The organism is Modestobacter sp. DSM 44400, from assembly GCF_900107175.1.
Classification (GTDB): domain Bacteria; phylum Actinomycetota; class Actinomycetes; order Mycobacteriales; family Geodermatophilaceae; genus Modestobacter.
On record NZ_FNOZ01000030.1, the window covers coordinates 1 to 50586 of the forward strand.

Genomic DNA, 50586 nt, shown 5'->3' on the forward strand with positions numbered 1-50586 from the left:
CGGAGTCGAGCCCCAGGTCAGAATCGACCCAGGGTCCGTGCGCTGCGCACCGGCCCACATCCACCAGGTTGGAGCACGGCTTCGCGATTACAGGGCGTCAACCACTGGTTCACTCACGTTGCACCTTCTGACCTCGCCCAGCGAGCCCGCACCGTCTGGCAGTACCGGCGCGACCCGCCTTCGTCGGGGCCGCTTGCCACCCATCCCGGCGTTCCCCGGAAAGGGCTGCCCCCAGGCTTCGATCAGGCCGCTGCGACGGCCCAACGGAGGTGGTCTCTCACCACCCCTCGATCAACACAGCGCCTCGTGGCGCACAGCTCCGCCGCGAAGAAAGCCGACGCGCTCTTCAAGATCGCGTTGGCTCGGCGGAGCTCCCGCACCTCCCGCTCCAGCTCCGCCAGTCGGGTCGCGTCATCGGTGGTGGTGCCCGGCCGGTGGCCTTCATCGATCTCGGCCTGGGTCACCCAGTTGCGTAGCGTCTCGGGGTTGATTCCCAGCTGCTCGCCGATCCGCTTCAACGCCCCGGTCCGTGTGGCCAGGTCACGCCGGGCGTCCACCGCCAGCCGGATCGCCCGCTCCCGAAGCTCGTCGGGGTACTTCCTCGGTGCCGCCATGACTCTCATCCTCACGTGGATTGAAAGCCTCCATCAGACCCGGCACGGGACACTGGCCGGCTGACGAGCCCGAACCGTTGAACGGGCGCCCGGGCTGATGGACTCGCCTCCGCTCCTGGACTCCGTCGGCTGCCGGTCGGCGAGGATTAGCCGCGGAGCAGGGTGCCGAAGGTGTGGTGGGCGGGGGGCCGGTCCTGGCGGTCTGGCCGCGTTGGTCGGTCCACCCAGCGTTGGGTGGCCAGTAGTAGCCGGCTTCCCCCGCCCACGCTCAACTGTGACCCAGGGCACATTGCTCCGTCAAGGGCACTCCGGCGCGCCGTCGGGCGTCCGCGGGCCCCGGCTGGCACGTCGCCGCGTTGCGGCGCGGCGACTGTCCGTGCTCCGGGCCAACGCCGGTCAGTCAGCGATAACACCAGTGTGGCGATCAAGACCTGAGGATGTCGCCCCTTGCGGCTGGAATCAGCTACTCGCAGTGATTACCTGACGGGGGAGGTCGCTGGACCGTGGGCGGATCACGTCCTACCGCGGCCCCTTTCGACACCGCAACGGATGGGTGTCGTGGCTTTCGGCCACCCATGTGTCGACCCTTGCCCCCCTGCGGAGCTGTTCATGAAGATCTCGGTCATCGGTTGTGGCTACCGGGGTGCGGTGTATGCCGCGTCGATGGCTGAGCTCGGGCATGACGTGGGTGGGCATCGACGTCGATGGAGCGAAGGTCGAGGCGCTGTCGCAGGCGAGGGCGCCGTTCTATGAGCCGGGGGTTCGAGGAGCTGCTGGCGCGGTCGCTGGCGTCGGACCGGTTGGGCCGAGCGGGCCGACGCCGTCCTGGTGCTCACCGAGTGGAAGCAGTACAAGGAGCTGGACCCGGTCGCCTTCGGCCGGGTCGTGAAGCAGAAGCGCGTGCTGGACGGTCGCAACGCGCTGGACCGGGACAGCTGGACGGCCGCCGGCTGGTCCTACCGGGCGCTGGGCCGCCGCGCCGGCTGACCGCCTGGACCGGGTCGCCAAGAACCGGCGGCCCGGTCAGCGTGTGCGGCGCAGCACCTCGCGGGTCAGCTGGCCGACGGCAGTGTGGCCGGTGAGGCCGAGCGTCAGGTCGAACTCGCCGATCACGTCCTCCACCACCTGCCGCACGCCGGCCTCCCCGGCCAGGCCCAACCCCCACGCGTAGGGCCGGCCCAGCAGCGCCGCCCGCGCGCCCAGTGCCAACGCAACGAGCACGTCCGCGCCGCTGCGGATCCCGCTGTCGAACAGCACCGGGATCCGGTCCCCGACCGCGTCGACCACGTCGGGCAGGGCGTCCAGCGAGGCGATCGACCGGTCCACCTGGCGGCCGCCGTGGGTGCTCACCACCACGCCGTCCACGCCTTCCTCGACCGCTCGCCGGGCGTCGTCGGGGTGCAGCACGCCCTTGAGGACGACGGGGAGCGTCGTCCGGCTGCGCAGCCAGGCCAGGTCCGCCCAGGTGATCGAGGGCCGGGAGTAGATGCCCAGGAACACCTCCACGGCCGCCCGCGGGAGCGGTGAGCGCAGCGCCTCGCGCACCGGCATGCCGGTGGCCGTCGACCAGGCCCGCGCCATCCCCACCATCGCCCGGACGGCGGAGACCGTGGGTCGCGGCTGCGGGTCGCGGGGCGGGGCGGCGACCGCCCGCTGCTCGACGAGCCGGCGGAACACCGGGTCGGAGGTGTACTGGGCGATGCCCTTGCCCAGCGCGAACGGCAGGTGGCCCAGGTCCAGGTCGCGCGGCCGCCAGCCCAGCATCGTGGTGTCCAGGGTGACGACGACCGCCTCGCACCCGGCGGCCTCGGCGCGGCCGAGCAGGCTCTCCACCAGCTCGTCGGAGGTCGACCAGTAGAGCTGCATCCAGCGGGGGCTGTCGCCCATCGCTCCCGCGGTGATCTCCAGCGGCACCGAGGCCTGGTTGGAGAAGACCATCGGCACACCCACCGCCGCGGCGGCCCGGGCGACGGCGAGGTCCGCCTCCGGGTGCACCAGCTCCAGCGCCCCGACCGGTCCGAGCAGCACCGGCGCGGGCAGCCGGCGTCCGAACAGCTCGACCGAGGTGTCCCGGCGGCTCACGTCGCGGAGCACCCGCGGCACCACCGACCAGGCGTCGAAGGCCATCCGGTCGGCACGCTGGGTGGCCTCGTCCCCGGCGCCGCCGGCCACGTAGCCGTAGGCCCGGGCGTCCAGCCGGCGGCGTGCCTCGCGCGCCAGTGCCCGGTAGACGGTGGGGACCCGGGGGTGGCGGCCGTAGACACCCGCCCGGTACACCGCGTCCTGCCGCCGCCGCCCCGTCCCCGCCGCTGAGGTCACGTCGACCACCGTAGTGACGGGCGTCTCGCTGCCCGTCCGGGCATCGTGCGACGGCATCCTCCCGGCGCGTCGCCCGCGACACGCCCATGACACGCGTGGGGCTGGAGTGACGATCCACGAACTCCCCGGGCCCGCCGCACATGATGGAAGCCGCTCCCGGGCACCACATGGCCGTGTCGGGGGACGTTCGGAACCAAGGCGCGCCAGATCGGGGGAGTGCCGTGACGACGACGCTCGCAGCCCGCCCGGTGCCCCTGGTGGTGGCGGTCGCCGGCGCGCTGCTGATCGCGGGCCTCGTGCTGGCCGCCCCGGCCGCCGCCATCGAGGACCCCGCAGCCCCCACCGCCGCCATCACCCACGGCCCGAGCTGTGGGCCCGGCGTCGTCCGGGTGCAGGTCACCAACGGCGACGAGGAGCACCGCGTGGCCCTCGTCTTCGGCGGCACCGACGAGCAGGACGCCGCCGTGCTCGCCCCCGGCCAGCAGGCGGAGTTGCGCAGCACCGACGTCGACTGGGGTATCACCGTCGACGTCTCGGTCACCGTCACGTCCGCCGACGGCGCCACCGTGGACGAACCGCTGGAGTTCGGCACCTACACCCGGCCCAGCCGCGAGGACTGCGACGCGATCAGCGGCGGCCCCGGCGAGCCGACGGCCCCGGCCGGCGGCGCCCCGACCACAGCTGCGCCCGCCACCTCCGCGTCGAGCCGGCCCAACCCCGCGTCGGGGGAGCCCCGTGCGACTGGAACGCCGCGGCCGATCCCGCCGATCGTGGACGCCGGCGCGCCGGCGGCTCCGACCGGCATGCCGTCCACCGGCGGCGTCACCTCCGGCGGCCGCGCCGCCGATCCGTCGGTCGCGCCCGGCGGAGCGGTCACCGTGCACGGCACCGGCTTCACGCCGGGCGAGCCGGTGCACGTGTCGGTGCCCGGCGTCGATGACCCGCTGACCACGGTCACCGCGGCCGTCGACGGCACCGTCGAGGCCGTCGTGCACATCCCGCACGGGACAGACCTGGGCCCGCTGACTCTCCAGCTGGTGGGTCAGGACTCCGCCACGATCGCCGGCCTGGACCTCCAGGTCGCCGCGCAGCAGGCACCGGTCTCCGCGGCGACGCCCGTCCCCGGGCTCGCCGCGATCAGCGCGCTGCTGATGGTCGGCGGCGCGCTGGGGCTGTCCGCCGCACGCCGTCCCCGGACCGGCGCTGACGGCGTCGCGGCCCGCCGGCGCTGACCCCGGCGATGGACCAGGCGCGGCAGGACCCTCCCCGCGGGGCGGCGCACAGCGCCCCCGATGACGCCCGGCGGGAGGTGGAGCCACCGGCCCGCGGTGTGCCCCGCGACGTCCGGGGGCTGGCGGGGCCCAGCGCGCCGGAGACCTGGCTCCGCATCGTCCAGGCGCACGACCGGATCACCCGTCGGGTCGACTCGGCGCTGCACCGCCAGCACGGCATCTCGCTGACCGGCTTCGAGGTGCTCCGGCGGATCGCCGAGTCACGGGCCCAACAGGCCTCGATGAGCGACCTCGCGGAGGCGGTCGGACTGTCCCGGCCGGGGATCACCAGCACCGTGAACCGGCTGGTCGAGGACGGGCTGGTCAGTCGGGAACGGAACGACGCCGACCGCCGGCTGCTGCACGCGCGGCTGACCCCGGCCGGGCAGGAGCGGGTGGCCGCAGCCGTCACCACCCACGACGACCTGGTCGCGCACCTCCTCACCCTGCTCGGGGACGACGCCGCGGTGGTCACCGACGCCCTCGCCCGCGTCTCCGCAGCGGCCCGCCGCAGCCGCTGACCGCACGGGCCTGCGCCGTGTCCAGCAGCATCGTCCCTGCTGCGAAGACAACACTTCAAGCCCGTAGTGTTTCGGTGCGCACGAGCGGGGCACCAGCGGGGGCATGACGGCTGAGCTCGGGCAGTGCACGGTGGTCGTGCCGACCATCGGCCGACCGTCGCTCGACGTGCTCCTCGAAGCCCTCGCGGTGGCCACCGGCCCCCGTCCGGCCGAGCTCGTGCTGGCCGACGACCGCCCCACCGGCGCCCCGCTGGTCCCTGACCGTCCCGGGCTGCCCCCGGTCCGCGTCGTCCGCACCGGCGGTGGCGGGCCGGCCCGCGCCCGCAACCTGGGCTGGCGGACCGCGCGCACGGAGTGGATCGCCTTCCTGGACGACGACGTCGTCCCCGACCCCGACTGGTACGAGCGGCTGGCCGCGGACCTGGCCGCGCTGCCGGCCGACGCCGCCGGCAGCCAGGGCCGGGTCCGGGTTCCGCTGCCGGCCGACCGGCGACCCACCGACTGGGAGCGCGGCACCGCGGGCCTGGCCACCAGCAGCTGGATCACCGCCGACCTCACCTACCGCCGGGCCGCGCTCGCCGCGGTCGGCGGCTTCGACGAGCGGTTCCCGCGCGCCTTCCGCGAGGACTCCGACCTGGCGCTGCGAGTGATGGGCACCGGCGCGCGGCTGACCCGTGGCCAGCGCTCGATCGCCCACCCGGTGCGCCCCGTCGACCGCTGGGTCAGCGTCCGGGTGCAGGCCGGCAACGCCGACGACGTCCTCATGCGCCGGCTGCACGGCCCGACCTGGCGGGAGCGGGCCGACGCCGCGGTCGGCCGCCGCCCCCGCCACCTGGCCGTCACAGCCGCCGCAGTGGCCGCCGTCGGCCTCGCCGCCGCCCGGCGGCCGCGTGCCGCCGCGCTCGCTGCGCTGGCCTGGACCGCCGGGACGGCGGAGTTCGCCTGGGCCCGGATCGCCCCCGGCCCGCGCACCGGGGACGAAGTGGCCACGATGGCCCTCACGAGTGCCGCGATCCCGCCGCTGGCGACCTGGCACTTCCTGCGCGGCGCCGTCGCGCACCGGCAGGTACCCGCCTGGCGCGGCCTGCCCGACCTGGTGCTGTTCGACCGCGACGGCACCCTGGTCCACGACGTGCCCTACAACGGCGACCCCGACCTGGTCCGCCCGGTGGACGGCGCCCGCGCGGCGCTGGCTGCGCTGCGCGCCCGCGGCGTGCGGATCGGCCTGATCACCAATCAGTCCGGCATCGGCCGCGGGCTGCTCACCCGGGCCCAGGTCGACGCGGTGAACGCGCGCGTCGCCGAGCTGCTCGGTCCCTTCGACACCGTGCAGCTCTGCCCGCACGCGCCCGGTGACGGCTGCGACTGCCGCAAGCCCGCACCCGGCATGGTGAAGGCCGCCTGCGCCGGGCTGGGCGTCGACCCGGCCCGCTGCGTGGCCATCGGCGACATCGCCGCCGACCTCGGTGCGGCACAGGCTGCCGGCGCGGTCGGCATCCTGGTGCCGACGCTGGTGACCCGCCCCGAGGAGGTCACGGCCGCGCGGCACCGGGCCGCGACGCTGCGCGAGGCGGTCGACGGGGTCCTGGCAGGCGAGTGGTGAGCGCCGGCACCGTCCTGGTCGCGCGGCTGGACAATGCCGGCGACGTGCTGCTGCAGGGTCCGTTGGTCCGCGCCGTCGCCGCGGGTGCGGACCGGGTGGTGTTCCTCGCCGGTCCCCGCGGTGCCGACGCCGCCCGGCTGCTCCCCGGCGTCGACGCGGTGCTGACCTGGCACTGCCCGTGGATCGACGCCACCCCCGCGCCGGTCGACCCGGCCGACATCGCCGCCCTCACCGACCGGGTCCACGCGCTCGGCGTCGACGAGGCGGTCGTGTCCACCTCCTTCCACCAGTCGCCGCTGCCGCTGGCTCTGGTGCTGCGCACGGCAGGCGTGCGACGCATCTCGGCGGTCAGCGTCGACTACCCCGGCTCCCTGCTCGACGTCCGGCACGCGGTGGACGACGACGTTCCCGAGCCGGAGCGGGCGCTGTCGCTGGCCCGGGCCGCCGGGTTCGAGCTGCCCGACGGGGACGACGGGCGGCTCGCCGTCCGCCGGCCGCTGGCCGCCGTCGACCAGGCCGGGCCCTACGTCGTGCTGCACCCCGGCGCCTCGGTGCCGGCCCGTGCCTGGCCGGCGGAGAACTGTGCGGCTGCCGTCGAGGCGCTGGCCGACGCCGGCTGGCGGGTGCTGGTCACCGGCGGGCCGGGGGAGCGAGAACTCACCGCCGCCGTCGCCGGTACCCGCGGCGTCGACCTGGGCGGGGACACCAGCCTGGCCGGGATGGCCGCGCTGCTCGACGGCGCCGCCGCCGTGGTGGTCGGCAACACCGGTCCGGCGCACCTGGCCGCCGCCGTCGGTACCCCCGTCGTGTCGCTGTTCTCCCCGGTCGTGCCCGCGGTCCGGTGGGCGCCCTACGGCGTCCCGACCGTGCTGCTCGGCGACCAGTCCGCCCCCTGCCGGAACACCCGGGCGCGCGAGTGCCCGGTCCCGGGCCACCCCTGCCTGACCTCGGTGAGCCCAGCCGACGTCGTGGCCGCCGTCGAGAAGTTGGTGAGCGTGTGAAGGTCCTGCTCTGGCACGTGCACGGCTCCTGGACGACGGCGTTCGTCCAGGGCCGCCACGAGTACCTACTCCCGGTCACCCCCGACCGCGGACCCGATGGGCTCGGCCGCGCCCGCACCTGGGACTGGCCGGCGAGCGTCCGCGACGTGCCGGCCGACCGGCTGCGCGCCGAGGACGTCGACGTCGTCGTCCTGCAGCGGATGCGCGACCTGGAGCTCGTGCGCGAGTGGCTGGGCCGCGAACCGGGCCGGGACCTGCCCGCGGTCTTCCTGGAGCACAACGCGCCGGACGGGGCCGTTCCCGCCACCCGCCACCCGCTGGCCGATCAACGTGACATCCCGATCGCCCACGTCACGCATTTCAACCAGCTGTTCTACGACAACGGCTCCGCCCCGACCACGGTCATCGAGCACGGCATCGTCGACCCCGGCGAGCGCTACACCGGCGAGCTGGCCCGGGCCGCCGTGGTGGTCAACGAGCCGGTCCGCCGGGGCCGCACCACCGGCGGCGACCTGTTGCCCGGGTTGGCCGCCGCCGCGCCGGTCGACGTCTTCGGCATGGGCCTGACCGGCCTGCACGAGCGCTACGGCCTCGACCCGTCCCGGGTGGCGCTGCACGACGACCCGCCGCAGGCGGCCATGCACGCCGAGCTGGCCCGCCGCCGGGTCTACGTCCACCCGGTGCGCTGGACCTCCCTGGGGCTGTCGCTGCTGGAGGCCATGCACCTGGGCATGCCGGTGGTCGCGCTCGCCACCACCGAGGCGGTGGAGGCCGTCCCGGCCGAGGCGGGGGTGCTGTCCACCCGCCCGGACCGGCTGTGGGCCGCCGTCCGCGAGTACCTGCACGACGAGGACGCCGCGCGGCTGGCCGGCAAGGCCGCCCGCGCCGCGGCGCTGGACCGCTACGGCCTGGCCCGTTTTCTCGCCGACTGGGACGAGTTGCTGCGTGAGGTGACCCGATGAGGATCGACCTGGTCAGCGAGCACGCCAGCCCGCTCGCCGCCATCGGCGGTGTGGACGCCGGCGGGCAGAACGTGCACGTCGCCGCACTGGCCGCCGGACTCGCGGCCCGCGGCCACGAGGTCAGCGTGCACACCCGCCGGGACGACGCCGCGCTGCCCGAGCGGGTGGCCACGCCCGACGGCTACGACGTCGTCCACGTGACCGCCGGGCCTCCCAGGCCGTTGCCCAAGGATGAGCTGCTGGGGCACATGCCGGCCTTCGCCGCCCAGCTGCGTGCCGGCTGGTCGGTGCGCCGCCCCGACGTCGTCCACGCGCACTTCTGGATGTCCGGGCTGGCCGCGGCCGAGGCCGCCGGCAGCCTGCGGACCCCGGTGTCGGTGCTGCAGACCTTCCACGCCCTTGGCTCGGTGAAGAAGCGCCATCAGGGCGCGGCCGACACGTCCCCGCCCGCGCGCATCGAGCTCGAGCGCGAGTTGTGCGCCGGTGTCAGCCACGTCATCGCCACCTGCTCCGACGAGGTGTTCGAGCTGCACCGGCTCGGCCTGCGCAGCGACCGGGTCTCGATCGTCCCGTGCGGCGTGGACACCGCCGTGTTCACCCCGCGTGGCCCGGTCGCCCCGCGTTCGGACCGCCCGCGGCTGCTGGTGCTCGGCCGGCTCGTGGAGCGCAAGGGCCAGGAGGACGCCGTCCGGGCACTGGCCGCGGTACCCGACGCCGAGCTGGTCGTGATCGGTGGCCCGGCGACCGGTGAGCTGGACGGCGACCCCGAGGTGCGCCGGCTGCGCACGGTGGCCGGGTCGGTGGGCGTGGCCGACCGCCTGGTGTTCACCGGAGCCGTTGCCCGCGCGGACGTGCCCGGCTGGATCCGCTCGGCCGACGTGGTGCTCGCCGTCCCCTGGTACGAACCCTTCGGCATCACCCCGCTGGAGGCGATGGCCTGCGGCCGCCCGGTGGTGGCCACCGCCGTCGGCGGGCTGGTCGACACCGTCGCCGACGGCGTCATCGGCGACCTCGTCCCGCCCCGCGACCCCGCCGCGCTCGGGGCCGCGCTCGCCGCGCTGCTCGCCGACGATCACCGCCGTGCCGCCTACGGCCGCGCCGGCGTCGAGCGCGCCCGATCCCGCTACCGGTGGGCCCGCGTCGTAGCCGACACCGAAGCCGTCTACCGGCAGGTGCTGGCCGGCCGCCCCGCCCTGGAGGTCGCCCGATGACCCCGCCGTCGAACCCCGGAGGACCCGCGATGCCCGCCCCGTTCAGTACTGCTCCGCTGCGCGCCGCCGAGGTCGTCTCACCCGACGCCTGCACCCACCTGACCGGGCAGGACCACGTCACCTCGCTGACCGTGGCGCTGCGCGACGTCAGCGCCCAGGTGGAGACCCTCGACCGCTGGGGCCGGCTGATGGCCGACGTGCTCTGCGGGCCCGGGCGGGGCCGGCTGCTGGCCGCCGGCAACGGTGGCAGCGCCGCCCAGGCCCAGCACCTGACCGCCGAGCTGGTCGGCCGCTACCGCGCCGACCGTCCGCCGTTCTCCGCCATCTGCCTGAACGCCGAGACCTCCAGCCTCACCGCCATCGCCAACGACTACCCGGCCGACGAGCTGTTCGCCCGGCAGGTGGAGGCGCACGGCCGGGCCGGGGACGTCGTCGTGCTGATGTCCACCAGCGGGCGCAGCCCCAACGTCGTCGCCGCGGCCCGCCGTGCGAGGGAGGCCGGGATGACCGTGCTGGCCATGACCGGCCCTGCGCCCAACCCGCTGGCCGCCGTCGCGGACGACGCGTTCTGCGTCGACTCCGAGTGGACCGCCACGGTGCAGGAGTGCCACCTCGTGGCGCTGCACCTGGTGTGCGCCGCCTTCGACAGCGCGGTGCTCGCCGAACCCGCCCGGGTGTCGACGGGCAACCACGTGGGGGTGCTGCCGTGAACGAGCTCCTGGTGGTGGTCGGCGATGCCCTGCTCGACGTCGACCTCGTCGGCACCGCGACCCGGCTCACCCCGGACGCCCCCGTCCCCGTGGTCGAGGACGTCCAGATCCGGGAGCGGCCCGGCGGTGCGGCGCTCGCCGCGGTCATCGCCGCCGCGGCCACCGCCCGGGAGGTCGTGCTGGTCGCGCCGATCGCCGACGACGACGGGGCGGCCCGGCTGCGGGCGCTGCTGGCCGGCCGGGTCCGGCTGATCGGCATCCCGGCCACCGGCGGTACCGCGGTGAAGCAGCGGGTCCGGGTGGGCGACCACTCCATCGTGCGCATCGACAGCGGCGACCCGATCGCCGTCCTCGGTGAGCTGCCGGCCGAGGCGTCCGCGGTGATCCGCTCCGCGGCCGCCGTTCTGGTCGCGGACTACGGCCGGGGGACGACGGCCGACCCGGCCGTGCGCGCGGCGCTGTCCGCGGCCCGCGGGCCCGTCGTCTGGGACCCGCACCCCCGCGGCGCGGACCCGGTCCCCCGCACCCGGCTGGTCACCCCCAACGGCGCCGAGGCGGCCCGGGTCGCGGCGGCCGCCGGGGTGGACGCCACCGGCAGTGGCCTGGCCGCGGTCGGGGCGCGCGCCGAAGCGCTCATCCGGCACTGGGGGGTCGGTGCGGTCGCGGTGACCCTCGGCTCCCGCGGCGCGCTGCTGTCCTACGGCGAGGGCGCTCCGATGATGGTGCCCGCCGTCCCGGTGACCGGCGGCGACCCGTGTGGCGCCGGGGACTCCTTCGCCACCGCGGCCGCGCTTGCGCTCGCCGACGGCGCGGTGACCGGTGAGGCGGTGGCTGCCGCGGTGGCCGCAGCCTCGGCGTTCGTCGGCCGCGGCGGTGCGTCCACCTGGGACACCGTTACCCCGACCTCCGCCGCCCCGGCCGGTGGCGTGGAGGCGCTGCTCGAGCGGGTGCGGGCGGCCGGTGGGACCGTCGTCGCCACCGGCGGCTGCTTCGACCTGCTGCACGCCGGGCACGTCGCCACCCTGCGCGCGGCCCGCGGACTGGGCGACTGCCTGGTGGTGTGCATCAACTCCGACGACTCGGTGCGCCGGCTCAAGGGCCCGTCCCGGCCGCTGGTCAGCGCCCCCGACCGGGCCCGGGTGCTGGAGGCGCTGGAGTTCGTCGACGCCGTCGTCGTCTTCGACGAGGGCACACCCGCAGAGGTGCTCGAGCGGCTGCGCCCCGACGTGTGGGCCAAGGGTGGCGACTACGCCGGGGCCGACCTGCCCGAGGCCGCGGTGCTGCGCCGCTGGGGTGGCCAGGCCGTCGTTCTGCCTTACCTGGACGGGCACTCCACGACCGCGCTGGTCGAGCGCTCCCGGGTGTGAACAAGGACCCCGCTGCCCCCCACGCCTCGCACGCTCGGCGCGGGCCCCTGCAGCAGGGCCGTTCAAGCGACGAGGTCGGCCGGCCGACGGCGGTGGTGCTGCGTCCGCTCGGGCTCGGGGACCTGCTCACCGGCGTTCCGGCCATCCGGGGCATCCGGGCCGCGGTGCCCGACCACCGGCTGGTGCTCGCGACGACGACCGCGCTGGCCCCGCTCGCCGAGCTGGTCGACGCCGTCGACGAGGTGCTGCCGGCCCGCGAGCTCGAGCCGCTGGACTGGTCCGGACCGTCGCCGGAGCTCGCCGTCGACCTGCACGGCAAGGGGCCGGCCTCGCACGCCGTGGTCGCCGGCCTGCACCCCCGGCGGCTGCTGACCTTCGACAGCCCCGGTCATCCCGGGCCGACCTGGTACGCCGACGAGCACGAGGTGCGCCGCTGGTGCCGGCTGGTCGAGGAAGGGCTCGGGGTCCGATGCGACCCGGACGCACTCGACCTCGCCGTCCCGGCCGTTCCGCCGCCGGTGGCCGGCGCCGCCGTTGTGCACCCCGGCGCTGCGTTCCCCGGCCGCCGCTGGCCGCCCGACCGGTTCGCCGCGGTCGCCCGGCACCTGGCCGCCGCCGGGCACGACGTGCGCATCACCGGCGGGCCCGCCGAGCGCGAGCTGGCGGCCGCCGTGGCCGAGCTCGCCGGGCTGCCCGGGGAGGCCGTGCTGGCCGGGCGGACCACGTCGATGGAGCTGGCCGCCGTGGTCGCCGCGGCCCGGGTCGTCGTCTGCGGCGACACCGGGGTGGCACACCTGGCGACCGCCTACCGCCGTCCCTCGGCCGTGCTGTTCGGGCCGGTGTCGCCGGCGCTGTGGGGGCCGCCGCCGCGCCCCCAGCATGTCGTCCTGTGGCACGGGGACGGCGCCGGCGACCCGTGGGGCACCGCCCTGGACCCGGCGCTGGCCCAGGTCACGGTGAGCGAGGTCGTCGAGGCCCTGGACGGGCTGCTCGCCAGGGTCTGAAGGACCTCCGCAGCGCGTTGTGCTCTGCCCCCCCAGGCGGGGCAGAGCACAAGCCGGGCAGAGGTCCTCAGCCGCGACGGGTGGCGCTCAGCCGGCCTGCGCGGCCCGATCCTCGCGCTGTGCGGCGAACCAGTCGACGGTGCGGCGCAGGCCCTCCGCGGAGGGGACCGACGGCCGCCAGGCCAGCAGCTCCTCGGCCCTGGTGGTGTCCGGGCGGCGGACCTTGGGGTCGTCGACCGGCAGGTCGATGAAGCCGATCGTCGACTCCGAGCCGGTGAGCTGCACGATCCATCGCGCCAGCTCCAGCATGGACAGCTCGTCGGGGTTGCCGATGTTCACCGGCCCGGCGTGGGTGGACGCGGCCATCTCGAGGATGCCGCGGACCGTGTCCTCGACGTAACAGATCGAGCGGGTCTGCGAGCCGTCGCCGGCCACGGTGAGCGGGCGGCCGTCGAGCGCCTGGCCGATGAAGGCGGGGATCGCGCGGCCGTCGTCCGGGCGCATCCGCGGGCCGTAGGTGTTGAAGATCCGCACGATGCCGGTGTCGATGCCCTGGGAGCTGCGGTAGGCGGTGGTGAGCGCTTCGCTGAACCGCTTCGCCTCGTCGTAGACCCCGCGCGGGCCGACCGGGTTGACGTTGCCCCAGTAGTCCTCGGGCTGCGGGTGCACCAGCGGATCGCCGTAGACCTCCGAGGTCGACGCCAGCACGAAGCGGGCGTCCTTCTCCTTGGCCAGGCCCAGCGTGTGCAAGGTGCCCAGGCTGCCGACCTTGAGGGTTTCGATCGGCATCTTCAGGTAGTCCAGCGGGCTGGCCGGTGAGGCGAAGTGGAGCACCAGATCGACCGGGCCGGGCACGTGCACGTAGTCGGTGACATCGCAGCGCACCAGCCGGAAACCGGGGTGCTCCATCAGGTGCAGCACGTTGGCCGGGGAACCGGTCAGGAGGTTGTCCAGGCAGACGACCTCGACGCCCCGCTCGAGCAGCTGCTCGCACAGGTGGGAGCCGAGGAAGCCGGCACCTCCGGTCACCACCGCCCGGCGGATCTCCCGCGCGCTCCGCACTACGCCGTGCGCCATCGACTGCTCCTGTCCCATGTCCGGCCGGCGGGACACTCCCGCGGCTGCCGCCCCCCTACCCGCCGGCCCCCCACGGCACGCACTTCGGGGCCGAAGTGTTCCGGGCCGGGAACGCCGACGGGCCGCCGCCCTCCGCGAGGGAGACCGGCGGCCCTGGTGACGTGCTGGAGCGGCCCTCGTGCAGGGACCCGGCCCGAGCGGAGCGAGGGTCGGGGGGCACGAGGGTCCTTTGTCGGTCTCCGACCGACTACACGTCCGGGATGCAGCTGCTGGGCGGCGTGGTCCGCTCGGCTTCGGACTCCTTGATCTCCGCGTCACCGTTGTCGGTAACCAGCACCGGAGTCAGCTCTTCCGAGCTGGTTCCCTTGATCTGGCTGACCACGATCGCGGTGAGCAGCGCCAGGGAGAGCACCAGGGTCAAGGCGCTGGGGCGGCCAGCCGGACGACGATCGCCAGCACTCCGCCGCCCAGGCCGCACTGACCACGAACGCCAGCACCCGCCACGAGCCCAGCCGGATCCCGGCCAGCTCCGCGGCGACGTCGTTGTCGCGTACGGCCCGCCCGGTGCGCCCGATCCGGTTGCGCACCAGGTTGGCCAGCAGGAAGTAGGTGATGATCAGCGCCGTCGCGCCGACGTAGGCCAGCCATTTCGTCGTCGTCGTCTGGTTGCCCGAGATGGTGCTGATCGCGTCGCCGAACCAGTCCGGCGCGCGCGGCGCACGCACCCGCAGGCCCTGCTCGCCGCCGAGGGTGTCCTGGAACCGCAGCGCCAGCCCGGGCAGGCCGACCGCCAGCACCAGGGTGGCACCGGCCAGGTAGGGCTCGTGCAGCCGGGAGGCGGCGGCACCGACGAGGGCACCGACCAGTGCGTCACCACGACCGCGACGAGGAAGATCACCGGCAGCGGGAGCGGCTCGTCGGCCGCCAGGAACAGTGCCGCGGTGTAGGCCCCGACCGCCATCAGCGCGCCGTGGCCCAGCGAGATCTGCCCGTTGAGACCGGTCAGCACGGTGAGGCCGCCGGCCGCGATCGCGTAGTAGGACAGCGTCGCCAGCTGGGAGTTGCGGAAGGGGCTGGTGAGCTCGAGCAGCACCACGGCGGCCACGGCGCACAGCAGGACCGCGAGCAGGTGGCGCAGCAGCGTGGACTGTGGCACCAAGCGGAAGCCCTTGGTCGCGGCCGTGGAGGCGGGCGGCCGCGGTGGCCGGCTTGCCGGCGGGCGGCTGGGCGTCGGTCTGCAGGTCGCTCATGTGGGTCATGCCCTCCGTGCCCCGGTGCTGGGCGGCCCACGGCGTGCCCCTGGAGACGGTGCTGCGCGCCTACCGGCTGGGCGGGCAGGTCACGTTCGAGGCACTGCGGTCGGCCGCGCGCGGCGCCGAGGAACCCGGGGACGCCGAGGTGCTCCTGGAGGTGGCGGGCTCGGTCTGGCAGGTCAACGACCTGCAGTGCGCCGCGTTGGCCGAGAGCTACCGCACCGAGGAGCGCCGGCTCGCCGGCATCGAGGACCAGGCGCGGCAGCAGGTGCTCGACGGACTGCTGGGGGGACGCGGCGGTGATCCGGTGTTCGTGCCGTCGGCGTCCGAGCTGCTCGCGCTGCCGCTGGAAGGGCGACTGTTCGTCGCGGTGCCCCCGCCCGACGCCAGCGGCGGCCCGACCGTGCGCGGACCTGGACCGCGGCTGCTCAAGCGGGGTGTTCGCTCGGTGTGGGGCAGGCGCTCCGGCGCCCAGGTCGGCGTAATGGCGCTGGGCTCCCGCCGGCTGGCAGAGGTGCTGGGCTGGCTCGAGGAGCTGGCCGAGGGGCCGGTCGGCGTCTCGGCGGTGGTCGAGGGCGCAGGCGAGGTGGCGGTGGCGTGGCGGCTGGCCGACACCGCGGCCCGCACGCTGCCGCGCGTGGTGACCATCGACGACCGGTTGCCCGAGGCGCTGCTGAGCAGCTCCCCGAAGATCGCCGGCCGGCTGGTCACCCAGTCACTGGGGCGCCTGCTGGAGCTGCCCGAGGATGAACGGTCGGTGCTGCTGGACACCCTCGCGGCCTTCCTGGCCGCCGACGGCTCACCGACCCGGGCCACCGACGAGCTGTACTGCCACCGCAACACGGTGATGCACCGGCTGCGGCGGATCGGGCAGGTCACCGGCCGCTCGGTGGGCGATCCCCGGTCCCGCCTGCTGTGGCAGCTGGCGTTGCTGGGCACCGAGCACCGGCGGCCGGCGGCGTCCTGACCGGCTACTGCAGGTAGTTCTCCACCTGCGGCTCGGGGCGTGCCTTCGCCTCGTCCGGGTCCCCGCCGTACTGGCGCTTGGCGTCCCGCTGGCGCAGCAGGTCCCAGAGCTGGTCGAGGTCCTGCTCGAGATGGGCGACCCGGGCCCGCTGCTCCTCGGTGTGCTCGCCGCTGTCGCGCAGCCGGTGCTCTTCCTCGACCAGGGCGTGGATGCGGCTGTGGATGTCCTCGTCGGCCATGGGGGTCCTCTCCTCGTGCGGTGTGGCGTCCGGTCGCGCCGGACGCAGGTCGGGAGGAAGCCTGCCCCAGAGCTGGGCCGGGAAACCGTCCCCGGACGGCGATAGCGTGCGGCGATGGAGCAGCGGATCAGCCTGGTCACCCTGGGGACGACGGACCTGGTGCGGTCCCGGGCCTTCTACGAGGCCCTCGGCTGGCGCGGCCAGGAGGTGGAGCAGACGGTGTTCTTCCAGGCCGGCGGGCTGGCACTGGTGCTGTGGTCGCGCGCCGCGCTGGCCGCCGACAGCGGCGTCGGGGACCCCGGCTCCGACGGGTTCGGCGGAATCTCGCTGGCGCACAACGTGCGCTCCCGGGCGGAGGTCGACGAGGTGCTCGCGCAGGTGACCGCGGCCGGCGGGACGCTCACCCGGCCGGCCGCCGAGACGTTCTACGGCGGCTACGCCGGCTGCTTCACCGACCCCGACGGTCATGTCTGGGAAGTCGCCCACAACCCCGGCTTCGCGCTCGGGCCCGAGGGCGCGCTGACGCTGCCGGACTTCGGGACCAGCTAGGCCTCGGGGACCCAACCCTCGACGAAGGCGGCCAGCCGCCGGCTGACCGCGCCACCGGACCGGCCCAGGGCCAGCAGCGCAGCCCGCTCCAGCGGCACCCGCACCGGACGGCGCCCGCGGGTCGCCGTCCGCACTGCGTGCCCGTCGGCGACCAGTTCGGCCCACGGCCGGTCCAGCTGGGCCCGCACCCGGTCCAGCGCGGCAGCCGCCGGCCCGCCGTTGGCCTCGACCAGCGCGGTGACGAACGCCGGGTCGCTGCCGATCACCCGGGTGCCGTCGGTGAAGCTGCCGGCCGCGAGGGCCAGCGCGAGCGGGCCCGCCTGACCGGCGGCGGTGGCCAGCGCAGCGGCGAGCAGGTGCGGAACGGCGCTGATCGCGGCCACTGCGTCGTCGTGTTCGGCGGCGGTCACCGGCACCACCTCGGCTCCCACGGCCAGCGCCACCTCGGCCACCCGCAGCCAGCGGCGCAGGTCGGTGCCGGGTTCCAGGCACAGCGCCCATCGCGCGCCGGTGAACAGGGCCGGGTCGGTCGCGGCGTGCCCGGACCGTTCCGTCCCGCACATGGGGTGCCCGCCGACGAGCCGGTCGCCGTACTGCGCGCCGAGCTCGGCGAGCACCGGCGCCTTGACCGAGCCGACATCGGTGACCGTGGCGTCCGGGTCGAGGATCAGGTCCGCCATGGCGGTGCCCAGTACCGGCATCGGAACGGCGAGCACTACGACGCCGGCCAGCTCCCGGCTGATCGTCACGCCCCGGGCGGCGGCCGCGTCCCGGGCGGCCGGGTCGGTGTCCCAGCCCGAGACGGGCCGGCCGGCGTGCACCAGCGCCGCGGCCAGCGAGCCGCCCAGCTGGCCGAGCCCGACGACCGACACCGGGGGAGCGGGCATCGTGGGAACGGGGAAGGTCATGGCTGCTGCCCTGTGGTGTCCCACGGGGTGCCCAGCCGGAAGACCCGGGCCAGGGCGGTGGCCACCTTCCGGCCGTCCGCGGTGGCCGCCTCGATCCGGTAGACCGCCGTCCGGCCGGTGCGGTGCAGCTCCCAGCCCTCGGCGACCAGCCGATCGCCCAGCCGCCCGGCGTCGAGGAACTCGGTGTGCAGATCCTGGGCCACCGCGAGCGTCCCGTGGCTGTTGCTCACCGCGCCGTGCACGACGTCGAGCAGTGCCATGGTCGCGCCGCCGTGCGCCGTCCCCGCGGCGTTGAGGTGCTGCGGACCCACGGTCATCGCCGCGCGGGCGTAGCCAGAGCCGACCGCCTCCAGCTCGATGCCCAGATGGGCGGCCAGCGGGTCGGCGGCCAGTGCGCCGAACAGCGCCGGGTCCACCGCGTCGTCACCGGCGACCTCGTCACCGGCGGTCTCGGTGCTGTCGGTCCCGCGGTCGTCGGCCATGATCTGAAGGTTATGACCACACCCCCGCCGACCCCGCTCCGGCCGAGCTTCGCCGTCCGGGTGAGCCGGGCCGGCGCGAACTGGCAGTGCGAACTGCTCGCCGTCGACGCCGGGGACGAGCTGCCGGTGCTCGAGCGGGCGCTCGGCGATTCCGGCGTCTCCGACTGGCCGGGGCCCTTCGTCCTCGTGGTCGACAGCCGGCTCTACTTCGTCGTGCTGAGGCACGGACCAGGCGGGATGGTGCGCGCGTTGATCTCCGATGCCACGTTCCAGGAGTGGTTGCTGGCCGCGGAGGTGGTCGAGCGGTACGGCATCGGCGCCGAGGACGGCGCCGGTGCCCTGGGGGGCCGCGGCCATGCCACCATCGATGACGCCTTCGACGACGACGAGACCGGCTGGCCCGGCGGGGACCTCGACGTCTTCTCCGATGCCGGGCTCACCGCCGACGAGCTGTCCGCACTGCTGGCCGCCGACGACCTGTGGGCCGACGAGATGGTGCTGCAGATCGCCGAACGGCTCGGCTTCGCCGCGCAGCTCACCGCGGTGGCCGCGGCATGAGTGCGCCAACGGCCACCGCGGTGGTGTTCGACCTGGGCGGGGTGATCACCGAGAGCCCGATGACCGCCTTCGCCGCCTACGAGGCCGAGGCCGGCCTGCCCGACGGGCTGATCCGCCGGCTCAACAGCACCGACCCGGACACCAATGCCTGGGCACGCTACGAGCGCCGCGAGCTCGACGAGGCCGGCTTCCGGGCCGCCTTCGAGGCCGAGGCCGGTGCGGCGGGGCACCGACTGGACGCCCGCCGGGTGCTCGCGGCGCTGCACGGGGACCTGCGCCCGTCGATGGTCATCGCCGTGCAGCGGCTGCGTGCCGCAGGCCTGCCACTGGCGCTGCTGTCGAACAACGTAGCGCCGATGGAGCGCACCGGCCCGCTCGGGGAACTGCTCGGGCTCTTCGACGCGGTGGTCGAGTCCTCGGTCGAGGGCGTCCGCAAGCCCGAGCCGGCCATCTACGTCCGGGCCCTGGAGCGGCTGGGCGATGCGGTCGGCCGGCCGATCGCGGCGACCGACTGCGCGTACCTCGACGACCTGGGCATCAACCTCAAGCCGGCCCGGGCGATGGGCTTTGCGACGATCAAGGTGGTGGAGCCCCGCGCCGCGCTGGCCGAGCTGTCAACGATGGTGGGCCTCGAACTCGAACTCGAACTCGACCTGGACAGCGGACCGTGACGAGCCGGCGCCGTGGAGGTGCCCCCACCGTCACTTGTGCTCTGAGTCTCCAGCGGACTCAGAGCACGAGCATGCCGAGGGAGCAGCGGTGACCGAGGATGAGGCGATGCTGCGGGCACTGGCGCTCGCGGCAGCCGCTCAGACGTGGGGCGACACGCCGATCGGTGCCGTCGTCCTGGGGCCGGACGGCGCCGTCCTTGCCGAGGCCGCCAACGAACGGGAGAAGCGCGGGGACCCGACCGCGCACGCCGAGGTGCTGGCGCTGCGCGAGGCGGCGCGGATGCACGGCGACGGCTGGCGGCTGAGCGGCGCGACCCTCGTGGTCACCCTGGAACCGTGCACCATGTGCGCCGGCGCGAGCGTGCTGTCCCGGGTCGCCCGGGTGGTCTACGGCGCCGACGACCCCAAGGCGGGGGCGGCCGGGTCGTTGTGGGACGTCGTCCGGGACCGGCGGCTCAACCACCGTCCCGAGGTGGTCGGCGGGGTCCGGGCCGAGGAGTCCGGCGCGCTGCTACGGGCATTCTTCCGTGCCAAGCGGGGCCTGTAGTCTCTTCGGCGGTGGCGTGTCCGAGCGGCCGAAGGAGCACGCCTCGAAAGCGTGTGAGGTGCAAGCCTCCGTGGGTTCAAATCCCACCGCCACCGCACACACACCACACCGACGGCGGCGTCCGATTCCCTGACGGGACCGGGCGCCGCCGTCGTCGTCTCAGTCTCAGGGCGGCACCGTGGTGCGGGATCAGTCCGGGATGTCCGAGTCGATCAGGAGTCGGCCGTCCTCGCCGCGGATCACCGTGATCGTGTGTTGTGCCGGGAACGTGTCGCCGTTCTTCTCCACGAAGGTGACGGGGGCCGTGACCACCTGGTCCCCGTCGGTGGCCTGCACCGGGCCCAGCGTGACGTTGCGGAACCGGTTCCAGAACGCGATGTAGTTGCCCCGGCTCTCGGCGTTCCGCAGCGTCGGTCCGGTGAGGTCATAGGCCGACTGGGGATCCCGCTCTGCGAGCGCGTAGTAGCTGGTGACCGCGTCCCGCATCTCGGCGGCGGTCGGCGGCCCGGCCACCGCGCTCTCCGGCGCGGTCGGGGTCGTCGGGGTCGTCGGGGTCGTCGACGGGACGCTCGGCGTCGTGCTCTCCGCCGTACTGCTCTCGGGCGTGGTGTCCGCCGTGGTGTTCTCTTCCGGCGTCGCAGACGACGGGGCCGCAGACGGTGCGGCGGACGACGACCGGGACCGCTGCGCGTCGGCGGACGGGTCGCCGTTGTCGGCGAGCAGCACCACGGCGACCACCGCGACGACGGCGACCAGCAGCAGCGCGGCCACGACGGCGACCCAGCGGCGGCGCCGTCCACCGGGCTGCCCGGCCGACGGCGGGGCAGCCGGGCGGGCCGGCTCCCGACGCGGTGGCCGGGCAGCGGCCGCGGCCGGCGCGACGGGGGACTCGACGAGGGGCTCGGCGGCCGGCTCGGCCGGGGCAGCCGGCTCCGCGACCGGCTGCGCGACCGGCTCAACCTCCGTCTGCTTCGGCGGGCGCGGCATCCCCGGCAGGGTCTTCGGCAGCGCGGTGCGGGCGGTCAGCACCTCGGTGACGTCGCGGTCGGGGCCGGCGGCGAGCTTCGCCAGCTGGTCGCGCACCTGCGGCATCGTCGGCCGGTCGACCGGGTTCGGCGCGAGCATCCGCATGAGCGGCGCCGTCAGCGGCCCGGCGTTCCGCGGCGGCGTGAACTCCCCGCCGGCCACCCGGTGCAGCATCTGCAGCGCGTTGTCGCTGAGCCCGAACGGCGGCGTCCCCTCCAGGCAGGCGTAGAGGGTCCCGCCGAGGGAGAAGACGTCGCTGGCCTCGTTCGGCGACTGCCCCTGAGCCACCTCGGGCGCCAGGAACGCCGGCGTCCCCTTCACCACCCCGGTCTGGGTCAGCGACACGTCGCCGGTCGCCCGGGAGATCCCGAAGTCGGTGATCTTCACCAGCCCGTCGCGGCCGGGACCCTCACCGATGAGGATGTTGCCCGGCTTCACGTCCCGGTGGACGACGCCCGCGGCGTGCGTCGCGGTCAGCGCGGCGGCGACCTGGGCGCCGATCTGGGCGACCTGTGCCACCGGCAGCACCCCCCGGTCCTGCAGCAGCACGGCCAGGCTGCGCGAGGGCAGGTACTCCATGACCAGCCAGGGCTGGCCCTGGTCGAGCACCATGTCGTAGACCGCGACGGCGTGCGGGTGGGACAGCCGGGCGGCGATCCGGCCCTCGCGCATCGCGGCCTCCCGGTTGGCCGCGGCCAGCTCGGCGTCGATGCCGAGCGGCACCAGCACCTGCTTGACCGCGACCTCGCGGCCGAGTAGCTCGTCCCGGGCCAGCCAGACCGCGCCCATCCCCCCGCCCCCCAGCTGGGAGCGCAGCCGGTAGCGGCCGGCGACCAGGGGGCCGGCAGCGGTCACCGGGGCAGGTCCGTGCTCATCGGGTGGATACGGGCGGGGATCAGGCGGTGACAGGGGCCCCGAAGCGACGCGCGTACTCCGTCTGAGCCCCTTCGGGCAGCGCGTCGTAGAGCTCGCCGAGCTGGGCGAGTGAGCTCTCGGGGAGCTCGTCGAACAGCTGGGACCAGCTCGGCGGCTCGTCGTGGCTGCGCGTCAGCAGTAGCTCCCAGGCCCGCGTCTGCCGGTCCCGCTGGTCCCGCCCGGCGACCAGACCCGAGAGGTACTGGTCCTTGGCGGCGTCCTTCTCCGCGCGGGTGGCGTCGGCGGGCAGGTTGCTCGGGTCGGTGTCCTGCAGCGCTGTCACGATCGCCTCGACCACCTCGGGCCGCACCTGCGGGGACTCGCTCATCGTCCTGCCTCCTGCCGTCTGTGGACCTCGTGGGAACCGCTCGGGGTGGGGCCGGCCGGGCCGCCAGGAGCCGTCGGGCGCAGCCCACGTCTCCGCGGTCGGCGATCACTCAACCACCGCACGACCCCGGCGCGCGATTCATGACCGCGTGACCCGGCGCGCCCGTGTCGGGAGCCGTGGCTGACCGCGCGGCAGGCGCCCGGTAGTCTGGTCGCCGCAACTGGAGGATTCGCCTAGTGGCCTATGGCGCTCGCTTGGAAAGCGGGTTGGGTGCAAGCCCTCGGGAGTTCGAATCTCCCATCCTCCGCAGGTACAGCCCCGCCACGGCGGCGAGCGTGAGCACCCCCCGGCCAGCGCGGCCGGGGCCGGCCGCTCGCCCAGGAGAGCCGTGGCGAGCACGGTCGCCGTCAGCGGCTCCGGCAGCGGCAGCGGCAGCGGCACGATCGCGGCCACCGCCGCGGGGACCGTGCGCACCCGGGTGAGGAACAGCCCGTAGGCCAGCGCGCTGGGCACCACCCCCAGGTAGACCAGCACTCCAGGCCCACCGGGGCGCCCGGCAGGTGCACCCCGGTGGCCAGCGCCACCGGGGGTGAGCAGCAGTGCCCCACCGGTGAAGTCGGCCGTCGAGGTCGGGACGCCTCCGGTCGCCAGGCCGGAGCTGACGACGGCGGCGGCGTAGGCGCCGGCGCAGCCCACGGCCATGAGCGCTCCCAGGACGACGGTGTCCCCGGTGTCTGCCACCGGCGGACGTGCCGACCAGCAGCGCGAGCCCGAGCGAGACCAGCATGGCGATGCTGACCCCGGCGGGTGAGCAGCTGCACGGCGATCAGCACGACGGCGCCGATCGCCATCCGTTACCAGGCCACCCCCAGAGGTCCGAGGTCGCTGCGCCGGGCGACGACGTCGCCGCTGATCCCGGAGGTGCCCAGCACAGGGCGGCGCCGACCACCAGCAGGAAGCCCCGGGCGGGTGACGTGGTGGCGCGAGCCGCGGCATGTCGGGAGGAGCGTCCTCTACAGTGGGGGCGACCCCTCGTGCGGCGTCATCCTGTGAACCTCCCCAGGGCCGGAAGGCAGCAAGGATAAGCGGGCTCTGACGGGTGTGCGGGGGGTCCCTTGCTGTCCTGACTCCTGCCGCGGGCACAGTCCGCCCCGGCCGGTGGCCGGATGCGCCGGAGCGTCGGTGGGGCCACGTAACCTCAGCGACCGTGGCACTGGCTCTGTACCGGAAGTACCGCCCGGCGACCTTCGCCGAGGTGGTCGGTCAGGAGCACGTCACATCGCCCCTGGTCAACGCCATCGACAAGGGGCGGATCAACCACGCCTACCTGTTCAGCGGCCCGCGCGGCTGTGGGAAGACGTCGTCGGCGCGCATCCTCGCCCGGTCGTTGAACTGCGTGCAGGGCCCGACGTCCACCCCGTGCGGCGTGTGCCCCTCCTGCGTGGCGCTGGCGCCCGACGGCCCCGGGTCGCTGGACGTGATGGAGATCGACGCGGCCAGCCACGGCGGTGTCGACGACGCCCGCGAGCTGCGGGAGCGCGCGTTCTTCGCGCCGGTCAACAGCCGCTACAAGGTCTACATCGTCGACGAGGCGCACATGGTCACCACGCAGGGCTTCAACGCCCTGCTCAAGGTGGTCGAGGAGCCGCCGGAGTTCCTGGTCTTCGTCTTCGCCACCACCGAGCCGGACAAGGTCCTGCCGACCATCCGCTCGCGCACCCACCACTACCCGTTCCGGCTGGTACCCCCGAGCACGCTGCGCGGCCTGCTGGAGAAGACCTGCGCCGCCGAGGGCGTGACGGTCGAGCCGACCGTCTTCCCGCTGGTGGTGCGTGCCGGCGGCGGTTCGGTGCGTGACTCGCTGTCCATCCTCGACCAGTTACTGGCCGGCGCCGGCCCCGAGGGGGTCACCTACCGCAGCGCGGTCGGCCTGCTGGGCGTTACCGACGACGCGCTGCTCGACGAGACCGTCGACGCGCTGGCCGCCTCGGACGCGCCGGGGGTCTTCCGGGCTGTCGACCGGGTCGTCGAGGCCGGTCACGACCCGCGCCGGTTCGCCACCGACCTGCTCGACCGGCTCCGTGACCTGATCGTGCTCGACGCCGTTCCGGAGGCCGGGGGCAACGGGCTCCTCGACAGCCCGCCCGACCGGATGGACGTGATGAGCCGACAGGCGCAGGCGCTCGGCGCCGCAACCTTGTCCCGGCTGGCCGACACGGTCCACGAGGGCCTGACGGAGATGCGCGGGACGACGGCGCCCCGGCTGCTCCTGGAGCTCGTCTGCGCCCGGATGCTGCTGCCCGGTGTCGACGGCTCGGCCGTGGCTACCCTCCAGCGCCTCGAACGGCTCGAGCGGCGGATGTCGATCGCCGGTGAGCACGCCGGCCGGCCGCTGTCGGAGATCGCGGCGCCCGCGCCCGCGCCGGCGGCCCGTCCGGCCCTCGACCCAACCCCCGCCCCGGCTCCGGCCCCCGCGCGGACGCCGGCTCCCGGCCCAACCCCCGCCCCCATCCCCGCTCCGGCCCCCGCGCGGACGCCCGAGCCCGCAGCCGACCGGCCGGGGGAGTCGGCGGCCGCGGCCGCGGCGCGCAAGGCCTACGTGCGCCCGTCGCAGACACGCTCGGGCGCCGAGCCGACACCGTCCGCACCCGCCGCAGCGCCAGCTGCCGAGGGCGTCGACGGCTGGCCGACCACTGCCCGCCCCGGCGCGATGGCCGCGGCCGCAGCCCCGGCCGCAGCCCCCGCCCCCACCGCCCCGACGGACACCCCGGTGCCTGCGACCGCCGACGACGACTGGCCGGCGACCGTGCCGCCGGGCTCCGCCGCGGCCGGTCCGCCTGCCGCGGCTCCGCCGGCGGCGGCCCCGCCGGCGGCGCAGGAGCCCGTGCCCGCGCAGCAGCCGGCCCGCGGTCCCGCCGTCGCCGCCGGCGAGCCGGAGATCCCGCTGCCGCCCGAACCCGACGACGACGAGGACTGGCCGCGGACCACGCGTTCCTCGGCGTCCTCCCCGGCTGCCGGGCGACCGGCACCGGCACCTCGGGCCGCGGCAGAACACTCCCCGGCGCCCCGCGGCGGGGAGCCGACCCCGCTGGTGTCGGCCGATCCCGAGCCGGCCGCTGCCGACGGTGCGCTCACCACCGCCGACGTGCGCCGGATCTGGCCCGAGCTGCTGTCGGTCGTGAAGCGGCACAAGCGCACGACTGAGGCGCTGCTGAAGAGTGCGCAGGTGCACGACCTGACCAACGGCACGCTCACCCTGGCGGCAACATCCCCGGCGCTGGCCAAGATGCTCGGGGACGACCTGAACAGGGACATCGTCCGGCAGGCGCTGGAGGAGCTGCTCGGCGTCCGGTGGAAGGTGCAGGCCGTCGTCGACACCCCCGGCCGGCCGGCCCCGGGCACGCCGCCGCCCAGTCCGGAGGCGGCCCGCGCGGCGACCCGCGCTGCGGAGACCGCCGAGGCCGACGAACTGCTGGCCGAGCGGGCCGCCGACGTCGCGGACGGCGGTGGCGACGCAGCCCCGGCGCTGGACGCCGAGCAGGCCGCGCTTCAGCTGCTGCGCACCCAGCTCGGCGCCCGCCCGATCGACAGCTGAGGCGCCGCCTCGATCGTCGAGTGACACCGGAACGTGGATCCGAACAGTGTCCGTCCACCCTGTCGTGCCACTCGACGCCGGGCGGCCCGTCCGGGCGGCTCATTGCCGGGCGGCGAGCCACCGGTGGACGAGCTCGGCGGCCGCCGGCAGGTCGGGGACCACGACGTCTGCCGCGGCCAGCTCCTCGGCGCGATGTGTCGCGGCGACGGCGAGGACTCGCATGGTGGCCGCCCGGGCGGCCGCCACTCCAGCGGGGGAGTCCTCCACCACCAGGGCAGCGCGCGGGGCTACCTGGAGGCGGCGCGCCGCGCGCAGGAAGCACTCAGGATCGGGCTTGCCGGCGTCGACGTCCTCGCCACCCACCAGCACGTCGGGCAGCGGCAGCCCGTTGCGCAGGAAACGCTCGCGGGTCGCGGAGCCGGAGCCGCTCGTCACGACCGCCCAACGGCCGACGGGCAGCCCGTCCAGCAGGTCAGCGGCTCCCGCGAACGCCCGGAACTGCGGCTCGGCCCCGACGACGAGCCGGTCCAGGACGAGGCGCTCGACGGTGGGGTCCAGGTGGGCCGCAACGTCCCGAACCGTCTCCTCGGGCCGCCGTCCATGGATCGCCGTCCAGACGGTGTCGGCGTCCAGCGCGTGGGTGGCGGCCCACGCGCCCCACACCGTCCGGTAGGCAGCCCAGGAGTCGATGAGCACGCCATCGACGTCGAAGAGCACCACGGTCATGGGCCCACCCTGCGGCATGTCCGGGAACTTGGCGCCCACGTCCGCACGGGTCCGCGCCGAGCACCTACTCTCGGGGCATGGGACCCGGAGGCCAGCCAGACATGGCGCAGCTGATGAAGGCCGCGCAAGAGATGCAGCAGCAGCTGGCTGCCGCCCAGGCCGAACTCGCCGCGGCCGAGGTGACCGGCTCGGCCGGCGGTGGCCTGGTCACCGCCACGATGACGGGCAGTGGTGAGCTGACCGCGCTGACCATCGCCCCGGACGCCGTCGACCCCGACGACATCGAGACCCTGCAGGACCTCGTGGTCGCCGCCGTCCGGGACGCCCACCGTGCCGTGGGGGAGCTGGCCGCGAACGCGATGGGCCCGCTGGCCGGCGGCCTCGGTGGCGGCGGCGCGCTGGGGCTGCCCGGCTTCTGATCCACCCCCGGCGGCCGGCCGGAGCGTTCCGCGCCCCGGCCGCCGCCCCTCGACGAGGAGCACCGTGTACGAGGGCGCTGTCCAGGACCTGATCGACGAGCTCGGCCGGCTGCCCGGTGTCGGGCCGAAGAGCGCGCAGCGCATCGCCTTCCACCTGCTGGCTTCCGAGTCCGCTGACGTGACCCGACTGGTCGCCGCGCTCCAGCGGGTCCAGGCCGAGGTCCGCTTCTGCACCATCTGCTTCAACGTCGCCGAGGCCGAGCAGTGCCGCATCTGCCGCGATCCGCGCCGCTCGCTGGACGTCATCTGCGTCGTGGAGGAGCCCAAGGACGTCGTGGCGATCGAGCGCACCCGGGAGTTCAAGGGCCGCTACCACGTCCTGGGCGGGGCGATCAGCCCCATCGAGGGTATCGGCCCGGACGACCTGCGGGTCAAGGAGCTGATGACCCGGCTGATGAACGGCCAGGTCACCGAGCTGATCATCGCCACCGACCCGAACCTGGAGGGTGAGGCGACCGCGGCCTACCTCGCCCGGCTGGTCGGCCCGATGGGCCTGGCCGTCTCCCGGCTGGCCAGCGGGCTGCCGGTCGGCGGCGACCTGGAGTACGCCGACGAGGTCACCCTCGGTCGGGCCTTCGAGGGCCGCCGCCGCATCGACGCCTGAGCTGCGGTTCTGCGGCCGCTGTCCGTGACGTGGAATCACACGCCTGAAATCCACGCCAAGCAGGCATTTGGTTGGCGCGAGTGGGTTGATCCGTGACCTGGCGCAGTCCCTCATCGCCTATCCGTACGTCGACGTCTCGAGGACGGCGGCGCGTTTGCAGAGTTTCTTCCAGACCGTCCACAAGGCCGTGGCCCGGCTGGTGGAACTGGGCATCCTCCGCGAGAGAACGGCGCGATCATACGGACGTCTCTTCGAGGCTCCAGCCGTGGTGCGAGTCCTGACCGCTCGGGACGTCCCAGCCTCGCCCTGAAGCTCGAGTGCAAGGCGAGCGGCGCAGGTCTCGATCCGGTGACGATGGAGACCCCGATCACATCACGGTCACGACCCGCCCCTAGTGTCGCTCACCGCGCCCGTGATCCTCTCGTCCACGGGTGGCCCGGCTCCAGATCGTCCGGCCCCGCGTGGCCGAGAAGGCAGGTCTTCCGCGATGCGACGTCGTTCCCCCACCCGCGTGCTGGCCGCCTCGGCGGCCGCCCTCACCGCCCTGACGATGGCCGCCTGCGCCTCCAGTGACCGGAATGCCGCCGACGAGGGGGGCAGCAGCGCCAGCGGTGGCACCCTCGTCTTCGGGGCCGCGGGCGACCCGGCGATGCTCGACCCGGCCTTCGGCAGCGACGGGGAGACCTTCCGCATCTCGCGGCAGATCTTCGACGGCCTGCTCACCACCAAGCCCGGCTCGGCCGACCTGGCCCCATCGCTGGCGAAGAGCTACGACGTCTCCGGCGACGGCCTGGAGTACACGTTCCACCTGGAGGACGGCGTCACCTTCGCCGACGGCACCGACTTCAACGCCGACGCCGTCTGCGCGAACTTCGAGCGCTGGTACAACTTCACCGGCCTGGCCCAGAGCCCGAGCGCGTCCACCTACTGGCAGGACGTCTTCGGCGGCTTCAAGGACACCCCGAACACCCCGAACATCTACAAGAGCTGCGCGGCCAGTGACGACGCGACCGCCGTCGTCACGCTCAACCAGGTGACCAGCAAGTTCCCCGCGGCGCTCACCCTGCCGAGCTTCTCGATGCAGAGCCCCACCGCCATGGAGAAGTACGACGCGGACAACCTGTCCGGCAACGACGACGCACTCACCTACCCGGCGTACGCCCTCGAGCACCCGACCGGCACCGGCCCCTTCACGTTCGACAGCTGGGACCGCGGCAACGGCGAGGTGACCCTGGTCCGCAACGAGGACTACTGGGGCGACAAGGCCAAGCTGGACAAGATCATCTTCCGGACCATCTCCGACGGGAACACCCGCCGCCAGGAGCTGGAGGCGGGCTCCATCGACGGGTACGACCTGGTCGCCCCCGCCGACTACGACTCGCTGGACCAGGCGGGTTTCCAGGTGCTGCCGCGTGACCCGTTCAACATCCTCTACCTGGGCATCAACGCCGGTGGCGTCGCCGGCACCTCCGCGAACCCCGCCCTGCAGGACGTACGGGTCCGGCAGGCACTCGCCTACGCCATCGACCGCGACACGATCGTCAACTCGCTGCTGCCCGCCGGCGCGGAGAAGGCGATCGAGTTCATGCCGCCGTCCGTCGACGGCTGGACCGACGACGTCACCACCTACGACTACGACCCGGCCAAGGCGCGTCAGCTGCTGACCGAGGCCGGTGCGCTCAACATGAAGCTGCGGTTCTACTACCCGACCGACGTCAGCCGCCCGTACCTGCCGGACCCGGCCGCGATGTTCCAGGTCATCAGCAAGAATCTCACCGACGCCGGTTTCACCATCGAGGCCGTGTCGCTGCCGTGGAGCCCGGACTACCTCAACGCCGTCCAGGCCGGGCAGGCCGACATCCACCTCCTCGGGTGGACGGGTGACTACAACGACGCCTACAACTTCATCGGCACCTTCTTCGCGGCCAAGGCCGACGGTGCGGCGAAGGCCGAGTTCGGTGCCTTCCGCGACCAGGGCATATTCGACGCCCTGGCCAAGGCGGACGGCGCGCCCGACGCAGAGACCCGTACGGTCGACTACCAGGAGGCCAACCGGCTGATCATGGACTACCTGCCGGGGGTCCCGATCTCGCACTCGCCGCCGGCGCTGGTCGTCGCCGGTGACGTCGACGGGCTGGTCCCCAGCCCGCTGACCGCCGAGGACTTCGCGCCTGTCACGATCGGCAACTGACACCTTCCGCCGGGGCGGCCCGTCCAGGGCCGCCCCGGCGGGGTGTCCATCTCCGACCGGTCGACCGGAAAGGCTGACCCGAGCACGTGCTCCGTTTCATCGTCCGGCGGCTCCTGCAGCTGATCCCCATCCTGCTGGGCCTGTCGGTCCTCCTCTTCGCCTGGCTGCGCGCCCTGCCTGGGGGGCCCGCCCAGGCGGCACTCGGTGAACGCGCGACGCCCGAGGACATCGCCCGGTACAACGACGCCTTCGGGCTCGACCAGCCGATCATCGTCCAGTACCTGAAGTTCCTCGGCCGAGCGCTGCGGCTTGACTTCGGCACCAGCTCCCGGACCGGCCGCGCGGTGACCACCGAGTTCCTCGAGCGGTTCCCGGGCACGGTCGAGCTCACCGTCTTCGCGATGATCGTCGCCATCGGGATCGGCATCCCGGTCGGCTACCTGGCCGCCCGGCGGCACGGCAGCTGGATCGACTCGACCTCGGTCATCGGGTCGCTGCTCGGTGTGGCCATCCCGGTGTTCTTCCTGGCGTACATGCTCCGGCTGGTCTTCGCCGTCGACCTGGGATGGTTGCCCGGTTCAGGCCGGCAGGACGTGCGGATGGACGCCACGCACGTGACCAACTTCTATGTCCTGGACGGCCTGCTGACCCGCGAGTGGGACGCCGCGTGGGACGCCCTGGTGCACCTGGTGCTGCCCGGCATCGCGCTGGGCACCATCCCGCTGGCCATCATCGTGCGGATCACCCGGGCCTCCGTCCTCGACGTGGTCAACGAGGACTACGTCCGGACGGCGAACGCCAAGGGTCTGGCGAACGCGACCGTCCGGCGCCGGCACATCATCCGCAACGCTCTGCTCCCGGTCTCCACGACCATCGGGTTGCAGACCGGCCTGCTGCTGTCCGGCGCCGTCCTCACCGAGACGGTGTTCGCCTTCGGCGGGGTCGGCTCGGCCCTGCGGGAGGCGATCAGCAACCGGGACTACTCGATTCTGCAGGGCTTCATCCTCATCCTGGCGGTGATGTACGTGCTGGTGAACCTGCTGGTCGACATCTCCTACGGGCTGCTCGACCCCCGGGTGAGGGTCCGGTGACGGCGGCGCTGGGCCACCGCCGGGAAAAGATCGACGCCCTCGCCGCCCGGGCCGGCCAGGTCCCCGCCGACGGCGGCGGCGTCTCGCTGACCAAGAGCGCGTTCCGCCGGCTGCGCCGCGACCCGGTGGCGATCATCGGCGCGGTCATCGTGGTCGTGTTCCTGCTGGTCGCCGCGTTCGCTCCGCTGCTGGCGCCGCGCGACCCGCTGGAGCAGGCGCTGCTGTCGCAGGTGCGCCAAGGCTCCATCCCCGGCGCGCAGGACGGTTTCCCGCTCGGGGTCGACCAGTTGGGCCGTGACGTGCTGTCCCGGCTGATCTACGGCTCGCGGCAGTCGCTGATGATCGGCGTCATCTCCACCGTGCTCGGGGCCGTGGTCGGCATGGCGCTGGGCGTGCTCGCCGGGGCATTCGGGGGCTGGGCCGACACCCTGGTCATGCGGTTCGTCGACATCCTGCTGTCGATCCCCGGCCTGCTGATGGCGATCAGCATCTCGGTACTGCTCGGGCAGAACCAGTACGCCCTGATGATCGCCATCGCGGTCACCCAGGTGCCGGTGTTCGCCCGCCTGCTGCGGGGCTCGATGCTCGCCCAGCGCGACAGCGACTACGCCCTCGCCACCAAGGCACTGGGTGTGAAACGCAGCCGGATCGTCTTCACGCACGTGCTGCCCAACTCGCTGTCCCCGGTGATCGTGCAGGGCACGCTGTCGCTGGCCACCGCGATCATCGAGGCCGCGGCGCTGAGCTTCCTGGGCCTGGGTGACCCGGACATCAGCCGGCCCGAATGGGGCGCGATGCTGGCCAGCGCCCAGGCCGTGCTGTCCTTCCGGCCGCAGCTGGCCATCTACCCGGCGCTGTGCATCATCGTCGTGGCGCTGGGCTTCACCCTGCTGGGCGAGTCGTTGCGCGAGGCCCTGGACCCCAAGTTCCGCCGATGAGGCCGGCCGAGAGGAGTGATCAGTGAGCACCGCGTTCAGCGCCGGCATCCGCACCGCGCTGGCCGGGCAGGCCCCGGTGCTGGAGGTCGAGGAGCTCTCGGTGCGCTTCACCCGCCGCGGTGAGGCCGGCACCCAGGCCGTCGACGGCGTCAGCTTCTCGGTGGCGCCGGGGGAGACGATCGGCCTGGTGGGCGAGTCCGGCTGTGGGAAGTCGGTGACCTCGCTGGCGGTCATGGGTCTGCTGCCCGGCCGCGGCGTGCAGGTCGGCGGCTCGGTACGGCTCGACGGCCAGGAGCTGGTCGGTGCCGGCGACCGGACGCTGCGCAAGCTGCGCGGCGCCGACATGGCCATGGTCTTCCAGGACCCCCTCTCCTCGCTCAACCCGACCGTGACCATCGGCGTCCAAGTCACCGAGGTGCTGCGCCAGCACCGGGGCATGAACGGCAAGGAGGCCACCGAGGAGGCGGCCGACCTGCTGGACCGGGTGGGCATCCCGGACCCCCGCCGCCGCCTCGGGGAGTACCCGCACCAGCTCTCCGGCGGCATGCGGCAGCGGGCGCTGATCGCCATGTCGCTGGCCTGCTCGCCGCGGCTGCTGATCGCCGACGAACCGACGACGGCCCTCGACGTCACCATCCAGGCGCAGATCCTGGAGCTGCTGCGCGAGCTCGTGCAGGGCTCCGGGACGGCGCTGGTGATGATCACCCACGACCTGGGCGTTGTCGCCGGGCTGTGCGACCGGGTGCACGTCATGTACGCCGGCAAGATCATCGAGACCGCTGAGCGGCGCGACCTGTTCGCCCGGCCCCGGCATCCCTACACCGGGGGCCTGCTCGCGTCGGTCCCGCGGTTGGACACCCCCCGCGGCACCGCGCTCACACCGATCCGCGGATCGGCCCGGGACGCCATCCCGTGGGCGCAGGGCTGCGCCTTCGCCCCGCGCTGCGACTCCGGCCAGGACGACTGCCTCACCGAGGTGGCCGGCACCACCGTGCCACTGGAGGACGACGGCCCCGGGCGCGAGCTGCGCTGCCGCCACCCGCTGGCGACGGCTCCCGTCGCCGGCTCGCCGACCACCTCCGGAGCCGACCGATGACCACCGCTGGCCAGCCGCTGCTGCAGGTCGAGGGCCTCAAGGTGCACTTCCCGATCAAGCGCGGGCTGTTCATCGACCGCACCGTCGGCCACGTCCGGGCGGTGGACGGCGTCGACCTGTCCATCGACGCGGGCACGACCTACGGGCTGGTGGGGGAGTCCGGGTGCGGCAAGTCGACGCTCGGCCGCGCGATTCTGCGCCTGACCGAGCCGACCGCCGGCAAGGTCCTCTTCGACGGCACCGACGTGGCCGCACTGAAGCCCGCCGCGATGCGGCACATGCGCCGCCGCATGCAGATGGTCTTCCAGGACCCGCTCGGGTCGCTGGACCCGCGGCAGGACGTCGAGTCCCTGCTCGCCGAGCCGCTGCACGCCCACGGCCTGGGCGGTGACAAGGCGGCCATTGCCCGGCGGCTCCGCGAGCTGCTCGACGCCGTTGGGCTGCCCGCGGCCTCGCTGCGCCGCTATCCGCACGAGTTCTCCGGCGGTCAGCGGCAGCGGATCGGCATCGCCCGGGCGATCACCGTCGAGCCCGACCTGCTCATCGCCGACGAGCCGGTGTCCGCCCTCGACGTCTCGGTGCAGGCCCAGGTGCTCAACCTGCTCGAGGAGCTGCAGCAGCGACTCGGCCTCACCTACCTGGTCATCGCGCACGACCTGGCGGTGGTACGCCACATCAGCGACGTCGTCGGGGTCATGTACCTGGGGTCACTGGTGGAGCAGGCGCCGGCCGACGCGCTCTACGAGCAGCCGCTGCACCCCTACACCCGCTCGCTGATGAGCGCCGTCCCGGTGCCGGACCCGGTGGTCGAGGACTCCCGGGAGCGGATCCTGCTCGCCGGTGACCTGCCCTCCCCGGCGAACCCGCCGTCGGGCTGCCGGTTCCACACCCGGTGCCCCTGGCGGCAGGAGACCCGTTGCGACGACGAGGCGCCGGCTCTGCGGGAGCTCGCGCCCGGCCACCTGGTCAGCTGCCACTGGGCCGAGCAGATCGAGGCGGGTGTGCTGCAGCCGAAGTCCGCCGAGGAGGTCGCCGCCACGCAGGGGGTGTCGGTTGCGGCCACCGGCTCCGCACGCGAGGACGACGCGGGTCTCATCGGCGGCGTCGACCAGCCGATCGAGTTCCACTGAAGAAGGACCCCGTCCTGTAGAAGGACCCCGTCCTGGGTCCCCTCGCAGGCTCGGGGACGCCCTGGACGGGGCCGACGCTCGGGGAGGCCAAGGAAGGAGCCGATCAGTCGAGGACGACGACTTCCTCTCCCCGGCGCAGGGCCCGACGTACCCGCAGCGGCACGACCCGGCCGAGGACCCGGACCAGCTGGGCGTAGACCGGTGCGGGGCCGTGGTAGCCGAGGAGGCCGCGCGGCCCGCTGACCATGTCGCCGGTGTCGACGTCGTAGCGGCTCTGGTGCCAGGGGCACACCAGGCACCCGTCGGCGTCGATGCTGCCCGCGGAGAGGTCGGCGAGTTGGTGCCGGCAGCGCCGGGAGACGGCGAACAGGCGGCCGTCGGCGTTGCCGACCGCCCAGTCCCCGGCGCGGCGCACGGCGCCGGGCGGGAGGTCGGCGGCGGGCACGCGGACGGGATCGGGCACGGGGCGGCTCCTCGGTGGGTGCGGTCGGTGCGGGACCCCATACCCACCGCGGCGACCGGCAGACGCCCTGGTGGGAGGCGCTGGAACTGTCGGTGGCCGGTGGGATGGTTCCCTCCCGAAACAGAGGAGAGACCATGCCCACACGAGACACCGCCTGGCCCAACGGCACACCGTGCTGGGTCGACCTGGGCGCGCCCGACGTGCCGGCCGCGCAGGCCTTCTACACCGCCGTCCTGGGCTGGACCTACACCGGCGGCCAGCCGGAGTTCGGCGGCTACCTGACCTGCCAGGTCGGCGGCCGCGACGCCGCCAGACTGGGCCCACAACAGGACACCGCCGACCCGCCCCGCTGGACGACGTACTTCGCTGCCGACGACGCCGACGCGGTGGCCGCGCGTATCACCGAGGCGGGCGGCACCGTGGTCTTCCCGCCGATGGACGTGGGCCCGATGGGGCGCATGGCGATCGCGCTCGACCCGCAGGGGAACCCCTTCGGGCTGTGGCAGGGCGGTCTGAACACCGGCGTGCACGTCTACGGCGAGCCCGGTGCGCTGGTCTGGAACGAGGCCGCGGTCGCCGACCCGGCCGCTGCGCGGGAGTTCTACGGCGCGGTCTTCGGCTTCACCTTCGAGGAGGTGCCCGGCACCGGGGGCTACACGACCTTCGCCACCGGCGAGCGACCGATGGGCGGGCTCGGCGGCCTGACCGGCGGCGCCCCGGCGGGCTGGGCGACCTGCTTCTCGGTCGCCTCCACCGACGCCGCCCTCGAGACCGTGGTGGCCGGCGGGGGCGCGGTGACCATGCCGGCGATGGACACCGAGTTCGGCCGGTTCGCCGTGGTCACCGACCCGTGGGGCGCGGCATTCTCGGTGATGCAGGAGCCTGCGGCGCACAGCTGACCTGGAGGCGACGAGCCCGGCCCCGGCAGATCAGCCGCTGAGCTGCCCATACACGTGGTCCGGGCGCAGCCGCACGACCAGCCGGCGCTCGGCGACCATCGCCGTCCGGTACTCCCGCCAGTCCGGATGCTCGCCGGAGACCGCGCGGTAGTACTCGACCAGTTCGTCGGCGGTGGCGTCGTCGGGGTCGGCGGTCGGCGGCGTGAGCTCCGCGGTGCCCTCCACCACGACGTAGCTCCAGAAGTCCGGGGAGGTGACGTGCAGGCTGGCCCGCGGGTCGGTGGCCAGGTTGCGGGTCTTGGCCCGGTCGGCGGTCACCGAGATCCGCACCAGCGGGGCGGCGGCGTCGAACGCATAGCCGACGTTGGACAGCTGGGGTCGGCCGTCCCGCTTGAGCGTGGCGAGCACCCCCCAGCGCTGTCCGGCGACGAAGTCGAGCAGTCGCGGGTCAAGGGGAGCCGGGGACGGAGTGGTCATGGTCCTCGCAACGCCGTCCGGCCCGGCGATCGTCCCGTCCGGGCGCCGATGTGGACGGGCGAACTCCCCCCAGCCGGGCTTCCGCCGCCGAGACGGGGGTCAGCGCTCGCGGCCGCGGGGCTTGAGCGGCGGGGGTGGCAGCGGGGGGACGTCGAGCCGCTCGCCCTCGCCGAACCCGGCGACCTCGCCGAACCGCTCGTGCTCGGCCCACGAGCTGGCGAAGTCGGCGATCTCGTCAGCCCTACTCCACCGGGACGGCGACGGTGCCGTCTGCCTGGCCGGTCTCGCCCCGCACCCCGGCGTGGGCGACGTGCTGGGCCGGGATCGTGCCCAGCCGGCCGGCGCTGTGGTCGGTGAACGCGTCCAGAACCTCCTGCCGGGTGTTCATCACGAACGGCCCGTACATGGCGATCGGCTCACGGATCGGCCGCCCCCCGAGCACGACGACGTCCAGCGACGGCGTCCGGGAGTCCTGGTGGGTGGCGCCGCGGACGGTCACGGTGTCACCGGGACCGAGGACGGCGAGTTGGCCGGTGGTCACCGGGGCGCCGTCGATGCCCACGGAGCCGTTGCCGGACAGCACGTAGACCAGTGCATTGAAGCCCGGGTCCCAGGGGAGGTCGAGGGTGGCGCCGGGGGCGATCGTCGCGTGCACCATGGCCATCGGGGTGTACGTCGTCCCGGGGCCGCGGTGGCCGCCGACGTCCCCGGCGATGACCCGCAGGAACGCGCCGCCGTCCGGGCTGGCGAGCAGCAACGACCGGTCGGCGCGCAGGTCCTGGTAGCGGGGCTCGACCCACTTCTGCGCCTTGGGCAGGTTCACCCACAGCTGCAGGCCGTGGAACAGCCCACCGCTGATGACGAGGGACTCCGGTGGCGCCTCGATGTGCAGCACGCCGCCGCCGGCGGTCATCCATTGTGTGTCGCCGTTGCTGATCGTCCCGCCGCCGCCGTGGCTGTCGGCGTGCTCGAAGGTGCCGTCGATGATGTAGGTGACGGTCTCGAAGCCGCGGTGCGGGTGCCAGGAGGTGCCCTTGGGCTCACCGGGGGCGTACTCGACCTCACCCATCTGGTCCATGTGCAGGAACGGGTCCAGGTCGCGCAGGTCCACCCCGGCAAAGGCGCGGCGCACCGGGAAGCCGTCGCCCTCGAAGCCGGCCGGTGCGGTGGTCACCGACCGGACCCGCCGGCGGACGGTGCGGGGGGCCGACAACGGGACCCGCGGCAGGGTGGTGGTGTCCTCGACGGTCACGGCGGGCATGGTGTCTCATTTCGGTTGAGTGCTCAACTACTGACCACTGTAAGCCGGCGCACCCCCGATGTCTTCCACGTCAGTTCCAGCGGTCGAGTCCAGGCCCGCTGAGGTCCGGCAGCGCGGTGCCGCGGCCGAGCAGGCCCAGCAGCAGCGCGTCGCCGGCTCCGCGGACCTCCGGGTCGCCGGGCTCCCCGTGCGTCCAGTCCAGGTCCGTTGCCACCAGACGCAGACCGGCGGCCCGCTGGCGGCTGCCGAACGGGCCACCGAGCACGACGGCGGTGTCCAGCGCGCACCGCAGCCGATCCGGGGGCGTGGGTCGCGGCCGGTCCAGTGGTCGGCGGACGTCCTGGTGGTGGCTGACCGCCTCGACCAGCATCTGCCCCGGTGTCCCACCCGGGGGCGTACGCCGGCTCGTCACCGCGGAGTGCCACCCGGCCAGCAGTGTGGTCAGCGGTGCCGACCCCCGACGCACCCCCGAACGTTGCAGGAAGCGGTCGACGTCGAAGCCGGCCCGGACCATCCCCACCACCGCCGTGCTGAGCGGGGTGTCGGTGGCCATCGTCAGGTGGCCGACCACATCGCGGACCCGCCAGCCGGTGCACAGCGACGCCGCATCCCACTCCGGCGCGGGCAGCTCCTGGAGCAACTCCAGCAGGTCGCGCCGCTCGTCCACCACGTGCGCCCACAGCTGGTCGTCGTCCACACGGCTGACCGTGCTGGCTGCGGCGCCGGAGGGCAAGCCCTGCATGCGGCGGGTCGCTCACCCGGCTGGCGTGACCGACGCTGCGGCGGCCTGGGATGCTGGAGACCTATGAGCGCACCCTTGAACCTGGTCAACATCGAACGGGTGCACAAGGCGCACGGCACCACCGTGATCCTGGACGACGTCTCCCTCGGCGTGGCCGCCGGTGAACGCATCGGCGTCGTCGGCCGCAACGGCGGCGGGAAGTCGACCCTGCTCGGCGTGCTGACCGGCGCCCAGGAGCCCGACTCCGGCCGGGTCACCCGCCGCGGCGACCTGGCGATGGGCGTCCTCGACCAGTCCGGCACCCTCCCCGAGGGGACGACGGTGCGCGACGTCGTCCTGCCGGTCTCCCGGTTCGCCGCCGAGCACGAGTGGGCCGGCGACGCCGCCGTCCGGTCGGTGCTCAGCGGGCTGGAGCTGGACCGCCTCGGGCTGGACTCCCCGGTGGCGCCGATGTCCGGTGGCGAGCGCCGCCGCGTGGCGCTGGCCGCGCAGCTGATCCGCCCGCTGGACCTGCTGGTACTCGACGAGCCGACCAACCACCTGGATGTCGAAGGGGTGGCCTGGCTCGCGGAGTACGTGCGGCAGCGGGCGGGCGGCCTCGTCGTCGTCACCCACGACCGGTGGTTCCTCGACGAGGTCTGCACCACCACGTGGGAGGTCGCCGACGGCAGCGTGCACTCCTACGACGGTGGCTACTCCGCCTACACGCTGGCCCGCGCCGAGCGGGCGCGCATCGCCTCGGTCACCGAGGACCGCCGGCTCAACCTGGTCCGCAAGGAGCTCGCCTGGCTGCGCCGCGGCCCGCCGGCCCGCACGAGCAAGCCGAAGTTCCGGATCGAGGCCGCGCAGGCGCTGATCGCCGACGAGCCGCCGGCCCGGGACACCATGGCGCTGGCCGGCTTCGCCGCCCGGCGGCTGGGCAAGACCGTCTACGACGTCGAGGACGTCGACTACGCCGTACAGACCGAGGACGGCCCGCGGATCCTGTTCAAGGACCTGACCTGGCACGTCGGGCCGGGCGACCGGATCGGCATCGTCGGGGTGAACGGCGCAGGGAAGACCTCGCTGCTCAAGCTGCTGGTCGGGGAGAACCGGCCGGACGACGGAACGGTCGTCGTCGGCCAGACGGTCGCGCCTGCCTACCTGTCCCAGCACGTCACCGAGCTGCCGCCGCGCGCCCGGGTGCTGGAGGCCGTGCAGGACGTGGCCCGGATCGCCCGGATCGGCAACCAGGAGATCTCCGCCTCCACGCTGGCCGAGCGCTTCGGGTTCGCCGCCAACCGGCAGTGGACGCCGGTCGGGGACCTGTCGGGTGGCGAACGGCGGCGGCTGCAGCTGCTCCGGCTGCTGATGGCCGAGCCGAACGTACTGCTGCTCGACGAGCCCACCAACGACCTGGACATCGACACGCTGACCGCGCTGGAGGACCTGCTCGACAGCTTTCCCGGCACGGTGCTGGTCGTCAGCCACGACCGGTACTTCGTCGACCGGGTCTGCGACTCGGTGGTGGCGCTGCTCGGCGACGGCTCCCTCGCCGCATTGCCCGGCGGGGTCGAGGAGTACCTGGACCGTCGGGCCGCCGGTGGTGCCCCGCTCACCACGGCCACCGGTGGGTCCTCCGGCGGCGTCGCTCCAGCGCCGGTGGCCTCGGCGGCCGATGCCCGGGCCGCCCGCAAGGAGGCCTCCCGGCTGGAGCGCCGGATGCTCAAGCTGGACGCGGACGAGAAGAAGCTGCACGAGCAGCTGGCGGCGGCCGCGACCGATTACGCCCGGACCGCCGAGCTCGACGCCCAGCTCAAGGCGGTGCAGGCGGAGAAGGAGCAGGTCGAGACCGACTGGCTGGCCGCCGCAGAGGTCGCGGAGGGCTGAGCGGGGGCTCGAGCCCCCGCGGTGGCCAAAGTGGCCACTTTGTCCGCGGGGCCCCGTCAGGCCGGGCGGTCGTCGTGGTGCCGGCTGGCCTGGAAGGCGAGCACGTCGCGCAGCAGCAGCCGGCGGTGCCGGGCCGGCTGGTCGAAGGGCAGCACTCCCGCGTCCAGCAGCCGGACCAGGGTCGGGCGGCTGACCCCCAGGAGGTCCGCCGCCTCCTGGGTGGTCACCGTCTGCTCGTGCCGGCTGAGGGTGACCGCGCCGCCGTCGGCCAGGCCGGCGGCGGCCACGGTGAGCACCTCCACCAGCGCCTCCGGCAGCACGACCGGCTCACCCACCGGGCCACTGAGCTGCCACGGGCCGCCGGCGGGCCGCAGCGCTGCGACCTCGGCCAGCGTGGCGGCGTCCCCGGGTGTGGACTGGACCGTGTGCTCGGTGTGGGAACGGTGCACCGCGGCAGCATAGATCGAACAATTCGAATATGCCGGGTAGTCTGAACGGCACACCTCCCCGAGCCGCCGAACCGACGACCCCCGGAGCTCCGTGACCTTCCTGCTCGTCCTCCACCTGCTGGCCGCCCTCGGTGCGCCGCTGCTCGTGCGCTGGTGGGGGCGGCAGGCGTTCCTCGGGCTGGCACTGGTGCCGGCGGCCGCCTGCGGGTGGGTGCTCGCCCAGCTGGGCGCCGTGACCGGCGGCGACGACGTGCGCGAGACGACGTCCTGGGTGCCCGTGCTGGGCCTGGACGTGGCCCTCCGGCTCGACGCGCTCGCGCTCACCCTGGCCGCGCTGGTGACCGGCGTCGGCGCGCTGGTGCTCGTCTACTGCGCCCGGTACTTCGCGCCGGACGAGGAGGGCACCGGCCGGTTCGCCGCCTGCCTCACCGCCTTTGCCGGCTCCATGCTGCTGCTGGTCCTGGCCGACGACGTGTTCCTGCTCTACGTGGCCTGGGAGCTGACCACCGTCTTCTCCTTCCTGCTCATCGGCGGGGCCGGCAACCGGCTCGCCGGACGGCGGGCGGCCGGCCAGGCGCTGGTGCTCACCACCGCCGGCGGCCTGGCGATGCTGGTCGGGCTCGTCCTCATCTCCGACGCCAGCGGCACCCACCTGCTCTCCGAGCTGGTGGCCGACCCCGGCGACGGCACCGCCATGGTGGTCGGCACGCTGCTGGTCCTGGTCGGGGCGATCACCAAGTCGGCGATGGTGCCCTTCCACTTCTGGCTGCCCGCGGCCATGGAGGCGCCGACCCCGGTCAGCGCCTACCTGCACGCCGCGGCCATGGTGAAGGCCGGCATCTATCTGGTGGCCCGGTTGGCCCCGGGGCTGTCCGACGTCCCGGGCTGGCGGCCGGTGGTGCTCGGGCTGGGGCTGACCACCATGCTCGTCGGCGGCTATCGCGCGCTGCGGCAGTGCGACCTCAAGCTGCTGCTGGCCTTCGGCACGGTCAGCCAGCTGGGCTTCCTCATGGTGCTGGTCGGTTCCGGCAGCCGCGAGCTGGCCTCGGCCGGGCTGGTCATGACGGTGGCGCACGCGCTGTTCAAGTCCACCCTCTTCCTCACCGTCGGCGTGATCGACCACGCCACCGGCGTCCGTGACCTGCGGCAGCTCTCCGGCCTGGGCCGGCGGTTGCCGGCGGTAGCGGTCATCGGCACGCTCGCCGCCGCCTCGATGGCCGGCCTGCCGCCGCTGCTGGGCTTCATCGGCAAGGAGGCGGCGCTCACCGCCCTGTGGAACGGCGGGCTGCCCGACCGGACGGCGGCGCTGCTGGTGCTCGCCGGGCTGGTCGCCGGGTCTGCGCTGACCGTCGCCTACAGCGCCCGCTTCGTGTGGGGCGCGTTCGCGCGCAAACCCGGCCTGCCCGCCGCGAGTCCGGAGGTCGCGCACGCCCCCGACTCGCTGTTCCTCGCCGCCCCCGCAGTTCTCGCCGTGCTCGGCCTGGTCGCCGGGCCGGCCGGTCCGCTGCTGGACCACCTCGTCGCCGGGTACGCCGACACACTGCCGTTGATCGCCCCGGAGGCAGAGCACCTCGCGCTCTGGCACGGCGTGCAGCCGGCGCTCGGTCTGTCGGCGCTGTCGCTGCTGGGGGGCGCCGCGCTCTTCGCCGTCCGCGGCCGGGTGTTCGCGCTGCAGCAGCGCCTGTCGTCGCGCGTCTCCGCCGACGAGAGCTACTGGAACGTGCTGCAGGGTCTCGACCGGCTGGCCGTGCTGACCACCGGCACCACCCAGCGCGGCTCGCTGCCGGCCTACCTCGGGACGATTTTGGTCGTGGTGCTCGCGCTGCCGGGCTCGGTGCTGGTGTTCCGGGCACCGTGGCCGGGGGAGTGGCGGGCCTGGGACTCCCCGGTCCAGGCGCTGGTCGGCGTGGTCGTGCTGATCGCCGCCGGGCTCGCCATCCGGATCCGCCAGCGGCTGTCCGCCGTCCTCGTCGTCGGCGTGACCGGCTACGGCCTGGGGGTGCTGTTCGCCCTGCAGGGCGCCCCCGACCTGGCGCTGACCCAGTTCCTCGTCGAGACGCTCACCCTGGTCACCTTCGTGCTGGTGCTGCGCAAGCTGCCTAAGGACATCACCGAGCGGCACCGCCCCCGCGAGCGGGTGGTCCGCGGCCTGCTCGCCGGGTCCATGGGGCTGCTGATGGCCGGCGTGGGTGCGGTCGCGCTGGCCTCCCGGACGGCGACGCCGGTGTCGGTGGACTACCCGGCCGAGGCCTACGAGTTCGGCGGCGGCAAGAACATCGTCAACGTGACCCTGGTCGACATCCGGGCCTGGGACACCCTCGGGGAGATCTCGCTGCTCGTGGTGGCCGCCACGGGCGTGGCCAGCCTGGTCTTCCTGCGCCGGCGCACCGGCGCTGTGCAGCGCGCCGGTGCGGACCACCCCGGCGCCGGCGCGGAGCCGGCCGCCCGGGCGCCGCGCCGCCGCTGGCTGACCGCGAGCGCCACGCTCGCGCCGCACCGCCGGTCGGTGGTGCTCGAGGTGGTCACCCGGGTGCTGTTCCACACCATCGTGGTCTTCTCCCTGTACCTCCTCTTCTCCGGGCACAACGGGCCCGGCGGCGGGTTCGCCGGTGGCCTGGTCGCCGGCCTCGCGTTGGTGCTGCGCTACCTGGCCGGCGGCCGCTATGAGCTGGCCGAGGCCGCCCCGGTCGACCCCGGGGTGCTGCTGGGCGTCGGGTTGCTGTTCGCCGGCGGCACCGGCGCGGTCGGGCTGGCGGTGGGCGCCGAGGTGCTGCAGACGGCGATCCTGCCGGTCCTGGGCGACGTGAAGCTGGTGACGTCGCTGTTCTTCGACGTCGGGGTCTACCTGATCGTGGTCGGCCTGGTGCTCGACGTGTTGCGCAGCCTCGGCGCCGAGCTCGACCGCGCCGACGACGAGGGCGACCCCATCGACCTGAATCCCGGAGAGGTGGTCCTGCGATGACCCCGACAGTCGTCCTGCCCGTGGTCATCGGCGGGCTCTATGCCGCCGGCATCTACCTGCTGCTCGACCGCAGCCTCACCCGTGTGCTGCTCGGGTTCCTGCTGCTGGGCAATGCCACCAACCTGCTGCTGCTGTCCACCGGCGGGGTCGCCGGGCTGGCCCCGATCCTCGGCCTCGGCGAGCCCGGGGAGCTGAGCGACCCGTTGCCGCAGGCGCTGATCCTGACCGCCATCGTGATCACCTTCGGCGTCTCGGCGTTCCTGCTGGCGGTCATCTACCGCTCCTGGCGGCTGGTGCGTCAGGAGGTGGTCGGCGTCGACGAGGAGGACCGCCGGGTGGCGGCCGGACGCCGCACGGACGCCGACGACCTGGACCCCGACGACCTCGCGCCCGAGGACCGGCCGGCCGGGCACGGCGACCACCTGGGCCGCGACCTCAGCGACGCCCAGGTGGAGCGGTTGCTGGACCAGCGGTTCGCCGGCATCGCCTCCGACGACGTCGAGCTCCCGTCGACCCAGGGCGGCCCCCGGTGACCGGGTCGGCGGTGACCAGCGCCCTTGCGCCGCTGCCGGTGCTGCTGCCGCTGCTCGGTGCGGCCGCCGCTCTGCTGGTCGGCCGGCATCCGCGCACCCAGCGGGCGGTGAGCCTGGTCGTGCTCACCGCGGTGGTGGCGGTCTCCGTGGTGCTGCTGCTGTGGGCCGACGCGCAGGGCGCCACCGCGGTGGCCGTCGGTGGCTGGACGCCGCCACTGGGCATCGTGCTCGTGGTCGACCGGCTCTCGGCGTTGATGCTGGTCGTCGCCTCCACCGTGGCGCTGGGCGTGCTGGCCTTCGCCGTCGGGCAGGGCTCGGCGGACGGCGACGAGGAGACGCCGCTGTCGATCTTCCACCCGACGTTCCTCGTGCTGGTCGCCGGCGTGAGCAACGCGTTCCTGGCCGGTGACCTGTTCAACCTCTACGTCGGCTTCGAGATCCTGCTGATGGCCAGCTACGTGCTGATCACCCTGGGCGGGACGGCGCCGCGGATCCGGGCCGGTATCACCTACATCGTCGTCAGCCTGACCAGTTCGCTCATCTTCCTGGCCGCGATCGGGCTCGTCTACGCCTCGACCGGCACCGTGAACATGGCCCAGCTCGCCGTCCGGCTCGGGGAGCTGCCGAGCGGGACCCAACTGCTGCTGCAGTCGATGCTGCTCATCGCCTTCTGCATCAAGGCCGCGGTGTTCCCGCTGTCGGCCTGGCTGCCCGACAGCTACCCGACCGCGCCCGCGCCGGTCACCGCGGTGTTCGCCGGGCTGCTCACCAAGGTCGGGATCTACGCGATCATCCGCACCCAGACCCTGCTGTTCCCCAGCGGCGCCCTGGACGACGTGCTCATGTGGGCAGCGCTGGCCACCATGCTCGTCGGGATCCTCGGCGCGGTCGCGCAGACCGACATCCGCCGCATCCTGTCCTTCACCCTGGTCAGCCACATCGGCTACATGGTGTTCGGCATCGCGCTGGCCTCCCGGGCCGGACTGGCCGGGGCGGTCTTCTACGTGGCCCACCACATCGCCATCCAGACCACACTGTTCCTGGTGGCGGGCCTGGTCGAGCGGCAGGGCGGGTCGACGGCGGTCGACCGGCTGGGTGGGCTGGCCCGCCGGTCCCCGCTGCTGGCGGTGCTGTTCTTCGTGCCGGCGATGAACCTGGCCGGCATCCCGCCGCTGTCGGGGTTCATCGGCAAGCTCGGGCTGCTGCAGGCCGGTGTCGCCGATGGCGGGGCGGTGGCCTACGTGCTGGTCGCCGGGGGAGTGGTGACCAGCCTGCTGACGCTGGTGGCCATGTCCCGGGTGTGGGCCCGGGCCTTCTGGCGCCCGCCGACGCAGGAGCCGGCCGACGACACCGCGCGGGCCGCGGCCGCCGACGCCGGTGAGCGGAACAGCCGGGAGGACGCCGAGCCGGCGCTGGTGGGTGCCGGGGCGGACGAGCCCGCCGGCGCACCGGAGCCCCCGGCCAGGCGGCGGGCCGCGCGGGCTGCGGCCTGGCGCCGGCACACGGCGGTGGCCACCGCCGCGGAGTCCGGCGCTCCCCGGGCTGCGAAGACCCGGGCGCTGCGGCCGCTGCCCGCGGTGATGCTGACGGTGACCGCCGTCTTCGTGGCGCTCACCCTGGCGCTCACCGTCCTGGCCGGCCCGCTGTACGGACTCACCGACCGGGCCGCGGGTGACCTGCTCGACCGCACGCCGTACCTGGAAGCAGTCTTCGGCGACGAGGTGGTCCGGTGAGCCGGGGGCGGCTCGCCACCCGGCTGCGGCACCAGTTGCCGCTGCTGGCCTGGCTGGTGCTGGTCTGGATCCTGCTGTGGGGTACCTGGTCATGGGCCAACCTGATCTCCGGGCTGACGGTGGCGCTGGCCGTGACCGCGCTGCTGCCGCTGCCCCCGGTGACCGGCGGCGCCCGGCTGCGCCCGTTGCCGCTGGTGCGCTTCGTCGGCCACTTCCTGGCCGACCTGGTGGTGTCCAGCGCCCAGGTCGCCTGGGAGACCGTCCGGCCCGACCGCAACCGGCGCGGGGCGATCGTGGCGGTGCAGCTGCGCACCGACTCCGACCTACTCCTCACCGTCATCTCCGAGACGCTGACCCTGGTGCCCGGCTCGCTGGTCATCGAACTGGACCGGGAGCAGCAGACCATCGCGCTGCACCTGCTCTCGGTGCGCGACCGGGCCGACGTCGACCGCCAGAAGGCCGCCGTGCTGGCGATCGAGGACCGGGTGGTGCGGGCCTTCGGCTCCGCTGCGGACGTCGCCGCCCTGGACCGCCAGCCCGACCAACCGGAGAGGACGTCGTCATGAGCGTCGTGGCTGCGCTGGCCTACGCGCTGCTCGGTGGGGGTGCGCTGCTCGCCCTCGTCCGGGTGGCCCGCGGCCCCTCCCTGCTGGACCGGGTGGTCGCCACCGACACGCTGCTGGTGGTGATCGCCTGCGGGCTGGCCGTCTACGCCGCGCTGGAGCGGGACCCGACCCTCGTCCCGGTGCTGGTCGTGGTCTCGCTGCTGGCCTTCGTCGGATCGGTGTCCATCGCCCGCTACGTGGGCGGGATGCTGCTGCGCTCCGAGGGCGACGGGCCGGCCGCGTGACCGACCTCGACTCGGCGGCCGACGTGGTGGCCGCGGTCTGCCTGCTGCTGGGCGCGTTGCTGTGCCTGACCGCGGGCCTGGGCCTGGTGCGCTTCCCCGACGTGCTCTCCCGGATGCACGCCGGCACGAAGCCGCAGGTTTTGGGCGTGCTGCTGGTGATGCTGGGGGCCGCCATCCGGCTGCACGGCTGGTCGGCGTCCTGGATGCTGCTGCTGGTCGCGGCCTTCCAGCTGGTCACCGCCCCGGTGAGCGCGCACATGGTGAGCCGGATCGCGCACCGTCGCCGGCACGTCCGCCGCGACCTGCTGCTGGTCGACGAGCTGGGCGGTGAACCCGCCGAGTTGGGCGGCGACGAGCCCGCCGACGCGCACTGAGCCCGTGCCGCACGGTGTGGGGGTCTCCGCGCCGTCGACCGCGTGGAGACCCCCAACACCGCGCGGACACCTCAGCCCGGACGGACCCGGCCGCGCGACCGCGGAACGGCCCTGAACGTGCCGAGGGCGGGCACCGACGCGGCCAGCTCTCGGCGGGTACGGGCCGCCAGGGCGGGCCAGTCGCTGAACACGTCGTCGGTGACCACCCGGACGACGCGGATGCCGACCGCCCGCAACGCGTCCTCGGCCCGTTTCTCCGCCCCACAGGACCTCGGCAGGAGTGCGACCGCGGTAGGGGTCGGTGTACTTCACCTTGCCGTCGCGCTCGAACGCGAGAGCGGAGTGCTCCAGCCATCCGTCCACGACCTTGGCCAGGCGACCCCCGATCCAGATCTCCACCTGGAGCACGGGCGCGGGCAGTCCAGCTGCCAGGTGCCGGACCCGCCAGGCCGACTCCAGCCATGACTCCGCCCGGCCATCGGCCCGGTCGACCGCCCGGACGGCCGCCGGCATCCCTCTGCGGAAAGGCGCCCGCGCGATCACCTCCCGCATACCGGCGCGGGTCACCCTCCCCTTGAGCAGGGCGTCGTCGACGGCGGCGACGGCGTCGAGAGCGGACCACTCGCGGGCACAGTCCACGAGGGTGCGAGCGACGTTGGTGAGCCGGACGGGGCCTGGAGCGACGACCTCGGAAGGGTGCAGGGCTGCCTCGGTGATGCGGAAGCCACGCCCCGTGCGCCATCCGGCCGGATCGGTGAGCCGGAGTTCCGGACTCTGGCGGGAAGGCACCTGCAGCCCCAGCATCTGCGCCGCGGTGGTGTGGCTGAAGGCGGCGGTCGGCCGGTCGAGGTGCTGGTGGAGCGCCAGCGCCTCCAACCAGAAACGGCCACCGCGGTCGGCCTGCTCATCGAGGTCGGCCGTGCGACGTAGATGCCGCGACGCAGAGCGGTCCACCGGCCGGAGCTCAGCAGCGCCCGCAGCTCATCGGGGGTCCGGTCCCGTTCCAGCGCCTGAGCGCGGGTCACGAGTGACGATGCGAGGTCATCGAGCTGTCGGGTGGCTGGCACTCGCCGACCTTCCCTTGTCACGCCGTCGCCCGGCGCCGCAGTCGTCGACCTGTGGGCGGCGTGCGTCAGTGGGGACGACGGCGGGCGAGGTCGCCGCGCGGTGTGGGGGGTCTCCGCGCCGTCGACTGCGTGGAGACCCCCAACACCGCGTGGGGCACGACCTCAGCGCTGGGCGCGGTTGACCGCCGAGACGACGGCCCGCAGCGAGGCGGTGACGATGTTCGCGTCGATGCCGACGCCCCACAGCACCCGCTCACCGACGGCGCACTCCACGTAGGCCGCGGCCCGGGCGTCGCCCCCGGAGGACAGCGCGTGCTCGGCGTAGTCGAGGACCCGGACGTCGACGTCCACGCTGCGCAGGGCGTCGACGAACGCCGCGATCGGGCCGTTCCCGCGGCCCTGCACGGTGGTCGGCACGCCGGCGTCGACCAGCTCGACGGTCAGCTCGTCCAGGCCGGTGCCCGAGGCGGTGTGCTCGTGCCCGGACAGGGAGAGCCGGCCCCAGGGGGCGTCGGCGTCGGGCAGGTACTCGTTGGAGAAGGCATCCCACATCTGGGCTGCGGTCACCTCGCCGCCCTCGTCCTCGGTGTGCCGCTGGACGACGGCGCTGAACTCGATCTGCAGCCGGCGGGGGAGGTCCAGCTGGTTTTCGGTCTTCATGATGTAGGCGACGCCGCCCTTGCCGGACTGGCTGTTCACCCGGATGACGGCCTCGTAGCTGCGGCCGACGTCCTTGGGGTCGATCGGCAGGTAGGGGACGGCCCATGGAATCTCGTCGACGGTCTTCCCGGCGGCGGCGGCGTCGGCCTCGAGGGCGGCGAAGCCCTTGTTGATCGCGTCCTGATGGGACCCGGAGAACGCCGTGTAGACCAGGTCACCGCCGTAGGGGTGCCGCTCGTGCACGCCCAGTTGGTTGCAGTGCTCGACGGTGCGGCGGATCTCGTCGATGTCGGAGAAATCGATCTGCGGGTCGATGCCCTGGCTGAACAGGTTCAGCCCCAGGGTCACCAGGTCCACGTTGCCGGTGCGCTCGCCGTTGCCGAACAGGCAGCCCTCGATCCGGTCAGCACCGGCGCGGTGGCCCAACTCCGCGGCGGCCACGGCGGTGCCCCGGTCGTTGTGCGGGTGCAGGGACAGCACGACGGCGTCCCGGCGGGCCAGGTTGCGGTGCATCCACTCGATCTGGTCGGCGTAGACGGTCGGCTCGGCCATCTCCACGGTCGCCGGCAGGTTCAGGATCGTCGGCCGGTCGACGGTCGGCTCCCACACGTCGGTGACGGCGTTGCAGACCTCGACGGCGTACTCGAGCTCGGTGCCGGTGAAGGACTCGGGGGAGTACTCGAAGCGGATCTCGGTGCCGACCATCTGCTCGGCCAGCTTGCGCACCAGCTGCGCGCCATGGACGGCGATGTCGGTGATACCGGCGCGGTCGGAGTTGAAGACCACCCGCCGCTGCAGGGTCGAGGTGGAGTTGTACAGGTGCACGATCGCCTGCTTCGCACCGCGCAGGGACTCATACGTCCGCTCGATCAGCTCGTCGCGGGCCTGGGTCAGCACCTGCACGGTGACGTCGTCGGGGATCAGGTCGTCTTCGATGAGCTGGCGGATGAAGTCGAAGTCGGTCTGGCTGGCCGCCGGGAACCCGACCTCGATCTCCTTGTAACCCATCCGGACCAGCAGCTCGAACATCCGCCGCTTGCGGTCGGGGGTCATCGGGTCGATCAGCGCCTGGTTGCCGTCGCGCAGGTCGACGGCGCACCACCGCGGCGCGACAGTCGTCGTCCTGGCCGGCCACGTGCGGTCGGGCAGCACCACGGCGGTGAAGGGGGCGTACTTGCCGATCGGCATCGCCGAGGGCTGCTGGGGGTTGCGCGCGTGCGGGTGGGTCTCGCTCATGGGGGGCTCTCCTCGGGCGCGTGCGGCTCGCGCAGGGTGCACAGAGCTGCGGGGTGCGGCCAGCGGGCGCGGGGCACGCGCGGACTCCGCGGCGAGGGAGCCGACCTAGGAGAGGGCCTCGCCGCGGCAGGTAAGAAGGAGGCTGCCGCGCACGGGCCCACGGTAGCAGCGGATCAGCTCACGTCGCACCGGCACGGGCGCCCGGGCGCGTGTCCGAGGTCCTCGTTGCCCGGGTTCTCGCCCAGCGGCTCGGCGTACTCGCAGCCGGGCGGGCAGGTGCAGGGCGGCTCCGTTGCGAGGGTGCGGAATTCGCCGACGAGGAACCGTCGTTCACGCTCGGCCGCCTCCCGGCGCAGCGCCGACCGACGTAGCTCCGCCCGTCGTGCGGCCGGGGTGTCGCCGGGACAGGGCACCACGTGGTCCTCCGGTGTGCCGGCCGATCGGCGCCAGGTGTCGCGGAGGTCCCGGTCCCGGTCGAAGGTGAACGACGGTTCGTCCCGGCTGTATCGCTCCGATCCGTGCCACCAGTCCACGTCGCCGGGACGGGTGTCCAGATGGGCCGGGAACCGCCGCGCGCCACGATCCCGCGCCCCGTCCGCGGTCATCGGCGTCACCTCGGTGCCGTCGGCGTCCAACATGCCGAGGTGCAGGCCGGCGAGCTCGGCGGCGGTGCTCAACCGGGCGACCGTGAGGTCATGGCTGCCGCGCTCGGCGCGCGCGACGGTTGCCTGAGTCGCGGGATGACTCAGAGAGCGTCTTCAAACTGAGTTCACCAGTCGCCCGTCCGAGCGAGGCGACGGGACATCGTCATGATCATCGAGATGTGGATCATGGCTTCGTGGTGGGCTGGGAGCGTCTCGTAGTCCCGGACGCAGCGGCGGTGCTTGCTGATCCAGGCGAAGGTGCGTTCGACGACCCAGCGGCGCGGTAACACGTGGAAGCCGGTGAGGTCATCGGTCCGCTTGACGACCTGCACGGTCATCGACAGCACGGTCTTCGCCCAGGTCACCAGCCGTCCGGCGTAGCCGCCATCGGCCCACACCAGGCTGATCGTGTGAA

The 50586-nt window shown here is 74.0% G+C and carries 48 protein-coding genes, 2 tRNA genes, 1 other RNA gene and 4 pseudogenes; 34 read left to right on the plus strand and 21 right to left on the minus strand.

Translation table 11 applies throughout. The features are described from left to right. Positions 1-326: 326 nt before the first annotated feature. Positions 327-623, minus strand: a pseudogene (locus tag BLW04_RS16825) (transposase); the annotation flags it as partial. Between the two features lie 807 nt (positions 624-1430). On the opposite strand from BLW04_RS16825, the pseudogene BLW04_RS16830 reads away from it, so the two are divergent. Further along, positions 1431-1601 (plus strand): annotated as a pseudogene (locus tag BLW04_RS16830) (UDP binding domain-containing protein); the annotation flags it as partial. A gap of 36 nt (positions 1602-1637) precedes the next feature. Here the strand turns inward: BLW04_RS16830 and BLW04_RS16835 are convergent. Then, positions 1638-2933, minus strand: a complete 1296-nt coding sequence (locus BLW04_RS16835) for an alpha-hydroxy-acid oxidizing protein (RefSeq protein WP_091543868.1) — start codon at positions 2931-2933, stop codon at positions 1638-1640. 221 nt (positions 2934-3154) lie between these two features. On the opposite strand from BLW04_RS16835, the gene BLW04_RS16840 reads away from it, so the two are divergent. The 9 genes from BLW04_RS16840 (at position 3155) to BLW04_RS16880 (ending at position 12583) form a co-directional block, all read left to right on the plus strand. After that, positions 3155-4165: a hypothetical protein gene (locus BLW04_RS16840; protein ID WP_139306877.1), complete on the plus strand. Its 1011-nt coding sequence runs from the start codon at positions 3155-3157 to the stop codon at positions 4163-4165. A gap of 8 nt (positions 4166-4173) precedes the next feature. Next, positions 4174-4725 carry a MarR family winged helix-turn-helix transcriptional regulator gene (locus BLW04_RS16845; protein ID WP_091543734.1) on the plus strand — a complete coding sequence of 184 codons (552 nt, stop codon included), beginning with the start codon at positions 4174-4176 and terminating at the stop codon, positions 4723-4725. Between the two features lie 103 nt (positions 4726-4828). After that, positions 4829-6328: an HAD-IIIA family hydrolase gene (locus BLW04_RS16850; RefSeq protein ID WP_091543737.1), complete on the plus strand. Its 1500-nt coding sequence runs from the start codon at positions 4829-4831 to the stop codon at positions 6326-6328. Then, complete coding sequence (locus tag BLW04_RS16855; protein ID WP_091543871.1) at positions 6325-7329, plus strand: glycosyltransferase family 9 protein; 1005 nt, start codon at positions 6325-6327, stop codon at positions 7327-7329. Before BLW04_RS16850 ends, BLW04_RS16855 begins: the two co-directional genes overlap by 4 nt. Further along, the gene (locus BLW04_RS16860) at positions 7326-8291 is read left to right on the plus strand and encodes a glycosyltransferase (protein ID WP_091543740.1); all 966 of its coding nucleotides are present in this window, start codon (positions 7326-7328) and stop codon (positions 8289-8291) included. The genes BLW04_RS16855 and BLW04_RS16860 overlap by 4 nt, the downstream gene beginning before the upstream one ends. Then, the gene (locus BLW04_RS16865) at positions 8288-9502 is read left to right on the plus strand and encodes a glycosyltransferase (protein ID WP_091543744.1); all 1215 of its coding nucleotides are present in this window, start codon (positions 8288-8290) and stop codon (positions 9500-9502) included. The genes BLW04_RS16860 and BLW04_RS16865 overlap by 4 nt, the downstream gene beginning before the upstream one ends. A gap of 29 nt (positions 9503-9531) precedes the next feature. Continuing rightward, positions 9532-10212, plus strand: a complete 681-nt coding sequence (locus tag BLW04_RS16870; protein ID WP_091543747.1) for a D-sedoheptulose-7-phosphate isomerase — start codon at positions 9532-9534, stop codon at positions 10210-10212. Continuing rightward, positions 10209-11579, plus strand: coding sequence for a D-glycero-beta-D-manno-heptose 1-phosphate adenylyltransferase (gene rfaE2, locus BLW04_RS16875; protein WP_091543750.1), 1371 nt, complete (start codon positions 10209-10211; stop codon positions 11577-11579). The genes BLW04_RS16870 and rfaE2 overlap by 4 nt, the downstream gene beginning before the upstream one ends. Positions 11580-11674: 95 nt before the next feature. Beyond that, a complete protein-coding gene (locus BLW04_RS16880; protein ID WP_254781710.1) occupies positions 11675-12583 on the plus strand; it encodes a glycosyltransferase family 9 protein in 909 nt (302 codons plus the stop codon). Positions 12584-12670: 87 nt separating this feature from the next. Here BLW04_RS16880 and BLW04_RS16885 read toward each other — a convergent pair whose 3' ends face one another. The 3 genes and pseudogenes from BLW04_RS16885 to BLW04_RS29720 all read right to left on the minus strand — a co-directional run. Beyond that, positions 12671-13660 (minus strand): UDP-glucuronic acid decarboxylase family protein, encoded by a 990-nt coding sequence (locus BLW04_RS16885; RefSeq protein WP_091543753.1) that lies wholly within the window; start codon positions 13658-13660, stop codon positions 12671-12673. 314 nt (positions 13661-13974) lie between these two features. Further along, entirely contained in the window at positions 13975-14526 is a 552-nt protein-coding gene (locus tag BLW04_RS28605; protein WP_254781715.1) for a branched-chain amino acid ABC transporter permease, read from the minus strand. 65 nt (positions 14527-14591) lie between these two features. Further along, positions 14592-14816: pseudogene (locus tag BLW04_RS29720) on the minus strand (branched-chain amino acid ABC transporter permease); the annotation flags it as partial. A gap of 101 nt (positions 14817-14917) precedes the next feature. Between BLW04_RS29720 and BLW04_RS16895 the strand changes: the two are divergent. Beyond that, positions 14918-15880, plus strand: a complete 963-nt coding sequence (locus tag BLW04_RS16895) for a PucR family transcriptional regulator (RefSeq protein WP_254781712.1) — start codon at positions 14918-14920, stop codon at positions 15878-15880. Positions 15881-15884: 4 nt separating this feature from the next. Here BLW04_RS16895 and BLW04_RS16900 read toward each other — a convergent pair whose 3' ends face one another. After that, a complete protein-coding gene (locus tag BLW04_RS16900; RefSeq protein WP_091543756.1) occupies positions 15885-16118 on the minus strand; it encodes a DUF2630 family protein in 234 nt (77 codons plus the stop codon). 114 nt (positions 16119-16232) lie between these two features. Here BLW04_RS16900 and BLW04_RS16905 point away from each other — a divergent pair, with 114 nt between their 5' ends. Then, positions 16233-16667: a VOC family protein gene (locus BLW04_RS16905; protein WP_091543759.1), complete on the plus strand. Its 435-nt coding sequence runs from the start codon at positions 16233-16235 to the stop codon at positions 16665-16667. On the opposite strand, the gene BLW04_RS16910 is transcribed toward BLW04_RS16905, so the two are convergent. Together BLW04_RS16910 and BLW04_RS16915 are read right to left on the minus strand one after the other, a co-directional pair. Further along, entirely contained in the window at positions 16664-17575 is a 912-nt protein-coding gene (locus tag BLW04_RS16910) for a prephenate dehydrogenase/arogenate dehydrogenase family protein (RefSeq protein ID WP_091543764.1), read from the minus strand. The genes BLW04_RS16905 and BLW04_RS16910 overlap by 4 nt on opposite strands. Further along, positions 17572-18057: a PaaI family thioesterase gene (locus tag BLW04_RS16915; protein ID WP_091543770.1), complete on the minus strand. Its 486-nt coding sequence runs from the start codon at positions 18055-18057 to the stop codon at positions 17572-17574. Before BLW04_RS16915 ends, BLW04_RS16910 begins: the two co-directional genes overlap by 4 nt. Before the next feature lie 12 nt (positions 18058-18069). On the opposite strand from BLW04_RS16915, the gene BLW04_RS16920 reads away from it, so the two are divergent. From BLW04_RS16920 to BLW04_RS16935, 4 genes are all read left to right on the plus strand, one after another. Further along, entirely contained in the window at positions 18070-18615 is a 546-nt protein-coding gene (locus BLW04_RS16920) for a tRNA adenosine deaminase-associated protein (protein WP_091543774.1), read from the plus strand. Next, positions 18612-19286, plus strand: coding sequence for an HAD family hydrolase (locus BLW04_RS16925; protein WP_091543777.1), 675 nt, complete (start codon positions 18612-18614; stop codon positions 19284-19286). Before BLW04_RS16920 ends, BLW04_RS16925 begins: the two co-directional genes overlap by 4 nt. Before the next feature lie 106 nt (positions 19287-19392). Beyond that, the gene (locus BLW04_RS16930; protein ID WP_091543878.1) at positions 19393-19833 is read left to right on the plus strand and encodes a nucleoside deaminase; all 441 of its coding nucleotides are present in this window, start codon (positions 19393-19395) and stop codon (positions 19831-19833) included. Positions 19834-19843: 10 nt separating this feature from the next. Next, positions 19844-19928: transfer RNA gene (locus BLW04_RS16935), tRNA-Ser, on the plus strand. A 94-nt stretch (positions 19929-20022) separates the two neighbouring features. Here the strand turns inward: BLW04_RS16935 and BLW04_RS26835 are convergent. Together BLW04_RS26835 and BLW04_RS16945 are read right to left on the minus strand one after the other, a co-directional pair. Then, positions 20023-21714, minus strand: a complete 1692-nt coding sequence (locus BLW04_RS26835; protein WP_217631087.1) for a serine/threonine-protein kinase — start codon at positions 21712-21714, stop codon at positions 20023-20025. 40 nt (positions 21715-21754) lie between these two features. Next, complete coding sequence (locus tag BLW04_RS16945; protein ID WP_091543780.1) at positions 21755-22102, minus strand: hypothetical protein; 348 nt, start codon at positions 22100-22102, stop codon at positions 21755-21757. 222 nt (positions 22103-22324) lie between these two features. On the opposite strand from BLW04_RS16945, the gene BLW04_RS16950 reads away from it, so the two are divergent. Then, positions 22325-22409, plus strand: a tRNA-Ser gene (locus BLW04_RS16950). 95 nt (positions 22410-22504) lie between these two features. Here the strand turns inward: BLW04_RS16950 and BLW04_RS29725 are convergent. After that, positions 22505-23098, minus strand: a pseudogene (locus BLW04_RS29725) (hypothetical protein); the annotation flags it as partial. Between the two features lie 27 nt (positions 23099-23125). On the opposite strand from BLW04_RS29725, the gene ffs reads away from it, so the two are divergent. Together ffs and BLW04_RS16960 are read left to right on the plus strand one after the other, a co-directional pair. Then, positions 23126-23221, plus strand: an RNA gene (ffs, locus tag BLW04_RS16955) — signal recognition particle sRNA small type. A gap of 88 nt (positions 23222-23309) precedes the next feature. Then, positions 23310-25697 (plus strand): DNA polymerase III subunit gamma and tau, encoded by a 2388-nt coding sequence (locus BLW04_RS16960; RefSeq protein WP_091543785.1) that lies wholly within the window; start codon positions 23310-23312, stop codon positions 25695-25697. A 99-nt stretch (positions 25698-25796) separates the two neighbouring features. Here BLW04_RS16960 and BLW04_RS16965 read toward each other — a convergent pair whose 3' ends face one another. Next, positions 25797-26423, minus strand: coding sequence for an HAD-IA family hydrolase (locus BLW04_RS16965; protein WP_091543882.1), 627 nt, complete (start codon positions 26421-26423; stop codon positions 25797-25799). A 77-nt stretch (positions 26424-26500) separates the two neighbouring features. Between BLW04_RS16965 and BLW04_RS16970 the strand changes: the two genes are divergently transcribed. From BLW04_RS16970 to BLW04_RS17005, 7 genes are all read left to right on the plus strand, one after another. Then, positions 26501-26842: a YbaB/EbfC family nucleoid-associated protein gene (locus BLW04_RS16970; protein ID WP_091543788.1), complete on the plus strand. Its 342-nt coding sequence runs from the start codon at positions 26501-26503 to the stop codon at positions 26840-26842. A 64-nt stretch (positions 26843-26906) separates the two neighbouring features. Further along, complete coding sequence (gene recR / locus BLW04_RS16975) at positions 26907-27506, plus strand: recombination mediator RecR (RefSeq protein WP_091543792.1); 600 nt, start codon at positions 26907-26909, stop codon at positions 27504-27506. Positions 27507-27993: 487 nt separating this feature from the next. Further along, positions 27994-29697 carry an ABC transporter substrate-binding protein gene (locus BLW04_RS16985; protein WP_091543800.1) on the plus strand — a complete coding sequence of 568 codons (1704 nt, stop codon included), beginning with the start codon at positions 27994-27996 and terminating at the stop codon, positions 29695-29697. 86 nt (positions 29698-29783) lie between these two features. Then, positions 29784-30788, plus strand: a complete 1005-nt coding sequence (locus BLW04_RS16990; RefSeq protein WP_091543803.1) for an ABC transporter permease — start codon at positions 29784-29786, stop codon at positions 30786-30788. Beyond that, positions 30785-31726: an ABC transporter permease gene (locus tag BLW04_RS16995; protein ID WP_091543808.1), complete on the plus strand. Its 942-nt coding sequence runs from the start codon at positions 30785-30787 to the stop codon at positions 31724-31726. Before BLW04_RS16990 ends, BLW04_RS16995 begins: the two co-directional genes overlap by 4 nt. A 22-nt stretch (positions 31727-31748) precedes the next feature. Then, positions 31749-32822, plus strand: coding sequence for an ABC transporter ATP-binding protein (locus tag BLW04_RS17000; protein WP_254781714.1), 1074 nt, complete (start codon positions 31749-31751; stop codon positions 32820-32822). After that, on the plus strand, positions 32819-33952 hold the full coding sequence (locus BLW04_RS17005) for an ABC transporter ATP-binding protein (RefSeq protein WP_091543812.1): 1134 nt from the start codon (positions 32819-32821) through the stop codon (positions 33950-33952). The genes BLW04_RS17000 and BLW04_RS17005 overlap by 4 nt, the downstream gene beginning before the upstream one ends. Before the next feature lie 103 nt (positions 33953-34055). Here the strand turns inward: BLW04_RS17005 and BLW04_RS17010 are convergent, their stop codons facing one another. Then, complete coding sequence (locus BLW04_RS17010) at positions 34056-34415, minus strand: Rieske (2Fe-2S) protein (protein ID WP_091543815.1); 360 nt, start codon at positions 34413-34415, stop codon at positions 34056-34058. A 134-nt stretch (positions 34416-34549) separates the two neighbouring features. On the opposite strand from BLW04_RS17010, the gene BLW04_RS17015 reads away from it, so the two are divergent. Next, entirely contained in the window at positions 34550-35314 is a 765-nt protein-coding gene (locus BLW04_RS17015; protein ID WP_091543818.1) for a VOC family protein, read from the plus strand. Between the two features lie 30 nt (positions 35315-35344). Here BLW04_RS17015 and BLW04_RS17020 read toward each other — a convergent pair whose 3' ends face one another. From BLW04_RS17020 to BLW04_RS17030, 3 genes are all read right to left on the minus strand, one after another. Continuing rightward, positions 35345-35791 carry a PPOX class F420-dependent oxidoreductase gene (locus BLW04_RS17020; RefSeq protein ID WP_091543820.1) on the minus strand — a complete coding sequence of 149 codons (447 nt, stop codon included), beginning with the start codon at positions 35789-35791 and terminating at the stop codon, positions 35345-35347. Between the two features lie 241 nt (positions 35792-36032). Continuing rightward, a complete protein-coding gene (locus tag BLW04_RS17025; protein WP_091543824.1) occupies positions 36033-37052 on the minus strand; it encodes a pirin family protein in 1020 nt (339 codons plus the stop codon). Positions 37053-37122: 70 nt separating this feature from the next. Beyond that, complete coding sequence (locus tag BLW04_RS17030; RefSeq protein WP_175484103.1) at positions 37123-37749, minus strand: maleylpyruvate isomerase family mycothiol-dependent enzyme; 627 nt, start codon at positions 37747-37749, stop codon at positions 37123-37125. Positions 37750-37857: 108 nt separating this feature from the next. Between BLW04_RS17030 and BLW04_RS17035 the strand changes: the two genes are divergently transcribed. Beyond that, entirely contained in the window at positions 37858-39663 is a 1806-nt protein-coding gene (locus tag BLW04_RS17035; protein WP_091543832.1) for an ABC-F family ATP-binding cassette domain-containing protein, read from the plus strand. A 56-nt stretch (positions 39664-39719) separates the two neighbouring features. Here BLW04_RS17035 and BLW04_RS17040 read toward each other — a convergent pair whose 3' ends face one another. Next, on the minus strand, positions 39720-40112 hold the full coding sequence (locus tag BLW04_RS17040; protein WP_091543835.1) for a helix-turn-helix domain-containing protein: 393 nt from the start codon (positions 40110-40112) through the stop codon (positions 39720-39722). Between the two features lie 91 nt (positions 40113-40203). On the opposite strand from BLW04_RS17040, the gene BLW04_RS17045 reads away from it, so the two are divergent. From BLW04_RS17045 to mnhG, 6 genes are read left to right on the plus strand one after another with little or no spacing between them, the layout of a single operon-like run. Beyond that, the gene (locus BLW04_RS17045; RefSeq protein WP_091543838.1) at positions 40204-43074 is read left to right on the plus strand and encodes a Na+/H+ antiporter subunit A; all 2871 of its coding nucleotides are present in this window, start codon (positions 40204-40206) and stop codon (positions 43072-43074) included. Beyond that, positions 43071-43607 (plus strand): Na(+)/H(+) antiporter subunit C, encoded by a 537-nt coding sequence (locus BLW04_RS17050; RefSeq protein ID WP_091543841.1) that lies wholly within the window; start codon positions 43071-43073, stop codon positions 43605-43607. Before BLW04_RS17045 ends, BLW04_RS17050 begins: the two co-directional genes overlap by 4 nt. An 11-nt stretch (positions 43608-43618) precedes the next feature. Continuing rightward, positions 43619-45340 carry a Na+/H+ antiporter subunit D gene (locus BLW04_RS17055; protein ID WP_091543887.1) on the plus strand — a complete coding sequence of 574 codons (1722 nt, stop codon included), beginning with the start codon at positions 43619-43621 and terminating at the stop codon, positions 45338-45340. Then, the gene (locus BLW04_RS17060) at positions 45337-45906 is read left to right on the plus strand and encodes a Na+/H+ antiporter subunit E (RefSeq protein ID WP_091543846.1); all 570 of its coding nucleotides are present in this window, start codon (positions 45337-45339) and stop codon (positions 45904-45906) included. The genes BLW04_RS17055 and BLW04_RS17060 overlap by 4 nt, the downstream gene beginning before the upstream one ends. After that, the gene (locus tag BLW04_RS17065; RefSeq protein WP_091543849.1) at positions 45903-46190 is read left to right on the plus strand and encodes a monovalent cation/H+ antiporter complex subunit F; all 288 of its coding nucleotides are present in this window, start codon (positions 45903-45905) and stop codon (positions 46188-46190) included. Before BLW04_RS17060 ends, BLW04_RS17065 begins: the two co-directional genes overlap by 4 nt. Further along, positions 46187-46564, plus strand: a complete 378-nt coding sequence (mnhG, locus tag BLW04_RS17070; protein WP_091543856.1) for a monovalent cation/H(+) antiporter subunit G — start codon at positions 46187-46189, stop codon at positions 46562-46564. The genes BLW04_RS17065 and mnhG overlap by 4 nt, the downstream gene beginning before the upstream one ends. A gap of 71 nt (positions 46565-46635) precedes the next feature. Here the strand turns inward: mnhG and BLW04_RS26840 are convergent, their stop codons facing one another. The 4 genes from BLW04_RS26840 to BLW04_RS17085 form a co-directional block, all read right to left on the minus strand. Then, complete coding sequence (locus BLW04_RS26840) at positions 46636-46800, minus strand: hypothetical protein (RefSeq protein WP_175484104.1); 165 nt, start codon at positions 46798-46800, stop codon at positions 46636-46638. 993 nt (positions 46801-47793) lie between these two features. Further along, on the minus strand, positions 47794-49527 hold the full coding sequence (gene leuA, locus BLW04_RS17075) for a 2-isopropylmalate synthase (protein ID WP_091543861.1): 1734 nt from the start codon (positions 49525-49527) through the stop codon (positions 47794-47796). Between the two features lie 173 nt (positions 49528-49700). Continuing rightward, on the minus strand, positions 49701-50204 hold the full coding sequence (locus BLW04_RS17080) for a hypothetical protein (protein WP_091543864.1): 504 nt from the start codon (positions 50202-50204) through the stop codon (positions 49701-49703). Between the two features lie 92 nt (positions 50205-50296). Continuing rightward, on the minus strand, positions 50297-50586 hold a 290-nt coding region (locus BLW04_RS17085), incomplete at its 5' end, for a transposase (RefSeq protein WP_139306878.1).

Excerpts from the sequence above, each read along its gene's own strand:
- BLW04_RS16845 (WP_091543734.1), top strand. The coding sequence starts at position 4,174 with ATGGACCAGGCGCGGCAGGACCCTCCCCGCGGGGCGGCGCACAGCGCC.
- BLW04_RS16850 (WP_091543737.1), top strand. The coding sequence starts at position 4,829 with ATGACGGCTGAGCTCGGGCAGTGCACGGTGGTCGTGCCGACCATCGGC.
- BLW04_RS16865 (WP_091543744.1), top strand. The coding sequence starts at position 8,288 with ATGAGGATCGACCTGGTCAGCGAGCACGCCAGCCCGCTCGCCGCCATC.
- BLW04_RS16870 (WP_091543747.1), top strand. The coding sequence starts at position 9,532 with ATGCCCGCCCCGTTCAGTACTGCTCCGCTGCGCGCCGCCGAGGTCGTC.
- BLW04_RS16885 (WP_091543753.1), bottom strand. The coding sequence starts at position 13,660 with ATGGCGCACGGCGTAGTGCGGAGCGCGCGGGAGATCCGCCGGGCGGTG.
- BLW04_RS16895 (WP_254781712.1), top strand. The coding sequence starts at position 14,918 with ATGCCCTCCGTGCCCCGGTGCTGGGCGGCCCACGGCGTGCCCCTGGAG.
- BLW04_RS16900 (WP_091543756.1), bottom strand. The coding sequence starts at position 16,118 with ATGGCCGACGAGGACATCCACAGCCGCATCCACGCCCTGGTCGAGGAA.
- BLW04_RS16905 (WP_091543759.1), top strand. The coding sequence starts at position 16,233 with ATGGAGCAGCGGATCAGCCTGGTCACCCTGGGGACGACGGACCTGGTG.
- BLW04_RS16910 (WP_091543764.1), bottom strand. The coding sequence starts at position 17,575 with ATGACCTTCCCCGTTCCCACGATGCCCGCTCCCCCGGTGTCGGTCGTC.
- BLW04_RS16915 (WP_091543770.1), bottom strand. The coding sequence starts at position 18,057 with ATGGCCGACGACCGCGGGACCGACAGCACCGAGACCGCCGGTGACGAG.
- BLW04_RS16920 (WP_091543774.1), top strand. The coding sequence starts at position 18,070 with ATGACCACACCCCCGCCGACCCCGCTCCGGCCGAGCTTCGCCGTCCGG.
- BLW04_RS16925 (WP_091543777.1), top strand. The coding sequence starts at position 18,612 with ATGAGTGCGCCAACGGCCACCGCGGTGGTGTTCGACCTGGGCGGGGTG.
- BLW04_RS16930 (WP_091543878.1), top strand. The coding sequence starts at position 19,393 with ATGCTGCGGGCACTGGCGCTCGCGGCAGCCGCTCAGACGTGGGGCGAC.
- BLW04_RS16945 (WP_091543780.1), bottom strand. The coding sequence starts at position 22,102 with ATGAGCGAGTCCCCGCAGGTGCGGCCCGAGGTGGTCGAGGCGATCGTG.
- BLW04_RS16965 (WP_091543882.1), bottom strand. The coding sequence starts at position 26,423 with ATGACCGTGGTGCTCTTCGACGTCGATGGCGTGCTCATCGACTCCTGG.
- BLW04_RS16970 (WP_091543788.1), top strand. The coding sequence starts at position 26,501 with ATGGGACCCGGAGGCCAGCCAGACATGGCGCAGCTGATGAAGGCCGCG.
- BLW04_RS16985 (WP_091543800.1), top strand. The coding sequence starts at position 27,994 with ATGCGACGTCGTTCCCCCACCCGCGTGCTGGCCGCCTCGGCGGCCGCC.
- BLW04_RS17005 (WP_091543812.1), top strand. The coding sequence starts at position 32,819 with ATGACCACCGCTGGCCAGCCGCTGCTGCAGGTCGAGGGCCTCAAGGTG.
- BLW04_RS17015 (WP_091543818.1), top strand. The coding sequence starts at position 34,550 with ATGCCCACACGAGACACCGCCTGGCCCAACGGCACACCGTGCTGGGTC.
- BLW04_RS17020 (WP_091543820.1), bottom strand. The coding sequence starts at position 35,791 with ATGACCACTCCGTCCCCGGCTCCCCTTGACCCGCGACTGCTCGACTTC.
- BLW04_RS17025 (WP_091543824.1), bottom strand. The coding sequence starts at position 37,052 with ATGCCCGCCGTGACCGTCGAGGACACCACCACCCTGCCGCGGGTCCCG.
- BLW04_RS17035 (WP_091543832.1), top strand. The coding sequence starts at position 37,858 with ATGAGCGCACCCTTGAACCTGGTCAACATCGAACGGGTGCACAAGGCG.
- BLW04_RS17050 (WP_091543841.1), top strand. The coding sequence starts at position 43,071 with ATGACCCCGACAGTCGTCCTGCCCGTGGTCATCGGCGGGCTCTATGCC.
- BLW04_RS17065 (WP_091543849.1), top strand. The coding sequence starts at position 45,903 with ATGAGCGTCGTGGCTGCGCTGGCCTACGCGCTGCTCGGTGGGGGTGCG.
- leuA (WP_091543861.1), bottom strand. The coding sequence starts at position 49,527 with ATGAGCGAGACCCACCCGCACGCGCGCAACCCCCAGCAGCCCTCGGCG.